At 71.7% G+C, this 55,783-nt stretch carries 52 protein-coding genes and 1 pseudogene (1 of these 53 cut by a window edge); 29 read left to right on the plus strand and 24 right to left on the minus strand.

Annotated elements, in window-relative coordinates; all coding sequences use genetic code 11:
* The first annotated feature begins 99 nt into the window (after positions 1-99).
* Complete coding sequence (locus tag ACFYP3_RS06430; RefSeq protein ID WP_388827675.1) at positions 100-819, plus strand: methyltransferase domain-containing protein; 720 nt, start codon at positions 100-102, stop codon at positions 817-819.
* 680 nt (positions 820-1,499) lie between these two features.
* The gene (locus ACFYP3_RS06435) at positions 1,500-2,129 is read left to right on the plus strand and encodes a hypothetical protein (RefSeq protein WP_388827678.1); all 630 of its coding nucleotides are present in this window, start codon (positions 1,500-1,502) and stop codon (positions 2,127-2,129) included.
* A 706-nt stretch (positions 2,130-2,835) separates the two neighbouring features.
* Here the strand turns inward: ACFYP3_RS06435 and ACFYP3_RS06440 are convergent.
* From ACFYP3_RS06440 to ACFYP3_RS06450, 3 genes are read right to left on the minus strand one after another with little or no spacing between them, the layout of a single operon-like run.
* Positions 2,836-4,110, minus strand: a complete 1,275-nt coding sequence (locus ACFYP3_RS06440) for a sensor histidine kinase (protein WP_388827680.1) — start codon at positions 4,108-4,110, stop codon at positions 2,836-2,838.
* A 16-nt stretch (positions 4,111-4,126) separates the two neighbouring features.
* Positions 4,127-4,927, minus strand: coding sequence for a two-component system response regulator CseB (cseB, locus tag ACFYP3_RS06445; RefSeq protein ID WP_388827683.1), 801 nt, complete (start codon positions 4,925-4,927; stop codon positions 4,127-4,129).
* 26 nt (positions 4,928-4,953) lie between these two features.
* Positions 4,954-5,880, minus strand: a complete 927-nt coding sequence (locus ACFYP3_RS06450; RefSeq protein WP_388828339.1) for an endonuclease/exonuclease/phosphatase family protein — start codon at positions 5,878-5,880, stop codon at positions 4,954-4,956.
* Between the two features lie 460 nt (positions 5,881-6,340).
* Here ACFYP3_RS06450 and ACFYP3_RS06455 point away from each other — a divergent pair, with 460 nt between their 5' ends.
* A complete protein-coding gene (locus tag ACFYP3_RS06455; RefSeq protein ID WP_388827686.1) occupies positions 6,341-6,790 on the plus strand; it encodes a spore-associated protein in 450 nt (149 codons plus the stop codon).
* 278 nt (positions 6,791-7,068) lie between these two features.
* The gene (locus tag ACFYP3_RS06460) at positions 7,069-7,713 is read left to right on the plus strand and encodes a suppressor of fused domain protein (protein ID WP_388827689.1); all 645 of its coding nucleotides are present in this window, start codon (positions 7,069-7,071) and stop codon (positions 7,711-7,713) included.
* Between the two features lie 197 nt (positions 7,714-7,910).
* Here ACFYP3_RS06460 and ACFYP3_RS06465 read toward each other — a convergent pair whose 3' ends face one another.
* The 3 genes from ACFYP3_RS06465 to ACFYP3_RS06475 all read right to left on the minus strand — a co-directional run bounded on the left by ACFYP3_RS06465 (position 7,911) and on the right by ACFYP3_RS06475 (position 10,578).
* Positions 7,911-8,693, minus strand: a complete 783-nt coding sequence (locus tag ACFYP3_RS06465; protein ID WP_388827692.1) for a hypothetical protein — start codon at positions 8,691-8,693, stop codon at positions 7,911-7,913.
* A 243-nt stretch (positions 8,694-8,936) separates the two neighbouring features.
* A complete protein-coding gene (locus tag ACFYP3_RS06470; RefSeq protein ID WP_388827694.1) occupies positions 8,937-9,791 on the minus strand; it encodes a methyltransferase domain-containing protein in 855 nt (284 codons plus the stop codon).
* 208 nt (positions 9,792-9,999) lie between these two features.
* Entirely contained in the window at positions 10,000-10,578 is a 579-nt protein-coding gene (locus ACFYP3_RS06475; protein WP_388827697.1) for a TetR/AcrR family transcriptional regulator C-terminal ligand-binding domain-containing protein, read from the minus strand.
* A gap of 105 nt (positions 10,579-10,683) precedes the next feature.
* Between ACFYP3_RS06475 and ACFYP3_RS06480 the strand changes: the two genes are divergently transcribed.
* The 4 genes from ACFYP3_RS06480 to ACFYP3_RS06495 all read left to right on the plus strand — a co-directional run bounded on the left by ACFYP3_RS06480 (position 10,684) and on the right by ACFYP3_RS06495 (position 13,678).
* Positions 10,684-11,910 carry an alpha/beta fold hydrolase gene (locus tag ACFYP3_RS06480; protein ID WP_388827700.1) on the plus strand — a complete coding sequence of 409 codons (1,227 nt, stop codon included), beginning with the start codon at positions 10,684-10,686 and terminating at the stop codon, positions 11,908-11,910.
* 62 nt (positions 11,911-11,972) lie between these two features.
* Positions 11,973-12,365 carry a nuclear transport factor 2 family protein gene (locus ACFYP3_RS06485; protein WP_388827703.1) on the plus strand — a complete coding sequence of 131 codons (393 nt, stop codon included), beginning with the start codon at positions 11,973-11,975 and terminating at the stop codon, positions 12,363-12,365.
* Positions 12,366-12,934: 569 nt separating this feature from the next.
* Positions 12,935-13,306, plus strand: a complete 372-nt coding sequence (locus tag ACFYP3_RS06490) for an isoamylase early set domain-containing protein (RefSeq protein ID WP_388827706.1) — start codon at positions 12,935-12,937, stop codon at positions 13,304-13,306.
* Between the two features lie 132 nt (positions 13,307-13,438).
* Positions 13,439-13,678: a hypothetical protein gene (locus ACFYP3_RS06495; RefSeq protein ID WP_388827709.1), complete on the plus strand. Its 240-nt coding sequence runs from the start codon at positions 13,439-13,441 to the stop codon at positions 13,676-13,678.
* An 84-nt stretch (positions 13,679-13,762) separates the two neighbouring features.
* Here ACFYP3_RS06495 and ACFYP3_RS06500 read toward each other — a convergent pair whose 3' ends face one another.
* Entirely contained in the window at positions 13,763-14,599 is an 837-nt protein-coding gene (locus tag ACFYP3_RS06500; protein ID WP_388827712.1) for a hypothetical protein, read from the minus strand.
* Between the two features lie 285 nt (positions 14,600-14,884).
* On the opposite strand from ACFYP3_RS06500, the gene ACFYP3_RS06505 reads away from it, so the two are divergent.
* Both ACFYP3_RS06505 and ACFYP3_RS06510 read left to right on the plus strand, forming a co-directional pair.
* The gene (locus tag ACFYP3_RS06505; protein ID WP_388828342.1) at positions 14,885-16,120 is read left to right on the plus strand and encodes a PP2C family protein-serine/threonine phosphatase; all 1,236 of its coding nucleotides are present in this window, start codon (positions 14,885-14,887) and stop codon (positions 16,118-16,120) included.
* Positions 16,121-16,280: 160 nt separating this feature from the next.
* Positions 16,281-16,802, plus strand: coding sequence for a hypothetical protein (locus ACFYP3_RS06510; RefSeq protein ID WP_388827715.1), 522 nt, complete (start codon positions 16,281-16,283; stop codon positions 16,800-16,802).
* 165 nt (positions 16,803-16,967) lie between these two features.
* Here the strand turns inward: ACFYP3_RS06510 and ACFYP3_RS06515 are convergent, their stop codons facing one another.
* Positions 16,968-17,756 (minus strand): amidohydrolase family protein, encoded by a 789-nt coding sequence (locus ACFYP3_RS06515; protein WP_388827718.1) that lies wholly within the window; start codon positions 17,754-17,756, stop codon positions 16,968-16,970.
* Positions 17,757-17,854: 98 nt separating this feature from the next.
* On the opposite strand from ACFYP3_RS06515, the gene ACFYP3_RS06520 reads away from it, so the two are divergent.
* Together ACFYP3_RS06520 and ACFYP3_RS06525 are read left to right on the plus strand one after the other, a co-directional pair.
* Positions 17,855-18,262, plus strand: a complete 408-nt coding sequence (locus ACFYP3_RS06520; RefSeq protein WP_388827721.1) for a MerR family transcriptional regulator — start codon at positions 17,855-17,857, stop codon at positions 18,260-18,262.
* A 993-nt stretch (positions 18,263-19,255) separates the two neighbouring features.
* A complete protein-coding gene (locus ACFYP3_RS06525) occupies positions 19,256-19,900 on the plus strand; it encodes a carbonic anhydrase (RefSeq protein ID WP_388827724.1) in 645 nt (214 codons plus the stop codon).
* Between the two features lie 18 nt (positions 19,901-19,918).
* Here the strand turns inward: ACFYP3_RS06525 and ACFYP3_RS06530 are convergent, their stop codons facing one another.
* Positions 19,919-20,908: an L-threonylcarbamoyladenylate synthase gene (locus ACFYP3_RS06530; RefSeq protein WP_388827727.1), complete on the minus strand. Its 990-nt coding sequence runs from the start codon at positions 20,906-20,908 to the stop codon at positions 19,919-19,921.
* 775 nt (positions 20,909-21,683) lie between these two features.
* On the opposite strand from ACFYP3_RS06530, the gene ACFYP3_RS06535 reads away from it, so the two are divergent.
* Positions 21,684-22,088: an STAS domain-containing protein gene (locus ACFYP3_RS06535; RefSeq protein WP_388827730.1), complete on the plus strand. Its 405-nt coding sequence runs from the start codon at positions 21,684-21,686 to the stop codon at positions 22,086-22,088.
* 763 nt (positions 22,089-22,851) lie between these two features.
* Here ACFYP3_RS06535 and ACFYP3_RS06540 read toward each other — a convergent pair.
* The 5 genes from ACFYP3_RS06540 to ACFYP3_RS06560 all read right to left on the minus strand — a co-directional run bounded on the left by ACFYP3_RS06540 (position 22,852) and on the right by ACFYP3_RS06560 (position 25,409).
* Positions 22,852-23,025, minus strand: coding sequence for a CsbD family protein (locus ACFYP3_RS06540; protein ID WP_388827733.1), 174 nt, complete (start codon positions 23,023-23,025; stop codon positions 22,852-22,854).
* A 158-nt stretch (positions 23,026-23,183) separates the two neighbouring features.
* Complete coding sequence (locus ACFYP3_RS06545; protein WP_388827736.1) at positions 23,184-23,477, minus strand: DUF6479 family protein; 294 nt, start codon at positions 23,475-23,477, stop codon at positions 23,184-23,186.
* 440 nt (positions 23,478-23,917) lie between these two features.
* Complete coding sequence (locus ACFYP3_RS06550; RefSeq protein ID WP_388827738.1) at positions 23,918-24,217, minus strand: hypothetical protein; 300 nt, start codon at positions 24,215-24,217, stop codon at positions 23,918-23,920.
* A gap of 58 nt (positions 24,218-24,275) precedes the next feature.
* Positions 24,276-24,734: a hypothetical protein gene (locus ACFYP3_RS06555; RefSeq protein WP_388827741.1), complete on the minus strand. Its 459-nt coding sequence runs from the start codon at positions 24,732-24,734 to the stop codon at positions 24,276-24,278.
* A 123-nt stretch (positions 24,735-24,857) separates the two neighbouring features.
* Complete coding sequence (locus tag ACFYP3_RS06560) at positions 24,858-25,409, minus strand: SMI1/KNR4 family protein (protein WP_388827744.1); 552 nt, start codon at positions 25,407-25,409, stop codon at positions 24,858-24,860.
* 1,239 nt (positions 25,410-26,648) lie between these two features.
* On the opposite strand from ACFYP3_RS06560, the gene ACFYP3_RS06565 reads away from it, so the two are divergent.
* Complete coding sequence (locus ACFYP3_RS06565; RefSeq protein WP_388827747.1) at positions 26,649-27,437, plus strand: class I SAM-dependent methyltransferase; 789 nt, start codon at positions 26,649-26,651, stop codon at positions 27,435-27,437.
* A 1,133-nt stretch (positions 27,438-28,570) separates the two neighbouring features.
* Positions 28,571-28,828, plus strand: coding sequence for a hypothetical protein (locus tag ACFYP3_RS06570; RefSeq protein WP_388827751.1), 258 nt, complete (start codon positions 28,571-28,573; stop codon positions 28,826-28,828).
* Here ACFYP3_RS06570 and ACFYP3_RS06575 read toward each other — a convergent pair.
* The 3 genes and pseudogenes from ACFYP3_RS06575 to ACFYP3_RS06585 all read right to left on the minus strand — a co-directional run.
* A complete protein-coding gene (locus ACFYP3_RS06575; protein WP_388827754.1) occupies positions 28,821-29,315 on the minus strand; it encodes a hypothetical protein in 495 nt (164 codons plus the stop codon). The two genes, ACFYP3_RS06570 and ACFYP3_RS06575, sit on opposite strands and share 8 nt — an antisense overlap.
* Positions 29,316-29,606: 291 nt before the next feature.
* Positions 29,607-30,257 (minus strand): hypothetical protein, encoded by a 651-nt coding sequence (locus ACFYP3_RS06580; RefSeq protein WP_388827757.1) that lies wholly within the window; start codon positions 30,255-30,257, stop codon positions 29,607-29,609.
* A gap of 229 nt (positions 30,258-30,486) precedes the next feature.
* Positions 30,487-30,762, minus strand: a pseudogene (locus ACFYP3_RS06585) (hypothetical protein); the annotation flags it as partial.
* A 978-nt stretch (positions 30,763-31,740) separates the two neighbouring features.
* On the opposite strand from ACFYP3_RS06585, the gene ACFYP3_RS06590 reads away from it, so the two are divergent.
* The 6 genes from ACFYP3_RS06590 to ACFYP3_RS06615 all read left to right on the plus strand — a co-directional run bounded on the left by ACFYP3_RS06590 (position 31,741) and on the right by ACFYP3_RS06615 (position 38,596).
* Positions 31,741-32,907 carry a S1 family peptidase gene (locus ACFYP3_RS06590; protein ID WP_388827760.1) on the plus strand — a complete coding sequence of 389 codons (1,167 nt, stop codon included), beginning with the start codon at positions 31,741-31,743 and terminating at the stop codon, positions 32,905-32,907.
* Positions 32,908-33,331: 424 nt separating this feature from the next.
* On the plus strand, positions 33,332-34,591 hold the full coding sequence (locus tag ACFYP3_RS06595; RefSeq protein WP_388827762.1) for a family 16 glycosylhydrolase: 1,260 nt from the start codon (positions 33,332-33,334) through the stop codon (positions 34,589-34,591).
* A gap of 145 nt (positions 34,592-34,736) precedes the next feature.
* A complete protein-coding gene (locus ACFYP3_RS06600; RefSeq protein WP_388827764.1) occupies positions 34,737-36,401 on the plus strand; it encodes a beta-1,3-glucanase family protein in 1,665 nt (554 codons plus the stop codon).
* Positions 36,402-36,560: 159 nt separating this feature from the next.
* Positions 36,561-37,019: a ubiquitin-conjugating enzyme E2 variant gene (locus tag ACFYP3_RS06605; protein ID WP_388827767.1), complete on the plus strand. Its 459-nt coding sequence runs from the start codon at positions 36,561-36,563 to the stop codon at positions 37,017-37,019.
* Between the two features lie 334 nt (positions 37,020-37,353).
* Complete coding sequence (locus ACFYP3_RS06610) at positions 37,354-37,992, plus strand: ClpP family protease (RefSeq protein ID WP_388827771.1); 639 nt, start codon at positions 37,354-37,356, stop codon at positions 37,990-37,992.
* 1 nt (position 37,993) lies between these two features.
* Positions 37,994-38,596: a ClpP family protease gene (locus tag ACFYP3_RS06615; RefSeq protein ID WP_388827774.1), complete on the plus strand. Its 603-nt coding sequence runs from the start codon at positions 37,994-37,996 to the stop codon at positions 38,594-38,596.
* A gap of 96 nt (positions 38,597-38,692) precedes the next feature.
* On the opposite strand, the gene ACFYP3_RS06620 is transcribed toward ACFYP3_RS06615, so the two are convergent.
* The 3 genes from ACFYP3_RS06620 to ACFYP3_RS06630 form a co-directional block, all read right to left on the minus strand.
* Positions 38,693-39,133, minus strand: coding sequence for a helix-turn-helix domain-containing protein (locus ACFYP3_RS06620; protein WP_388827778.1), 441 nt, complete (start codon positions 39,131-39,133; stop codon positions 38,693-38,695).
* Between the two features lie 123 nt (positions 39,134-39,256).
* Positions 39,257-39,934, minus strand: a complete 678-nt coding sequence (locus tag ACFYP3_RS06625) for a hypothetical protein (protein WP_388827781.1) — start codon at positions 39,932-39,934, stop codon at positions 39,257-39,259.
* A gap of 6 nt (positions 39,935-39,940) precedes the next feature.
* Complete coding sequence (locus ACFYP3_RS06630; protein ID WP_388827784.1) at positions 39,941-42,340, minus strand: FHA domain-containing protein; 2,400 nt, start codon at positions 42,338-42,340, stop codon at positions 39,941-39,943.
* A 179-nt stretch (positions 42,341-42,519) separates the two neighbouring features.
* Here ACFYP3_RS06630 and ACFYP3_RS06635 point away from each other — a divergent pair, with 179 nt between their 5' ends.
* From ACFYP3_RS06635 to ACFYP3_RS06655, 5 genes are all read left to right on the plus strand, one after another.
* On the plus strand, positions 42,520-43,545 hold the full coding sequence (locus tag ACFYP3_RS06635; RefSeq protein ID WP_388827787.1) for a cation diffusion facilitator family transporter: 1,026 nt from the start codon (positions 42,520-42,522) through the stop codon (positions 43,543-43,545).
* Positions 43,546-43,589: 44 nt separating this feature from the next.
* Positions 43,590-44,087 (plus strand): NUDIX domain-containing protein, encoded by a 498-nt coding sequence (locus tag ACFYP3_RS06640; RefSeq protein WP_388827790.1) that lies wholly within the window; start codon positions 43,590-43,592, stop codon positions 44,085-44,087.
* A gap of 48 nt (positions 44,088-44,135) precedes the next feature.
* Positions 44,136-45,389 carry a Tm-1-like ATP-binding domain-containing protein gene (locus ACFYP3_RS06645; protein WP_388827793.1) on the plus strand — a complete coding sequence of 418 codons (1,254 nt, stop codon included), beginning with the start codon at positions 44,136-44,138 and terminating at the stop codon, positions 45,387-45,389.
* Positions 45,390-45,528: 139 nt separating this feature from the next.
* Positions 45,529-47,145, plus strand: a complete 1,617-nt coding sequence (locus ACFYP3_RS06650; RefSeq protein ID WP_388827796.1) for a serine/threonine-protein kinase — start codon at positions 45,529-45,531, stop codon at positions 47,143-47,145.
* Positions 47,142-47,744, plus strand: coding sequence for a hypothetical protein (locus ACFYP3_RS06655; protein ID WP_388827798.1), 603 nt, complete (start codon positions 47,142-47,144; stop codon positions 47,742-47,744). The genes ACFYP3_RS06650 and ACFYP3_RS06655 overlap by 4 nt, the downstream gene beginning before the upstream one ends.
* Before the next feature lie 194 nt (positions 47,745-47,938).
* Here the strand turns inward: ACFYP3_RS06655 and ACFYP3_RS06660 are convergent, their stop codons facing one another.
* Entirely contained in the window at positions 47,939-49,228 is a 1,290-nt protein-coding gene (locus ACFYP3_RS06660) for an ATP-binding protein (RefSeq protein ID WP_388827800.1), read from the minus strand.
* A gap of 160 nt (positions 49,229-49,388) precedes the next feature.
* On the opposite strand from ACFYP3_RS06660, the gene ACFYP3_RS06665 reads away from it, so the two are divergent.
* Together ACFYP3_RS06665 and ACFYP3_RS06670 are read left to right on the plus strand one after the other, a co-directional pair.
* Complete coding sequence (locus tag ACFYP3_RS06665; RefSeq protein ID WP_388828345.1) at positions 49,389-50,849, plus strand: hypothetical protein; 1,461 nt, start codon at positions 49,389-49,391, stop codon at positions 50,847-50,849.
* A gap of 101 nt (positions 50,850-50,950) precedes the next feature.
* Positions 50,951-51,727 (plus strand): trypsin-like serine peptidase, encoded by a 777-nt coding sequence (locus ACFYP3_RS06670; protein ID WP_388827803.1) that lies wholly within the window; start codon positions 50,951-50,953, stop codon positions 51,725-51,727.
* 6 nt (positions 51,728-51,733) lie between these two features.
* Here ACFYP3_RS06670 and ACFYP3_RS06675 read toward each other — a convergent pair whose 3' ends face one another.
* The 3 genes from ACFYP3_RS06675 to lnt form a co-directional block, all read right to left on the minus strand.
* Positions 51,734-52,951, minus strand: a complete 1,218-nt coding sequence (locus ACFYP3_RS06675) for an acyltransferase family protein (protein WP_388827806.1) — start codon at positions 52,949-52,951, stop codon at positions 51,734-51,736.
* Positions 52,952-53,078: 127 nt separating this feature from the next.
* Positions 53,079-53,564, minus strand: a complete 486-nt coding sequence (locus ACFYP3_RS06680; protein WP_388827809.1) for an NUDIX domain-containing protein — start codon at positions 53,562-53,564, stop codon at positions 53,079-53,081.
* A gap of 38 nt (positions 53,565-53,602) precedes the next feature.
* Positions 53,603-55,243 (minus strand): apolipoprotein N-acyltransferase, encoded by a 1,641-nt coding sequence (gene lnt / locus ACFYP3_RS06685; RefSeq protein ID WP_388827812.1) that lies wholly within the window; start codon positions 55,241-55,243, stop codon positions 53,603-53,605.
* 275 nt (positions 55,244-55,518) lie between these two features.
* Here lnt and ACFYP3_RS06690 point away from each other — a divergent pair, with 275 nt between their 5' ends.
* Positions 55,519-55,783, plus strand: the 5' end (the start) of a protein-coding gene (locus tag ACFYP3_RS06690; protein WP_388827815.1) for a PIG-L family deacetylase. It continues 1,841 nt past the right edge of the window; only the first 265 of its 2,106 coding nucleotides appear in the window; it begins with the start codon at positions 55,519-55,521; its stop codon lies off the right edge, out of view.

A 55,783-nucleotide genomic window follows, 5' to 3' on the forward strand; every position in this document is an offset into this window, starting at 1 on the left:
CACAACAGCGGCTACCCCATGCCAGCCACACCCGACTCCCCTGGGTGTCCCGATCTTACGAATGACCCGAATCAACCCACGAAGAAAGGTATGGATCCCATGACCTTGTCCGACCGCTACCGCACTGCCTGGGACGGATTCTGGGAGCAGAGCTCCGGGGAACCGGGCGAGCCGTTCTGGGACGCCGACCCGGCGCTCACCGCGAGGCGCGACCTCGACCACCTCGCCCCGTACGCCGATCCCGCCCTGCCGGTCGCCGACCTCGGCTGCGGCAACGGCACCCAGACCCGTTTCCTCGCCACCCGATTCGCCCGTGCCGTCGGCGTCGACCTCTCCGCCGCCGCCGTCGCCCATGCCCGCCGTGCCGACCCGGACGGCGTTGCGGCGTACGAGCAGCTCGACCTCGCCGACCCGGCGCAGGTCGGCGCCCTGCACGAGCGCCTCGGCGATACGAACGTCTACATGCGGGCCGTCCTGCACCAGAGCGACCCCGAGGACCGCCCGGCGGTGGCCGCCGCGACCGCCCGGCTGGTCGGCGAGCACGGCCGGGCTCTCGTCCTGGAACCGACCGGCGACGCCAAGGAGGTCATCGCGTCGATCGCAGCGCAGCCCGGCGGCCCCTCGCCCAAGCTGCGTCGCGTCAAGGAGCACGACCTACGGCCTGGCGAGGTCGCCGAGGGCGAAATCGCCGCTCTGCTGCGGGCGGCCGGCCTCAGCATCCTCGACGAAGGCACCACCGCGCTGGCCATGAGCGAGACCCGCCCCGACGGCTCCCCCGTCGAACTCCCGGCCCGCTGGTTCGTCGCGGGCCGCCCCTGACCCGACGTCTCTCGCGTAGGGGGCGTGTCCATCATGCGCTCGCAGGGGGCATCCACGAGCGCGCCGCCACCCGGCGAAACCTCCTTGGCGAGGGCGCGGCTCAAAGCAGGGCCAGCAGCAGGGGGCCCTGGGCAAGTCCGATGAGGCTGAGGCTGGGGGGCGAGCTGTTCGGCCGGCCCGGCGACCCGCGACCACGCAGCGCAGGCCGGCGGGGGCGGTGACGACCAGGACGTGCAACGCGGACCGGGCTGCGGTGTCGGGGAGTTCGTCGCAGGCATCGAGCAGGAGGTGGCGGCGTCCGGCGCCGAGCAGCCACACCACAGGGGACGGCCCTCCTCGGGAAGCAGGCCCCGCCCGGTGAGGTGGGCGGCCACGACGGCGCCGAGAGCGGCCTCGGGCCGGGCGGCGGGTTCACCGCAGCGCAGCGCAGGAGGACGGGAGCTGGTGAGGTGTTCCCAGAACTCGGCAACATTGCAGAGCCAGCCCAGCAGCCAATGATCCTGGAACCCACCGACATCCGTTCCTGGTTCTCACCTACGCAGCCACAGCTTCGCTGACCACCGGCAAGCAGGCCATCTGGCGCCGGCTTTCCGGGCGGAGGATCATCCGGTGGGTACGGGCCGCCGATCGGCGGCTGCCCGGCCGAGGGCCCGGTTCGAGCGGACCGGGGGGAGGCACGCATGACCGACGCGCAACAGCTCAACTGGGCAGCCCTGTTGCAGTTCGACCAGGAGCGGCGACTGGAGAGCTGCCGGCACGACGCGGAGGCCGCCGGCCGCCGGGGCGACGACCCGGCCCGGGCCCAGTACCTCCAGGAGGTCACCCAGCTGGACATGCTGCCCAGGCTCTGGGAGTTCGGGGTTCCGCTCACCGAGGAGGAGTACCAGGACGCGGGACGGGTGCTGTCATGGATGGCCCACGAGCAGGCGACGGCCCGTCACGAGGCACTGTCCCGGCACCCGTCGCCGCCAGGCTGGAGCCGGGACCCTCACATCCGGTACTTCTGGTCGCCGGACGGCCACCTCATGTACGTGACGACGGCACGTGACGACGGCCGGTTCGTCGTCAACCACGGTTTCCTGACCGCGGGGTGGGCCGACCGGCTGCGCCGGGACATGCCCCGGCTGGCGCACCTGGTGACCCTGTACGAGAGGAACCAGAAGGCGGGCCAGGGCCACGAGGGAGCCCCGGCCGGCACGCCCCTCGTGGGCGTCGGCATGCCGGAGCCGCTGAGGCTGTGGCGGGCCCGCGTGGAGGACGTGCTGCGGCGCAGGGCCGCGGAGCAGACCGCGGCCGGCACCGCCGGGTGACGGACGGCGGCCCGCCCGGTCACCGCCCACACGCGCTGCCCGTGGCCTACCGGACTCCCGACGAAGATGAGAACCAGCTGCCGACAGGCAGAGCCCCACTCGGACACGGAGATGACGGGACGACCGCGGGCGGCATGGAGCAGCTGTCGCCGAGGCTAGGTCAAAGCCCTGCTGCATAGGATCCGGCAGTGAACTCTCCCGTCATGCTCCAGGCTGCCGCGACCTCGACCGCTCCCGCGCTTGCCCTTCGCCCCTGGTGCGCGGAAGACGTCGCCGCGCTGGTTGAGGTGTACCGGGACGCCGACCTGCGGCGCGTCGCCGAGAAGAGCGGCTACCAGTTCGACAGGACCCGGCCATCGGCTCCTCCTTCCTGTCCTCTCGATGGTCACGTGCACATACGGCGCGCGGCTGCCTGACCTTGTCCCCGCGACACCTGCCGATGCCGGCTTCTCTACCCGGCAGGCGGCGCGCACCCCGATAGGCGTAGGCGCGGACACAAGAACCGCGCCTGCGCGTCGTCGCCGGCGTCGTCACCGTCCACACCCGGGCTCCGGCTGAGCGCTCCCGCCCGGGACATGGGGAATCCGGGTGGGATACTACGGCCCCCGCGGCCTGCTCTCCGGCCTGCCGCCCGAGACCGTGATCGGCGCCCCCGGACCCGCGCGAGTCTGTTTGCGCCGCCGCGAAGGCGTGTCGCGGTTCCGTTTCAGCTGCTGGCGGGATCGCGCACGCCGTCCAGGTCGAGGGTGGCGACCGCGCCGCCCTCCGGAGCGTTCGCGAATGCGAGCCTGGCACCGAGGACGCCCGCCTGCCCGAGCGCGATCGTCAGCCCGAGTCCGTGCCCGCGCCCCCGTTCGGGGCTTCCCGTACGAAAGCGCTGGGGGCCTTCCGCGAGCAGCGCGGCGGGATAGCCGGGACCCCGGTCCCGTACGAGGATCCGCGCACCCGTGGCGGTGGCCTCCACGGCGACTTCGACGGGGTCGGCTCCGTGCCGGTGGGCGTTCGTGACGAGGTTGACCACGATCCGTTCCACCCGGCGCGGGTCGGTCTCCAGGATCCTGGTGGCACGGACCGCCACGGCGGTCGGCGTCCCCGTGCGGCGGACGATGTCGGTGACCAGCTCGCCCAGCGGCACCGCGTCGGTCCGCGCCCGTTCGGCTCCGGCGTCGAGCCGGGAGATCTCCAGGAGGTCCTCGACCAGCCCGTTCAGGGCCCGGGCGCGGTCCCGGACGAGCTCGGCCACCTCGTCGTCCTCCGGGAGAAGCCCGGCGGCGGTGGACAACCCCATCAGCGGGGTGCGCAGTTCGTGCGCGACGTCCGCGGTGAAGCGGCGCTCGCCCTCCAGTTTCTGCTGCAGGGCCGCAGCCATCTCGTCCACTGCCGCCGACATCTCGGTGATCTCGTCACGGGCCCGGCCGCCCGGCCCGATGCGGGCGTCGAGGTCGCCGTCGGCGATGGCCCGCGCCGTGCGGGATCCCCGGCGCAGCCTGCGGTTCATCGGTTCGGTGGCCAGGGCGGCGAGCGGTACCACGACCAGGAGGGCGGCGAGCACGGCCTTGACGATGCTGCGGTCCAGGAGCTGGAGGCCGCGTACCTCGGAGCTCATGTCCGTCCGAACGACGAGTACCCGGCCGCCGTCGACGGGCATGGCCGCCCACATCCAGTACCAGTTGGGGGGTTTGCGGTCGGTCCAGGTCGCGTACAGAGCCACCGGGTCCTTGGCGGCCAGCGCCCGCGCGAGGGGTGCGTCGAGTCGCTCCGGAGTGAGGACTTCGACATCGAGCGGCGCGGTGCCCGTGCGGGTGTACTCCCGCTCCGCGGCCGCCAGGCGAGCGGAGAGGCGGTCGTTCCAGGTGCGGTCGCTTCGTTCGGCCATCGCCTGGTGGACGAGGACGCCGATCACGGCGGCCACCGCACAGCAGGCGGCCGCGGTCAGGGCGGCGATCTTCCAGCGCAGGGCGCGCGGGTTGACGAGTGCCATGGGTGTGGCCGGCCCCTCAGCCGCGGACGAGTTTGTAGCCGAAGCCCCGGACGGTCTCGATCCGCTCGGCTCCGATCTTCTTGCGCAGCCGCAGCACGCACAGGTCCACCACCCGGGTGTCGCCCTCCCAGCCGTAGTCCCACACGTCCCTCAGGAGGCGCCGGCGGTCGAGCACGGCCCCGGGAGCCGCCGCGAACTCCAGCAGCAGCCGCAGCTCGGTGGGGGTCAGCGGAACGGGCCGACCGCCCCGGCGTACCTCCAGACCGAGGGTGTTCACGGACAGGTCCCCGAAGACCAGCTCCCCGGCGGTCGTCCCCGCATCCGCGGGGACGACTGCGGGATCGATTGGTCGGGCCCCCCGCGTCGACGTCGTCTGCGGTTCGGCGGGCCGGAAGGTGGCGCGGCGCAGCAGCGTCCGGATGCGTGCCACGAGGACGGGGGTGTCGACGGGTTTGACGACGTAGTCGTCGGCGCCCGCCTCCAGTCCGGAGACCACGTCGAGGGCGTCGCCGCGCGCGGACATCATCAGGACGGGGACCAGGCTCTCCTCGCGGATCCGGCGGCACAGCCCGATGCCGTCGAGTTCGGGCAGCATCACGTCCAGGATCAGCAGGTCGTACCCGCCGGCCCGGAACGCCTCCAGGCCGTCGAGTCCGTTCTCGGCCACCGCGACCTGATAGCCGTACCGCTCCAGGGACAGCTGTACGGCGCGGCGGATGGTGGCGTCGTCCTCGACGACGAGGACGCTGACGGGGTCCGGGACCCGGGGTGCCGACACGCCACCTACCTGCTCAGAAACGGATATTTTGGAGTCCATCCTAGTCAGTGGGGCCTGCGGTGCGGTCACAGCCGGAGGGAGGCCGCGACGGGGAGGTGGTCGCTGCCGGTGGCGGGAAGGGTCCACGCGGTGGTCACGCTCATCCCCTTCACCAGGATCTGGTCGATGCGGACCATGGGGAACCGAGCGGGCCAGGTGAAGCCGAACCCGGCGCCCGCCTCGCGCTGCGCGGAGGTCAGCTGGGAGGTCACCGGTCGCAGGGCCGTGTCCTCCGCCGTCCCGTTGAAGTCGCCCATCACGACGACCCGGGGCAGCGGCTCCGCCCGCACGGCCGCGGCCAGCTTCCGGGCCGCATCATTGCGGCGGGCGGTGGTGAAGCCGGCAACCGGGGTCAGGCGTACCGAAGCGAGGTGGGCGGCGTAGACCGCGACGGGGCCGCCCGGGGTCTCGACGGTGGCCCGTACGGCACGCGTCCACGGCATGATCGGCACCGCTTCCACGCCGTTCAGCGGGTGCTTGCTCCATAGCCTGACGCCGAGCGTGTCGGAGCGGTACGGATAGCCGGCGGCGAGCTCGCGCTCGTAGGCGGGCGTGGCCTTCGAGGACATCTCCTCCAGGGCCAGCACGTCCGCGCCCGAGGCGGCGAGCGCTCGCGCGGTCCGCGCCGGATCGGGATTCTCCTCGTCCACGTTGTGACTGACCACGGTGAAGTTCCCGCCGCCGGACCGCTCGGATCGCTTGTCGGTGAGTGTCCCGCCGAAGAGGCAGCCCCAGACGGCCACGGGGGCCAGGACGGCGAGGGCCGCGAGCCGGGAACGGCGTACAGCCGCCGCCAGGAGGAGGACGGGGACGCTCAACCCGGCCCAGGGAAGGAAGGTCTGGAACAGGCTGCCGAGGTTGACCAACCCGTTCGGGATCCAGGTGTTCAGGGCCATCGTCAGGGCCGCACACACGGCGCCGGCGGCGATCAGCCGGCCACGGCCGGTAGCCAGGACTACGCGGGCGCGGCCGGCGAGACGAGGCGGAAGCGGGCCGGACGGCTCCTTCTCCCCTGTGGCCTCAGAACGGTACGGGGTGCTCAGCACGGCAATTGCCTTCCGATAGCGCGTACGCCGGTGATCCGGTACCGGCACAGCCTCCGAGACGCGCGCTTCCAGAGCGTCAGGAGAGCCCTTCGAGGGGCCCGCAGTTGCGTTTCAGCCGGGTATCGGGCCTCTGCCGTGGTCTGCGCGGACCCGGCGCTGAGACGGGCGGAGGCCACCGGCGGGGCCAGCGCGGCGCCGCGGCGCCGGCTGGCTGCTCACTCTCGATGCGTCCCAGGGCCGGGTGCGCGATGGAGGTGCCGATCGGGCGGCGCAGTCGCATCTTTTGCGGACAATGCGCAACCGTTCCGCCGTCGCGCATGTCCCCCTATGCGGGAGCAACCAGCTCCAATGGCGACCTGGGGGAAATATGAGGTTCACCCGTTCCGTCCTTACGACCACCGCGTTCGCCGCCCTGACCCTGGCGGCCACGACCGCGCTGGCGGCGCCCGCCACCGCCGCGCCCAACACCACGCCGCAGAAGGTGTGCGGAAGCGCCTACAAGACCGTGAACTCGGCCGCGATCGGCTCGCTGGGCACCGTCTACCTGACGTACAACGCCTCGAACGGCAAGAACTGCGTAGCGACCATCCGCAACAACCCGGGTGCGGCCGTGGACATGGCCCTCTGGATCGAGGTCAACGCGACCTCGGAGCGGGGCGAGGACTACGGCCGGTACACGTCGTACGCGGGCCCGGCCTACGTGTACGGCAAGGGCCACTGCGTCGACTGGGGCGGGGGCATCAGCAACGTGCACGTGCAGGTGTACAACTCCAACTGTGGGGCGCTCAAGGAGCACCGGGTCACCGAAGTTCGCTGACCCGATTTCCTGCTGACCGCGACGTTCCGTGCCGTCGTGCAGTCGTCGGGGGCGAAATCTGCGACCCGACGGCTGCACGACGGGTGGTCAGGAGGGGTAGGGCTGTGGTCCCACAGCCCTGAGCGGGCACTCGCGGTCGTCCGCGCTGATCAGTCGGTCCGGAAGAGTCTCGTCCTCCCACGACGCGCAGGGCGGAGCGCGCGGTGCAGACTCCGGCCTCGGGACTGGCTGGTCCGCATGTTCCGGTGTCGTGTGTGCGCGGATGATGCCCACGCGCCATGACGCTGGCGCTGGCGCTGGGTCAGAGTTCAGCCCCGTTGGTTGGGGTCTGGCATGATCGCGCGGTGAGTGATGCGAGGCTGCCGGCCACCGAGGCCGTTGAGTCACATGTGCGGGGGTTCTTCGAGGGGCACTCCGTGGAGGTCGTCGCCTGCGACCTCGGGCCGGAACGGCGCGAGGCCGTGCCCGATCTGCGGGTTCTCGTTGTGAGCCCTGGTCCGCGGAGCGACAGCTGGGCCTATGTGACCGCAGGATGCTGGGCCGTGAGGGAGAAGGACGGCCATGGGCTTGAGTTCGTCATGACCGCCCACGTCCACGATCAGCGGTTCATCGACCTCATGGCCATGATCGCCTACTACCACTGCGGAGGGCACCGGCTCGATCTGGAGCACTGCATGCCCCTCGGTGAACCGTGGGTGCCGGGCTCGGCCTGCGACCACCTGCTGATCAGCCTGCCCTATCTCCACGGGCCTGATCTTGAGCACTGTCCGCTGCCCCGGGGGCATGCCCGCATCCTCTGGACCTTGCCAGTGACCGCCGCCGAGATCGGGTTCCGCAGGCAGCACGGTCATGAGGCGTTGGAGCAGCTCCTCGACGACGCGGAGATCATTCCCACTGATCCCTTCCGGGCATCGGTCGTGTGAGGCGTGGGTGAAACCGGTCCCGGAGGTGCCCGCGTGTGATCGCCGGGGCGGGAAGAGCCATGGTCGGTCAAGGCCGACGAACGCGGCGACCCACCTGGCGGACTCGGCGCCCCGGCTCCCACGCCTGCTGCAGATCAGCGGAGCGGAGTCGTCGACGGCAGGACGGACGACCCGGCTCGGCTCGGGCCACACGGCCGTCAGCGGAGCAGCGCACCGCGGACGGTGATGCCGTGACGCGTGCGCAGGCGGCGCAGTTCCCACATCGCCACGAGAGTGACCGACAGCGGCGCTCCCAGGACGAACGCCAGCCGAGCCCCGAGCGGCACGCTGTCGTAGGTGCCCCGGAGCAGGTCCAGGAGGGCGACCTCCCAGACGAGGAGCATCGCGAGCAGGGGCGGCACCGTCTCATGGAGGTCTGCCGTACGGAAGACATGGACCAGGGACTGCGCGATGCCGTAGAGGGCGAAGGGGGCCAGCCACAACAGGAAGGCGCCCAGGGCGAACAGCAGCAGCACCCGCCCCGCGGACGCCGTCCATTGCGTCTGCTCGTCGACCAGGCCGAGTCCCGTGATCAGTCGGGGCAGACCGAGCGTGACGACGAGCGCGAGCAGCGCCCCGGCGGGTTTCGCGACGCGGCGCAGGAACAGGCGGCGGTGGGGTGGACGGGCCGCGGCGACGAAGAGGGTCACGGCGACCGGGAAGGTGACTCCCAGGACGATGAGGGTCGTACGGATCTGGGCGAAGCGGTCGTCGACCACGGCGTCGGCGTCCGCAGCCAGCCCGTAGGACAGCAGCATCCACGCGATGGCGGCGAGGCCGACGAGGGTCCGGACGACCTGGACCCGCTTCACCACCGGGTCGTGAACCCGGTCCGGCCGTGACGGCGTGAAGACCGCACGTCCCACGGCGATGGGATTGAACAGTTGTCCGAGCGTCAGCCGACGGCCGACCGTCGGCGGTATCGCTCCGTAGCCACTCATCCCCGCGTCCTTCGTGTCGCCGTACGCGTGAGGGCGTACGTCGTGTGCCGTGCCTTCGTTCCGAGAGTTACGGGAAGGATAGGACGAAGCTGCACGGCATGAGTGATGACCCGGCTGCCTTGGGAAGGCGAGGGACCGGCGGACGACAAGAGCGCCGGCGGCCGGGCCTTCAGGGATCTGTACGAGCCCTACCTGGACGATGTCTCCGTGAGCTCTGACCGGGTCGGCCGCTGGGGTCGTACGTCAGCGCGCGGTGACTGAATACGCGGCGAGCGCGCGGTTGCCGTGCGGCTTGGCAATGGCCCGGAGAACGTCGGCCTGGCTCAGGACGAGCTGTCGCACCGGCTCGGGCAGCACGGCCAGGCGCTCGTTCGTTCCGACCAGCTCGAGGCAAGCGGCGACTTCCCAGTCACCGTCCTGGAGTTCCCGGGTATCGACCGGCTGGCTGCCGTCGGCCGTCCAGCCGGCCTCCGGCAGGAGCCGCAGCAGGCTTTCACGGGAGAACGGTGTGCGGACGTTGCCCTGGCCGTGCGATCCCGCGGCCTCGGTCTGCCCCTGGATCAGCACGGCGAGCAGGTGCGCCAACTGGTCGTCAGAGGCAGGCGTCAGGTCCCACTCGGTGAACCACAGGCGCCGCGCCCACGGTCGTATCCGGGCCAGCGTGTCGCGCAGTTGTCCGAGCGATGCGAAGTACCAGGCGCACTGCGCGAGCACCGCATGGTCGAAGGCGCCTTCGGGGAAGTCGACCGAGGGGTCGAGGACGTCGGTGGCGAAGCGGAAGTCGATGCGTGGTCCGAGAGGGCTCGCCGCGAGCCGGGCTGCCGATTCTCCGATCGTGACCGGCGCCCCGTAGGAGGGTGCGGCCACGTCAACGGCCACTACGCGCCCTTCGGGGCCCACCGCCTCTGCAAGGACGGCAGTCATGTCGCCCTGGCCGCAGCCCACTTCGAGGACGGTTGAGCCCGGCGCGATGCGCCAGCTCGCCACGAGCGCGGCGCGGTGGCGAGTCTGGGACAGCTGGATGTCCGGGCTGTGATCGGCGGCGGCCATGCCGGCCGCGAGTGACGGGGCCTTGGCGCGGAGATCTGAGTGATTCACAAAGTCCTTGGTGCTACTCGACGGGTGCGGTGCGGGCCGATGGTATGAGACGCGCGGGCAGCGGCGCCTCCGATTTCCTCGCAACCTCGCGGTTCAAGCGCGACGCCTTCGGTCGCCGAGGTACGCAAGCCGCAAGGCCTGACCTGGGAGTACGCGTACGGCGCGGTGCGGCGGCTGCGCTCAACCGGACTGGTCGAGCCGGGACCCGTCAGTCGGCAGTGCCGAGGAGTCGGTCCACCAGGAGTTGTGGGTAGCCGGTGGCCGGCAGTCCGATGCCGAAGATCGCCCGGATGTAGAAGGGCGCGATCAGCTGGTCGAGGATCTGCTCCAGCGGTGGCGGGTTCTCGCCCCGGGCCGTGGCCCGTTCGCGGATCTGCTCGATGGAGCGCATGCGGCGCAGGAAGTGCTGGGAGCGCTCGCTCTGGTCCTGGGTGCTGCTCGGCATGGACAGGACGACGGCCCGTACGAGGGCGCGTCCTTCAGGTGTGTGCATGCTCCGGGCGCTGGCTTCGGCCCAGGCGGTGAGGTCACCGCGCAGGGTACCGGTGTCGTTCAGGGGCGAGTCCCGCTCGAGGCGGGTGGTGACCGTGTCGGCCAGCAGCGCGTCGAGGCTGCCCCAGCGCCGGTAGAGGCTGGTGTGGTTGACGCCGGAGCGCTGTGCGATCGCGGGGATGGTGAGGTCCTCGCCCTCCGGCGCCGAGAGGAGGTCGATGACCGCTTGGTGGACGGCCGCGCGGACCTGTTCGGGACTTCTTCGGATGCGCGCTGCCGGTTCTTTCTGAGTCACGCCTCCATCATAAGCACAGATATTTGCTTCTGGCCCGGGTTAGGGTCTACAGTCGACCCCGCAAGCACAAATCTGTGCTTGCGATCCAGGTCGGAGGAGACCGTCATGAAGCAGCTGCTGTTCCCGAACAACGCCCAGTTCTGGTACGAGACCCTGCGCTCGATGAGCCACATCGCCTACGGCGGCGCCGACTTCGGCGAGGTCGTCTCCACCGCCGCGCGGATCACCGAGGGCGACTACGACAGCTGGTACACCGAATGGTTCGCCACCGCAGGCCGGGTGTCCGCGGAAGCCGAGAAGGCTCTGACGGCCGGCCACTCGGTCAGCGCCCGCGACGGGTTCCTGCGTGCCTCGAACTACTACCGCTCGGCGGAGTTCTTCCTGCACGGCAAGGAGTGCGACCCGCGCCACGACCACGCCTACGACCGCTCCGTCGAGTGCTTCAGGGCCGCCGCCGCCCTCTACACCACCCCGCGCATCGAGCCGGTCCGGATCCCCTACGAGGGCACCACGCTGCCCGGCTACCTCTACCGGGCCGACGACTCGGGCACACCCCGTCCGACGGTGATCATGCACAACGGCTTCGACGGCACCGCGGAGGAGATGCACTTCTTCGGCGCACTGGCCGCCATCGAGCGGGGCTACACCGTGCTCGTCTTCGACGGCCCCGGCATGCCCGGGCCGCGCCACCACCAGGACCTGGTCTTCCGCCCCGACTGGGAGAACGTCATCACCCCGGTGATCGACTTCGCCGAGACGATCCCGGAGGTCGACAACAGCCGCATCGCACTGCTCGGTCTCAGCATGGGCGGCGTACTCGCCCCCCGGGCGGCCGCGTTCGAGCACCGGCTGGCCGCGCTGATAGCCGTCGACGGCCTCTACGACCTCGGCGAGCTCTCCGTACGCAACATCCCCGGCACCCGCGAGGAGGCCGAACGACTCCTGCGCGCCCCGTCCGCCCCGGAACTCGACGCCGCCTTCGAACAGGCCATGACCCACGACCCGATCGCGCGCTGGGCGGTCAACCACGGCATGTACGTCATGGGAGTCGACACTTCCCGCGCCTTCAACGCCTCCTACCTCGACTACACCCTCACCGGCGGCATCGCCGAGAAGATCCAGTGCCCCACCCTCGTCTGCGACGCCGAAGAGGACATCTTCTTCAAGGGCCAGCCCGAGCAGCTCTACGACCACCTGACCTGCCCCAAGACCCTCATGGAGTTCACCACGGAGGAAGGCGCCGGCGCCCACTGCCACCCCGGCGCGATGCGCCTGTCCATCGCCCGCATCTACAACTGGCTCGACGACACCCTCGCCGCCACCCGCCCCTGACGCCCACCCCCGCCAGACACCGCCGAGAACCCCGCTGTCCGAACCAGCCCGAAGGACCCCGCATGTCCCGCACCGGCATCAAGGCCGCCCTCACCGACCTGCTCCTCAACGAGGACATCACCCTGACCGAGGCTGCCGACCGGCACTTCACCCCCGACTACCGCCAGCGCACCGACGGCGAATGGGCCGACCGCTCCCAGTTCCTCGACCACATCGCCCACCTGCGCACGATCGTCGCCGCGGGAGAGATCGAGGTCCACGAAGAGCTCTACGACGGAGACAGGTACGCGGACCGGCACACCTGCCACATCACCAAGAAGGACGGCACGACCGTGAGCATGGAGGTCTACGTGTTCGCCACCACGACCCCCGACGGCCGCTTCCAGCGCATCGAGGAGACCACCTTGATGCTCAAGGGAACCGACGCCGACCGCAACCTCGGCAGCGCCCGCTGACCACCCACTCCCCGAAGGCAGGCACCTCACCCGCTGCGCGTCGGCCGGGGCCGCCGCCGCCCGGGCGGCGACCCGAGGGTGGGCGGTGGTGGAGCCGTGGACGCGGCCGCCTTGTTGAACCTCTCCGCTCCGCCGCCACCAGCACCGGCGGCCTCGCCACCGCCCCCTGCGAGGCTCTCGCCACACAACTGCCCGAACTCCTCCCCCACGCCACCGAGATCACCAGCTACCTCCGCAGCTACTTCGGGATCGAGAACCGACCTCAGCCCGGCCCTCCGGCAGACCGGAGGGCCGGGCCGCGTTCCGGTACGCAACCCACCACAGGGACCGTAGGACTGCATCCCCTCCCGGGGGCACGGACGTGGCCGCGGTCAGGCGCTCGGCGACCTGGCGGGCACGCTCCGGGCGCGGTGGACCGCACGGGGAAAAGGGCGTGGACAGCGCGCCTCACCTGAGCAGCCCACACGCCGGGCAGCCCGGGCCCGCGCGTGGCACGGTGACAGAGCGAGGTCCACGCACCGCGGGGCCCGGCGGGCGCCTCCCCTGCCCCCGGCAGAAGGCCCGAACGGGTGAGCGTCCGGCCCCCGGCCCTGCACCATGGCGGCCGGCCGCGGCACCGCCTGGACTTCCCGCACCCCGACGACTCTTCACGGATGGAGATCCCCGTGCTCGAACGCAAGCGGCAGGGCAGCCGGACCGAAGTCACGTTCGTCCTCCCCGAGGACACCCCCGTAGGACCGGTCAGCGTCGTCGGAGACTTCAATCAATGGGACCCCGCCGCCCACCCCCTCGCCTCCCGCGGCGACGGTACCCGCGCCGCCAGCGTCGCTCTCCCCGCACGCACCAGCCACTCCTTCCGCTACCTCGCAGCCGGCGACTACTGGTTCGACGACCCCACCGCCGACCACCACGACGGCACCAACAGCCGCCTCCACACCTGACCCACCGACCGCAACGGCTACCGGGGACACACTGCGGTTCCCGCGGCAAGCTGCACGTAGCGAGGTTCGAGATGCGCGATGTCGGCGTGTGGGCGACGGTGGAAGCTCCGCCGTCGGATCCCGAGGAGCACCATGATCGTCAAGTTCCTGCACGACAAAGGCCTGCGGAGCGAACACGCTTACACCGTCGCCTGCCTGACCATCGGACTGTCCGTCGCCTCGTGGGCGACCTCGATGAAGGTGGAACCCGCGGGCATCGACCGGGCGGACCGGTGGGGGATCTTCACCGCGACCTGGCCCGCTACCTGGTTCGGCCTCGGGCTGGCACTCGCCCAATACGAAGACGCCGAAGACCTGCACGTAGAGGTGTAGTCACCGACCAGGGCCCGACCTTCCCGAGCGTGGAGCGGATCGAGCCCTGGTCTGCAGCGCCGACTGGAGGCCTGAGCGGGCAGGTCATGTCTTGCCGCATGCGGGTGCGTCCTGGGCCGTGGAGTTCCACGATTCGGAGCTGACCATGAAGGGCCTTCCCGACGGCTGCCACCCCGCCGTCCGGGCGACCGCCCCACCGCTGTTGCGGATCCAGGCCCTGTTCAGGGGGTCCATGAACTCCAGGCGGAGCTGGGCGAGGTCTTCTTCGACGAGCTTCACGGAAGGTTCTTCCGCTGCCATGGAATCCAGCATGGACCGGTTCGCGATGCTGATCTGCTTGCACGGCTGCAGCAGGTCCAGGTCCCACCGGACGTGGCTCCCCGGAAGGGTGAGCCGCATCGCCATGACCCGGGAACTGCCGTTCACCACGATCACCTGCGATCCCATGCGGTAGAAGTCGACCAGGTCCGCATAGGCCTTCTCCCGTGCTTCATTGGCGCGTTGCTGTTCGTCGACGGCCCGCTGCTCCGCCTTCTTGGCGCGCTGGTCCTCCCTGCCCGCGTACAGCTCGGAACGGATCCCGAGGATCAGGCCGGCCAGGGCCGCGACCACTGTGACGGCGGCGACCGCGAATCGTCCGAGGTCCCGCACGCTCACGCGGTACGGCTCGGCGGACGGCTCGTCCGGCGTACTTCCGCCCCCGGCGGCCCCGCTTCCGGCCTCGGCAGCGCCGGCTTCGGCCGGAGGCGCCGCCTGGCGGGCGCCGTCTCCCCCTTCGGCCACGGGCGGAGTCGGCGATTCCCCGGCCCCGGCCCCGTCCGCGCCGGCCCGAGGCGGGACGGGGACCCGCTCATGGGCCTGGGCGGCTGCCGCGTCGCCCGGGGCGGGCGGGGCGTTCTCTGCGCTTCCACTGTCGCTCATGGAGCATCCATGCCCAGCCAACGAGCGGCCCAGAGCTCCCGGTCCGGCGCACATCGGCCGCCCGGGATACCCCCCCATAGTCGTGCGTCAGCCCCCAACGGCTCCAGCCACGGTCAGACCCGCTCCCTGCGTGCCCATGGTGTCGCCCCGGCCCGCTCGCGTTGCGCCAAGGGTCGCGGCCTTCACGGCGCCGCACCGGATGGATGCGCCGGCGCGCGGATGGCGCAGTGCCTGCGTACGTTGGCAACAGGGGCACGCCTGGATGAGGAGACGCTGGTCGTGGTCGTGAGGCCGGAGATCGACTACAGAGCGTTGTTTGCCGCGACGCCCAGCCCCTATCTGGTGCTGGCGCCGGACCTGGTGATCGTCGCTGTCAACGAGGCCTATCTGCGGGCGACCGGCCGCACCCGTCAGGACCTGGTGGGCCAGCATGTGTTCGAGGCGTTCCCCGACAACCCCGCTGATCCGCAAGCGGATGGGGTGAGCAACCTCGGGGCGTCGCTGGGCCGGGTGCTGGCCACGGGCCAGGCGGACACGATGCCGGTGCAGAGGTACGACATTCCCGTGGTCTCGCAACCCGGGGTGTTCGAGGAGCGCTGGTGGTCGCCGGTGAACACGCCCGTGAAGGGCCCGGACGGCCGGGTGACATGGATCATCCACCGGGTGGAGGACGTGACGGGGTTCATGCGGTCCCGCCGGTTCCGCCACCACGACGAGGGGCAGCCGCGTAAAGAAGGGATGGAGGCCGAGCTGTATGCGCGGGCGCGGGAGCTGCAACGGCTGAACGAGGAGCTGCGGGCGGCGCACGCCCGGGAGCGGGAGGTGGCCGTCGCCCTCCAGGAAGCGATGCTGCGCTCCCCGGACCTGGCCCGCCATACCGATGTCGCGGTGCGCTACCTGCCCGCAATCGGTTCACTGAACGTGTGCGGCGACTGGTACGACACCGTCGACCTGACCCAGGACCGGTTTGCCGTCGCCGTGGGCGACGTCGTCGGCCACGGCCTGGAAGCCGCCACCGTCATGGGCATGCTCCGCAGTGCCCTGTCCGCCGCGAGCCGGGCGGTCGTGGGACCGGCCCAGGCCCTGGAGGTGCTGGGCATGTACGCCCGCTCCGTCGACGGGGCACTCGCCGCGACCGCGGTCACCGTACTCGTGGACACCCGCTCCAAGCTGCTCATCTACTCCAGTGCCGGGCATCTGCCGCCGGTGCTGCTGCATACGGACGGCACCTGTGAGCTGCTGGACCAGGCCACCGACCCACCACTGGGAGCCCGGCCCGAACACGTTCCCCGCCCCCAGGCCGGCACCGCCTTCCACCCGGGTGACACGCTCGTCCTCTATACGGACGGGCTGATCGAACGCCGTGATGAGGACATCGACTCCGGCCTGAACCGCCTCACCACAGCCCTCGGCAGCCTTGCCGACCTCGACCCGGAGCGGCTCGCCGATGCGCTCCTCACGCAACTCGGCGTCGTCGGCGGCGCCCGCGACGACATCGCCCTCGTGGTCGTACGCCTCTGACATGCGAACTGGCGTGAGCGCGAGGTCATTCGGCCGCTCAGAGCCCTGCCGCCTGCCATGACGCCGACCGGAGGCTCCCCGGCAAGGGGGCCGGCTTCGCCGTCGGGATGTCGGGGAAAATCGGATGCTTGCCGCACTTACGGCCTGCGAGGCTGCGGGGGTGACTGAGACGACCCCGTACGACGCCGATCGTGCCCGATTCACCCGCCGGGCGCTGGCCCGCCTCGTCCTGTGCGATCACGCCGTGGATGTCGCCGACGGCGCCGCCGGTCTGGTCGCCACCGAGAACGACCCTGACACCGGTCCCGGAGGCCGGGCGAGCCAGGCATTCCAGCTCATCGAGCTCGCCGAGCGTGCTCTGGCCTCGGCCGTGATCTACGAACACGAGCGAGGCAGCTCCTGGAGCGAGATCGGCCAGTACCTGGGCATCGGTCCAGCAGAAGCGGAAGGGCGTTTTGCCGCGCACCTGGAAGGCTGGAACACGGCTTTCGAGGTTCCGTACCGCCTCGATGAGACCGGCCGCAAGCGCATACCGCAGTTGGCGACGGCGGCGTACGACCCCGCCTGGGCCTGCGAGAAACTCGACCGTTGGGCCTCTCTCCAACGCATTGGGATCGATGCCGTGAGCTCCGGCTTGGTCATGGCTGCCCCGGAGGAAGAACTCCCGCCAGTGACCCCGTAGCGGCGTTCGCTGGGAAGGCGATCTCGGTGCAGTGGCCCCGCGGCCGGACCTTCGTACGTGCCGTCGTGTCCTCGCGACTGCGCCGGTCCTGCGGTTGCACAACGAACGGCTCGACAGGTCGGGTGCGTCGCCCACTGGGGCTCGTCTGGCCTGCTCCCGTATCAGCTAGCTGAGTCCGACCAGTTCGGCCATCGTTGCGCCGAGGACCCGGTCGCGTACTTCGCCCGGACTGGTGACCCGTTCCACCAGGGTCCGGGCGAGGACCGGGTCGCCGTACGGTGCGTCCGAGCCGAACAGGGTCCGGTCCGGTAGCTCCTTGATGGCCAGCCGGACCGCGAAGACGATGTTGGCCGTGGACAGCTCCAGGTACATGTTCGGAGTGTCCTGCACCAGCTCGATGGCCTGCATCCAGTGCTGCCCTCCCAACTGGCTGACCACCAGCGGAACACCGGGGTACCGGCGGGCCAGCGCGGCCAGCGTCGCCAGGTCCTCCGCGGTGGTCGGCGCGGATCCGTGTACGACCACGGGCAGCTGCCCCTGGTCGGCAGCCGCTCGGAGGACCGGCTCGATCAGCCCTGCCCCTCCCGGCGGCGGTGTCAGTTCCCCGACCCCGTGAAGCCCGCGCCCGACCACCTCCTGCTCCACGATCTCGGCTGTCGCCTGCGATCCGAGCCCCAGCGGCACGGACAGGAAGCCGATGAACCGGTCCGGCCGCGCGGCAAGCGCCGCGTGCAGTTCCCCCCACGCCCCCCGGTAGGCCTCGACCGTGCCGGCCCGACCTCCGAGCGCCTCCTCCAAGACGGCCATCTCCCGGCGCAGTGCGGCCAGGTCGCCGGCCCGCTCCGGATGCGGCCGGGTGGCGAACAGGACAGCGCGGTCGACTCCGGCCTCATCCAGCAGCCCCAACTGCGCCTCGATCGGATCGTGGACGTGGCTGTGCGCGTCGATGATCACTGGTTCTTCCCTCCATCTCGACCGGTCCGGAATTCAGCCGGTCAGAGCACTGTTGCTCCCTGACACCGTTGGAAGGTCAAGCCGAAAGGAACGAATCGGTGCTGATAGGCGAGCTGTCACGCCAGACCGGAGTCAGCGAACGGCTCCTGCGCTACTACGAGCGGACGGAACTGATCCATGCCGAGCGCCGCGCCAACGGCTACCGCGAATTCGACGACCAGACCGTGGAGACGGTGCACCGCGTGCGCGCCCTGCTCGCCGTCGGCCTGCCCACCCGCATCATCCGCCAGGTCCTGCCCTGCACCCACGACGCGGCGACGCTGCGCCCCTGCCCCGGAGTCCTCACCAGCCTGCGCGACCAGCTGGCCACCCTCGACCAGCGTGCCGCCGACCTGGAAACCGCACGTCGTCTGCTGCGCCAGACGATCGCCGCCACCGAGGTCACCGAAAACACGGGCGAGCAGGCTCCAGCCGCAGGGCTCCGCAGCAGTAGTACGTCGGCATGAGGTCGGCTCGGCACACCGTCGGCGCCCGCCTGCAACCGGTCGTGCATGCCTCAACGGGTTGCCGACCTGGCGTCCCCCGGTACCTGAGCCGCCGACGGCCTGGCGGCATCACACGCAGCGTCGGGCCGGAATTTCGCGGAGGCCGGCTTGTCCAGGCCGCTGAGGGTGGTGACGACCCGGGGGTTTTCCAGGAGCGCCTCGATGGTCGGCAGTCGCCTGCCTGCGGCTCGATGCCCGGTGCTTCCGCTGCCACCGAACCCCCTGCCTGTACGGAAAACCACGCCGGAGGGCGAGGGGGCCGTACGTACGCGGAGCACGCCGTCGGGTCGTCCGGGTCCGGGCGGGCCCGTAGGGATCACAGGGAACTAGGACTTGTCCGGCCGATCATGTCCAGAGCCAGTCCCGCTTTTGGTCGAAGCCGGGTGGCCGTCCGCCGCGTGATCCACTGCGCGGGCGGGCGGGCGGCTCGGCTGTGGCACGGCCCGTTGCTGGATGGCTTGTCGGCCGCGACGCTGTCGGGCCTTTTACGGGGCCTGCCGAACCGTTCGGGCAGGTCACGCCACGTGCCGATCGGCGCGGAGCCCCGTCAACGAACGGAGGTATGGCGCTCTGCCGGGCTACCAGCGGGACCAGCGGCCGCTGCGGCTCTCCGGGCGGGCGACAGAGCCCCTGGGAGAGGGTCCGCATCGCTCTCCTGGCCCAGGCCGATGCTGAAGGCGACCTCGAGTGGGGTCCGCCGATAGGAGACCGGGGAGGCCCCGAACGAGACCCGCGATGGTCCTGGACGGCACGGCCTACTCGTCACGGGCGATCCGCCGCACCTGCGGGCGCCGCTGAATCCGGGTGATGTGGGACTCGGCGGCGACGGCGGTGAGCCGGGGGGGCGGGCGACGCCGTCGAGGACGGCCGTGGCGGCGGTCTCGGTGTCGGTTTCGGTGCCGAACAGCGGACCAGGCGGTGCGAGAGCAGATGCGGCCTCGTAGGCTGCCGCCCATGGCAGAGATCACCCACACTCAGACACCCCGCGGCGCGTTCGACCTGCTGATAGCCGGCAACCAGCGCTTCGTCTCCGGCACCCCCGAACACCCGAACCAGGACGCCACCCGGCGCACCGCGACCGCACCGTCCCAGAAGCCGTTCGCCGTTCTGTTCGGCTGCTCCGACTCCCGGCTGGCCGCCGAGATCATCTTCGACCGGGGCCTCGGCGACCTGTTCGTCGTACGCACCGCAGGCCACGTCACCGGAACCGAAGTCCTCGGCTCCATCGAGTTCGGCGTGAGCGTCCTGAACGCGCCGCTGGTCGTCGTCCTCGGCCACGACTCCTGCGGCGCGGTCGCCGCAGCCTGCTCCGCCCTGGAGACCGGACAAACGCCCGGGGGCTTCGTCCGCGACATCGTGGAACGGGTCACCCCGAGCGTGCTGGCCGCCCGCGCCGCCGGACGCGAGAGCGCCGAGGAGATCCTGGCCGAGCACATCGAGCACACCGTGGACCTGCTGCTGGACCGCTCCCGCGTCCTGGCCGACGCGGTGGCCGCCGGCCGGACCGCAGTGGTGGGACTGTCGTACCGCCTGGCTGACGGCAGTGCCCAGCTCGTCGCCACCCGCGGCCTCGACCCGGCGGACACCCCTGCCGCCTGACCGTCCGGGCGGGGCCGCTCAGGCGGAGCTTCGGGGTCCCGCGGCCCGGCGAAGCCGGTTGGCGATCGCCAACCCCAGCCCTTCCTCCGCCGGCAGGGACGCGACGATGAGGTCGCACCCCTGCTGGTCGAGCTCGCGCAGGAACCCGTACAGCCCGCGCGCGTAGGAAGACAGCGAACCGGGGACGGCCACCACGGCGCGTGCCTTCACCGCGGCGTCGGCGAGGTGCGGGGGCAGGAAGACACCCACCTGGTGCCCCGCCTCCTGGGCCAGCTCGGCTTCGGCCAGGATCTCGTCCGGCTCGACGAGGACGACCCGCGCACGCGGTGCGTAGTGCGACGGGTGCTGGCCCGGCACCCGGACCCCGCTCGCGGACGGGACCGCGACCGGGTGCCCCAGCAGCGCTTCGAGGTCCTCACGCGTCACCCCGCCCGGTCGCAGGATGCTCGGCGTCTCGCCCGTGACGTCGACGATGGTCGACTCGACGCCGACCGGGCAGGAGCCGCCCTCCAGGACGAAATCGACGCCGTCGCCGAGCTCCGCCCGGACGTGGTCCGCCGTGGTGGGGCTGACCGAGCCGAAGCGGTTGGCGGACGGGGCCGTGACTCCGCCGCCGAAGGCGGACAGCAGCGCGAGGGCCACGGGGTGGTCGGGTACGCGTACGGCCACCGTCTCCAGGCCACCGGTCGCCTCCAGCGGCACGCGCCGGCCGCGTCGCAGGACCAGGGTCAGCGGGCCGGGCCAGAAGCGTTCGGCGAGCAGACGCGCGGCCTGGGGCACCTCCTCGACCCAGTCGTCCAGCTGGTCTGCTGCGGCGATGTGGACGATCAGCGGGTGAGAGGGCGGCCGCCCCTTGACCTGGAAGATCCGCGCAACGGCGGCAGGGTCCTCGGCGTTCGCGCCCAGACCGTAGACGGTCTCGGTCGGCAGGGCGACCAGGCCCCCCGCCCGCAGCACCCTCGCAGCCTGCTCGATGTCACTGGCTACTGCCTTCGCCTTCGCCCTCATGCTTCCCTCTCACGCTTGCGTTCACCACGTACTCCGATCTCGCCGGCGTATGACGACGAGGCTCGTGCACGCTCCACCGCCCCATGATGCCGCGTGGAGCAGATGGCCCGGTTGGTTTCCTGAAGCACGCGGGCCTGGTCCACCTGGCCGCGGTCACGATCACCGGCACGGTCACCGCCGCGCTCGCCACGAACGCGGCGCACCGATCGGTGGGCCGACTCCTGAGGAGACGGCCCGAAGGTGTGGTGCGCGACGCGATCCTCGCGTTGCCTGCGGCGCAGCCCGACGTCACGGCCGCGAGGGCACGTCTCGATCGATACGGCCGCGATCGACGTCGTCCGGATCCTCACCGACGTCTCCGAGCTGGGGCCGGCGGGGACCGGGCCAGCGCCGCTGTCACCGCGGCCGCCGCAAGCTCCCCGGCTGCGAGTCCCCCGCCACGACCACCACCACGCCCGCGGTCGGCGCCCGGGTACCGGCCGACGGTCTGTGGGCCACGCCCACCAGACGGACTCCCGGCCCAGTGCCGCGGTCGGTCACCGCTCCCGTCGCCGGGCCCACCCCCGGGCTCCCTTCGCGGGCACGCCTCCTCGTCTGGGGAGGGCCCGCGGATACCAACCGCCGCAGTCGGTCGGCCCGGCAACCGCGACGCGCACTCCAGCCCTGGGGGCCGTACGGACCGCGAAGGCCCAGCGCGCCTCACGGCCGCCCGGGGCAACCGCGCGCCAGGATGGGGGTCCCGAGGGCGCCGAGGCCCCGGGCAGGAGGAAACGCATTGATCACCACGAATGTTGAGCGACACGGCACGGTCCTGGTCAGCATCACCGGGGTACTCGACGAAGGCGCGGGTCCCGCGCTTCAGCACGCACTGAACGGCGTCACCACCGCCGAGCGGGATCTCATGGTCGACCTGCACGGTGCGAACTCCATGGATGCCGACGGTCTGCTCCACCTCCTGGCGCTGCACCGGCGCGCGGAGAGCCTGGGCCTACGCGTCCTGGTCGTCGGCTGGCAGCCCCAGCCCCAGCAGCTCCTGGCGGATGTCGCGGGCATCCGCGGAAGGCACTCGGCCACCGGCGAACGGTACGCCCTCGCGGGCTTTCGCCGGCTGATCGAGGAACGGGCGCAGCGCGCCCGCGACCGTCAGGATTTCGATGCGGGATGGCTGTCCGGCGTCTAGCCCGGCGCTCCGGCGCTGTCATGCGGACGGTTCCCACACCTCGGGGCCAGCGCCCCGCCCCTCCACGAAGCCGTCGGTCGTGGTGGGAGCGGGGGGCACGCCGCCCGCCCGGCGTAGCGCTGGCGAAGGCCGGCGACTGGGGGCCCGGCCGGGCACCGTCCACCCGTCGTTGCGCGGAGCGCTTTCGGTGGGTCCCAGTACGCGGGCGCGCCGGGGCGCGCTCCCGCTGTGTTTGGACACTTCGTCGTGTCGGGCACAGGGTCCACGGGGAGGACAGCGCGCGAGCGGCGAGCAGCGCCTCCAGGCGCGTCTTCTCTCCGCGTGCGCACCCGCCGCCAGCCCTGCTCGTCGGGCGGGTGGCCGATCAGCTTCGCGGACATGGGCCCAGCCCAGCCTGTTCCCGCGCTCCCGACGGGTACGGCCCCCGTCGCGACCCTGGCGGCCAGGGCCGCACCCGTACGTCCGAACGTACTTCGCGGCCGAAGCCATGGGTGCGGCTGCCCGCGAGCGGCCGCGATCTGCTGCTTCACCTGTCCACGCCGCGCGGCCAGATGCCGGGGGCGGGTCTGGCGGCGATTCGGTCCGGTTCCAGCGCCGTCCCAGAACTCCTGAAGCCGCTCGCTGAGCAGCACATCTGAGCACACCTGGTTCTTCGATCGCCCCCCTCGTGGCCCTACCCCGCGCCCGGCCCGAGACGCGGCTGGGCCCCGACCCAGGGGTAGAGGTCGGGGCCCAGCCGGCTGAGAGGGAGGTGCCGCGGCGCTCAGTGGCGGAAGGTGTCCTTGATGTCTTCCTTGGCGCGGCGCGCGTTGCCCTTCGCCTGGTCTGCCTCACCCTCGGCGGTCATCCGCTCGTTGCCGACGGCCCGGCCGACGGTCTCCTCGACCTTGCCCTTGGCCTGCTCGGCGTGAGCCTTGCTCTTCTCCGTGCCCGACATCGGGACCTCCTCGTTGCAGTACCGGATTGGTCGTGACCGCGCTCCTGCTCGCGATGGCCATCCGTAAACCCCAGCACGACTCCCCCAGGTGGGTGGACAGCGGCAGGGTCGGTCCGGCAATCCGCTCCTACTCCGGCGGTCCGGTCCTCGGATGCCTTTCAGCGGTCGTCGTCGGAGGCGGCCCGGGTACCGAAATTCCCGTACCCCTTCAGCTGGTGGGGCTTCGAGCGGTCCCCCGAGCCGAGGTCCGGCGCGGGGTCCGCCTCTGTGACGCCCGCCCCGGTCCCTTCCTCCTGCGTGGGCTCCCGCTGAGCGGGGCGGGAGCGCTCGTCCGTGTGCAGTGGACCGCTGTCTCGAGCCTGGATACGCCGCCCCCGGGCGAACGCGATCAGCAAGAACACCGCGACAGCCACTCCGACCAGCAAGAACACCCAAATCGCTGCATTGTTCATGTAAGGCGTATACCCGGAGAACTGCTGTCATGCCGGTCGATCGCCTAAGGCGGCCGCCATCCAGGTACAGCATCCAAGGACGGAGTGGCACGCGGTGCCGCACCACTCCGTCGGCCACCCTCGGCCCAGGCATGTGGGATCCCCGAACGCCCGCTGCAGCGGCGTCGAGGCAGCTGCGCCTGCAGTGGCGACGACGAGGGCCAGGGCCTGACCAAGATGGGCGCAGCCCTGACGGCCGGACGGGGGCACATCTACAGCGCGAGCGAGGAGCCCGGTGCCTGGACCGTCCGCCGTCTTCGAGCGGTCCGTGGAGCGGCCGATGGGGCTGCGGACCGAGGCCGGGGAGAACCTCCTGCGGATCGTGATGCTGCTCGGTCCGAACGGGCCGTCGGCGGACGGAGTCGATGACTGCCTGCGTGCCCCGGCTGCTGCCGGCCCGTCTACGTCAGCTCTTCCTCGCGCACCCTCGTCGGCGCCGAACCGATCCCGCTGTTCGGGCTGTGCCGACGGTGCGCCAACGGCAGCACCGTCCACTCGCCGCGCCAGGCCGCCAGCCCTGGGTCGAGGAGGTGTTCCGCCCTGCCGGCCAGGACGACGACGTGCAGCCGCGGGAAGGTCTGGGAGCGGGTGTAGCGGTGGCGCTGCCAGAACGGGTACGTGCCGCCGATGGTGCCGCGGGTGCCTCCCGGAGGCGGTGGCCGGCGTAGCGCTCGTAGTAGTCCCAGACCAGACCTCGCCAACCAACGCCAGCGCCGCGTCCGAGCGGGGGGGGTGAACTGGGCGCAGTGAGCCGGTGGTCTATCCGTTGTCGGCGTTGGGGCGGGGTGTTGTCTTCGTGTCAGGCTGTCGGATGATGTCGTGGTCGGCCGCCTGACCGGGGACGTAGGAGAATCCCTCCTCGGTGCCCGGGTCGTAGCGAACGACTGAACCGTTCTTCTTCAGAGCGTTCAGCCATGAGGCCAGCCGGGTCTCATCCGTCTCGGTCAGCTGTTTGCCCGCGCGGCGTCGACCTTCGGCTCGGAGCATGGTCAGCGGGTAGGCCCAGCGGTGCTCTTCCTTCACGAACCAGGGGATGAGGTCATCGTTCCGCACGATTCGCCTGTCGAGTCCTCGCCGACGCCGGAAGTTGCCCCACATCGACACGACAGTCTCGATGTCGTACTTCCGCCGGTACTCCTCGGTCATCCACTGGTACGTGCGCCCTTCCTCGAACCATCGGATCACCTCCGACTCGTCCTGGATCTTGCGCCCGGCCATGTGAACCCACCCTGCTCGATCTCGATCACGTGACACTTGCACGCTACAGTCCCTCGGGTGGGTATTTGGCACGGGTGGCCCGCCCGTCGCCCACCCCGGACGCGGCTCGGGCGGACGGCCGGTTCAGTGCGGCAGGCCCGTATAGGAGTCGAGTCCTGCGCGACGGCGGTCGCGTTTCACCGACCCGTGCACGAAGCCCCAATACGCAGAGCGCAGGTCGATGCTGAGGGGGTAGACGGGGAACTCGTCCAGCAGCAGCTTGCGGAGGAACTCGGTCATCCCGCAGGAGTGGATCGTGAATGCGGCAAGGCCACGCTCCCACACCAGAACAGGCCACTCATCCGGGTTCACGCCGGTGGTCAGCCAAAACAGGATGTCCGCGCCGCCCGTGACGCCCCAGGCGAGGATGTGGTCGGGATCGACGTCGAGGACATCCCGGCCGCCCTCCATCTCCCAGGTGTAGCGCGCGGTCTCCGTCTCGTCCTCGAAGTCCGTGGACAGAGGCTCGAAGATCCCGATGTCCCGCGTAAGGCTGCCGGCGCCGTACACGGACATGAAAGCCATGAAGTCAGCCGGGAAGCCCGATCCCCATTGCGCCTCGGCCGCAGCCCAGTCGACACGCTCGTCGATCCCGAAGTCCGTCGGCAAGACCTGCGACAACGCTGCTGTCACCATCTCGTACCCCTCCCAGCCCAGAACAGGATCTTAGGGGGCCGCCCCACAGGCACCAGAACGCCGCGTTCGAGGGCGAGCCCGGCCACCCCCAGCGGGGCCCGGGCACCCACCCCGTGCCGTGGATCCGCCCGCCCGCAAGGAGGTCGCCCGCCCGCGCACGGAGGCGAGTTCGTCTTCAGTAACCCGATCACGTGAGGCGAGGCCACCGCGGGCAGCTTGGTTCGAGCACGCGGGCCCGTGGCCGACCATCGAGGGCACCGTGATCCGATTGACGGTGGCGGAACCGCCCAGCGGCGGTGTGAACAAAGCCCGTCTAGCCGCGGTGGTCAGGCACCGGTGCACCGGTGGTGCCATGGACGACGTCGGCCGTTGCTGGCAGGATTCGGCTGCTCAAGCAGACGCTCGGCTGCCCGGGCCCCATCTGCGGGTTCGGAAGCGGCCGACCGATAGACCTGGCTCATCCTGGCCGCAGACGCCCAACTGCGCCTCGCTCCCCGGCTCGCGCGCGACCTCCGAAGGGCGTGGGAGCAACCAGTAGAACCGAACAGGCTCACCCCGGCCCGAGTGAGGCGGGGGTTCAGGAACCTGTGGGCGAAGGCGGGCACGCCAGCCCGTGCACCGAAACGCATTAACGAGACGACCCGTCCGAGGCCAAATCCGGGGCGCGAAGCCGTCCACTGCTCTGGCATGCTGGCCCCGTGAACAACAAGCTCAGAAAGGGCGATGCCGCGTAATCGGCCGTCCCAAGTCCGTGCCTCCGGACGTCACCCGAGGCGGCAGCCGCACGGAACGCCAACGCCCGGCTTGCCACGTGGCTCCAGCAAGCTTGCCGGAGCGGTTTCCCGCCTAGAACACGAGCGGCTTTGGCCTGGGGCGATAGCCCAGGCCCTGCAGCAGTGGTCGCGATCAGCCCACCGCCCTGGTCGTGCTCTTTCCGGCGGTTGCGGTTGCGGTTGCCCTTTGTGCCACCCCTTCTACAGAACCGATGAGCGGGGAGTTCTGGAAGCGGCGATGCACGCTCTTCCGCCACAGGCGGCGCGTGAGCTGCGGTCTCTGGTGAAACCGCTTGACGATCTCTACATCGCCAAAACCTGGCCCGACCCCTTCGCCTCACCCGACGACGGATGGTGGGCAAGGCGCTGTTGGGGATAGGCCAGGCCGACATGACAGCACGGTGGTCGTGACGCTTGAACGAACGCCCGTTGGAACCGAACTGATGCAGCACACGTCTCCCGCACCATGATCGCCAACGAGCGCTTAGAGCACGCGAGCTCCCCCGGGCTCATCCGGCCGTCCGCGGTGACTGCGGATCCACCGAAGGTCAACGACTACGACGCCTTCGCCGAGGCGTACACGGTCGAGAACGAAACCAATCTCATCAACGCCTATTACGAGCGGCCCGCGATGCTGGCCCTCGCCGGAGACGTGTCCGGTCGGCGCATCCTCGACGTCGGCTGCGGCTCCGGGCCCCTCTTCGGGGCTCTGCGCGAGCGTGGCGCCGTCGTGAGCGGCTTCGACGCGAGCGCCGGGATGCTGGAGCTGGCTCGGCGGCGGCTCGGCGACAGTGCGGACTTGCAGGTGGCGGACCTGGGCGGCCCGCTTCCTTACGCCGACGACACGTTCGACGATGTCGTCGCCTCCCTGGTGCTGCACTACCTGGAGGATTGGGGGCCGGCGCTTGCTGAGCTGCGCCGCGTGCTCAAGCCCGGCGGTCGGCTGATCGCGTCTGTCGACCATCCCTTTGCCGTCCACCTCATGCACCGCCAGGCCGACCGCGAGGCCGAGTACAACTACTTCGACACCACCAACTGGAACGCAGAGTGGACCATAGGCGGCCAGACCGCGCCGATGAGCTTCTGGCACAGGCCGCTGCACGCAATGATCGAGGCATTCACCGCGGCCGGTTTCAGGATCACGGTCATCAGCGAGCCGGAGCCTGATCCAGCCGCCCGCGAGCTGTTCCCCGAAGCCATCGCCGCCAAGCCGCGCTTCCTGTGCTTCCTGTTCTTCGTCCTGCGGGCCGACTAGCACCCGGATACTCCCACCACCACCCCGTCACTGGAGTCAGAACTTACTTGCCGACTCGTCTCACTTCTCACCTGCAGAGCCGGGCGACGACTCAGAGGCTGAGGTGGCTGGTGGCGGGGCGCGAACAAGTCTCGGCGAGGTCGGGTGCCGCTCGTTCTGGTGAGCTGATCTGGTTGTGCGTTGCACGACGGGGCGCCCGGGTGCTGCCGAAAGCCAAGGTCGATCTGTACGCGGCGATCCGCCGGCTTTGCCCGCCGCGGAGCAGGGGCACACCGTCCAGCGGATCTGCGATCGACTGTTCGACGAGCACGACGCCGTTGGCAGCCTGACCTGTGGTTGCTGCGGTCGCATCCGTGGCCAGGGGGTGCGCCGGCGGCTCGCCGGTGCAATCGTGGAAAGGTAGTACGTCGCATGAGAAGACGGTTTCGATGTCACGGCGCCTGGCTGGAAGGGCGTGATAGCAGTGCCTGCCGACTCCAACCTGACTGACATTCAGAGAAAGATTCTCTCTGAGCTAGATGAAGCCGAGTCTCGACTTCTAGACGTACACAAGAGAGCACGTCAGGCATTCGGGATGGGCGAAGGTGACACTCACTGCTTCCAATGCTACGACCCCGACTATCCCTGTCCTGACTACCAGGAACCGCACTCTGGATTGCTTTGCGCTCGCCACACCTGCGGTCAGCATCTGAATTCCCACGACATCTACTGAGCGCATCGGATTCGGTCATCCGGAACTCCAGGCCTCGGTAGGGCCATGCCGGTGGCGCGTTCCTCAGCGTGGGACGAGATCCGGGTGGGCACAGCGTCGACACGTTCCGCGCACCGTGGCGGTGGACCAACGATCGAGGGCAGTCGTCGGCCTGATCGGTCGGACCGGTGTGCGCCTTTGTACCGCCGTGCAAGCCTGCGTCTGGATTCCACAGCTCGTGAATCAACCCGTAGGCAGCGCTGGTGGGGAGTTGCGGCGGCAGCCAGCGAGCTGGCGGTAGGTGTCGAGTGGCCCCTGGCGTCCTCCTTCTGCAGCCGCGATGAGGCAGCCCACCTCAGGCTTGGCGTGCGCGTAGGGGCCCACCGGGGCATCGTGGGTATGTGGAGAACCACCCCTCGCATTCACTGTCTCGGAGGGAAATATGCAGCAGAACGACCTGACAGATGCCCAGAAGAAGGCTTTCGAACAAAACGAAGCCGACTTCCGCAGACTCGACGACCACGTACGCGACGTCCAGGAAACCGCCCGAGCGCGGCTGACGAACACCGGTTGGCCCGACTCCGGCGACACCCGGCGGTGTTTTTCCTGCCCGTGCCCCGACTTGATCGTCAACGCTCAGGGGAAATGCAAACGAAGCGGCTGCGGTCACCCGCTCACCGACCACGATTTGCCTACCTGAAAGTGAACAGGAAAGGGGCGACGACGCCATCCTCGGCGATCAGGATCGCCGAGCCGTCCTGCGAGGCGCTCCACCAGTAGGCCTGAGCGCGCCCGAAGCGGGGGCTGAGGCGCTCGCACGCTTCGAGAACCTCGTTCTGGCGTTCGGTGGCGCCGGGATCGCACCACGAACCGACCACCAAGGTCCAGCCGGCGAGCTCAGGAGTAACGAACACCCTGCGATACACGTCGAGCGGATCGGCGTCGAGACCGCCGCGGCTGTCGATGTCCGCGGCATACACGCCGACGGAGAACGGGACCGGACGCGGCTGCGACTGCACGAGCGTCTCCACGACGCCGGCGTGGTCCCCGGTAGGCACCGCGATCCAGGAGAGGAAGCAGCAGGAGAGCGGAACCGACGTGTCGCTGGCGATTTCGATCCTGGCCAGCCGTTCCAGTGCCGCGATGGCACGGGCGCTCATCACCGCCTCGCCGCCGATCTCCGCCAAGGCGTCCAGAGCACCCGCGCGCCGCCCCGGGACCGTCGATGCGGACCGCCTGGAGCAGCGGCACCACGGCGGTCCCCCACGCCGAGAACGCTTGAACCGCCGCCTGCCTGACCTTCGCGTCACCCAGCAGTGGCAGGACATGTCGCGCGGCGGTCGGCACGTCGCTGTTTCCAGCGGCTGATCGCTGCCACAGCCGCGCGCCGCAGGGATGAATCCTCAAGCAGGAGGGCGCCAACATAGCTGTCCAGTGCCGCCGCCCCGAAGCCGGGGAGCGCTACGGGCAGCCCGGGGTTAGCCGCCACCCGAGCCGGCCGAGGCCGAACCGCCGGAGGTCCAGCCGGAGTTGGGCTGCGGCCGATCGCGCGTGCTGCGCTCGGTGCGCAGCGCCACCACGACCCCAGCCGGGCCGAGCAGAGCCTTCAACGCGTCGGCGAGCCGCTGCGGGTCGCCGCCGAACGGGAGCTCGAGCCGCTCCCGGGCGCTCCGTAGGACGAGTTCCAGCGCGAGCGTGGAGACGGCCGGCTTGTAGTCCCCCTGGTACGGCTCCACCACCTTGTTCGTCAGCCGCACCTCGCGCAGGGTCTTGACGGGCAGCCAGACGTCCGGCCCGGCGGCCCGGACCAACCGCAGGGACGCGGGCACCCCGGCCGGCGCGAACTCCACCCGCAGGATGTCCCGGGCCCGGGAAAAGGCCAGAACCGGCCAGCCGATCAGGTACTCCAGCCCGGCGATCATCCCCACCACCACGAAGACGGTTGACGCCCGCGCCCCGGCCAGCGCCATCCAGAAGGCGACGAGCAGGGTCGGCACGCCCAAGGCGAGCGGAGTGAACAGCGCCTGCCCCGCCGAGGTCAGCACGTTCCACACCGGCCCGGTCGGGCCGGCGCGCAGGACCAGATCCGTCGAGTCGGGGCCTTGTCTGAGCAAGGGATCGGTGGCCATGCCTCCAGCGTAGGACCGGTCCGCAAGGGCGCCTCGACCATATCCGGGCGATGGGGCACGACTTCTGACGGCCCGTAGCCCTCAGCCGGCGGGCGCCGCGGGCTCCCAGGACTCGAACCACGGGTCGGGCCACTGCTCGGCGGCGGCCATCAGCGGGGTAGAGGGTGGCACCATCCAGGCTCTCGCGGATGATGTCGGCGTGACCGCCGTGGCGTGCGGTCTCTTCGATCAGGTGCGGCGGCACCCACCGCACCGACCCCTCCTCGACGTCGGAGGGGAACCACGGCACGCCCTGGGGGACGGGAACGCCCTGGCCGAGGTCGGCGATGCCGACGACGGCCAGCCATGGGCGCCGCGGCAGCCACCGGCGGCTGATTGAGCCGACGGCTCCTCGAAGCGGGGGGGCCGCGACCGGGACGGGGGTCCTGCCGCGGCCCCACGGCGCCGTGCCTGCCCCGCACCCCACCCCACCGTTCTTCGCCACTCGAACCGGCGATGGCACCACACCTGTTGCAGCGACCAGCGTTGGCAGTCCGCGCGCTGAGCTGCACAAGCCGGCCTTTGTCTGCCTCGCGTCACACCGTCTTCCCCAGAGAACTCCCTGTGCCAGGCCTACCGGCAGGCACGGCAGGAGCAGTTAGCGCGCCCCTGACCGTGACCGGCCCTTCTCCGGCGGCCCCGATCACTTTGGGCCTCCCCTGCGGGCCAACGTTGGCAGGTTCACTCCGGACTGTGGATGTACCGCATCGGCGTTCCCCTCTGGCAGGCCGCCGCCGGGGGGCGGGGTCGAGCCGGCCGAGTACCGCACATGGGTCACCGCCGCACAGCTGCGCCCACTGCCCGGGGTGTGCAGGCACTCGACGCGCTCGCGGGGGCCGGCACGACGGGGCCGCCGCCCGCTTCCTGGACGACCTTGGCATCCGGTGCGTTTCGACGTCCGCGACCCTCGACACCGCATCACTGCCGGCGCTCCCTCGCCGCCTCCCCCACCATTCCGACCCCGATGACCCAGCGACGACGCCTGCGAACCTTCACCGTGTGGCGTCGGTGCTGTGGGCCAATGTGGGTGCGGGGTCGCGCGGCCTGGCCCTACTCGGCTGGTCGTAGGGCGCCGCACGGCAGTGCGCATCCCGAAGAACTCGTGTGACGCGGAGCCGGGCTGGCGGGGCTGACGGACCCGCCGCGGCGAGCGCACGCGCCGGCGTTCAGTGCGAACGGACCGGATGGGCCGGGCAGGGCGCGGGTGTCGGACCGGCTGCCGGACACGGGTCGGGGTGGGGCGGGGGCGTGACCAGCTTTTCGGCCCTCTGATGGCGAACCCCTCGACGACGAATCCGCCGAGGAGGACGCGGAGTACGGGTGCCGCCGTCGGCGGAAGCGGAATTTGGTATGGACCTGCCAAGGGGGGTGGGCTAGCTTAGCGGCTGACACTCCGTGAGAGCGCTCTCAAGCGTTCGATCCCCCACACCAGGAGGTCTGTCTCGTGAAGCACACCGCCCCCTTACGCGCCGCCGTCGCCGCCCTGCTCCTGACCGTCGGCCTCGGCGCCGCCCACACCGGCGTGGCGAGCGCCGGCCCGCTTCCGGAGCCCGCCGCGGCATCGTCCGCCGCAGCGCCGGCCGCCTCGGCCGGGCTGCTCGACGCGATGCGCCGGGACCTCGGACTCACCGCTTCCCAGGCCGAGGAACGGCTGAGCGCGGAAAAGGCCGCCGCAGCCCTGGAGAAGACCGCCCGGCAGGCCGTGGGTGGTGCGTACGGCGGTTCATGGTACGAGCCGTCCACCGGCCGGCTCGTCGTCGCGGTGACCGACCGCGCGCAGGAGTCCACGGCGCGGGCCTTGGGCGCCGACACCCGCCTCGTCCGGTACAGCGCCGCCGCGCTGGACCGTGCCAAAGCGCGGCTGGACGCGCTGCGCGCGCCCACCGGGGTGGCCGGCTGGCACGTCGACCCGCGGACCAACAGCGTCGTCGTCACGGTCGTACGTACCGAGCGGGAAGCCCCGGCCGTACGGGCGTTCGTCGACCAGGCCCGGGCCGGCGGCCCCGTCACCGTCGCCGAGACGGCGCAGGCGCCCCGTACGTACGCAGCGGGGACCGTCGGCGGCGACCCGTACTACACCGGCAACGTCCGCTGTTCGATCGGCTTCTCCGTGTACGGCGGCTTCGTGACGGCGGGGCACTGCGGGCAGGCAGGGGCCGCCGTGCGCGGCTGGGACGGGTCCGCGATGGGCACCTTCCAGGGATCCTCGTTCCCCGGCGACGACTACGCGTACGTCGGCATCCACAGCGGCTGGTGGACCGTACCGGTCGTGCTCGGCTGGGGCACCATCCCCGACCAGCTGGTACGCGGCTCCGCCGAGGCACCGGTGGGCGCCTCGATCTGCCGCTCGGGGTCCACGACGCACTGGCACTGCGGCACCGTCCTCGCCAGGAACGAGACCGTCAACTACAGCCAGGGCGCCGTCTACCAGATGACGAAGACCAGTGTCTGCGCCGAGGGAGGCGACTCCGGCGGCTCGTTCCTCAGCGGGGACCAGGCCCAGGGCGTCACCTCCGGCGGCTGGGGCAACTGCTCGTCCGGCGGCCAGACATGGTTCCAGCCGATCAACGAGATCCTCGGCCGCTACGGCCTGACGCTGCACACCGCCTGACGCGTCGAGGTGTCCGGTGTCGCGGACCGGCGCCGGCGCACCCGTCGACGAGACGGGCTGCGCGGCGCCGGACACCCCCGCATGAACAAGGGACCGTCGGACGGCGCGGAGTGCGCGGCCGGGAGCACGCGGTCCGGACTCCCGCGCGGAGTGCCACCCGCGGCGGCCGTCCGGCCGACGATGACGTGAAGCCCCGATTCCCCTTTCGCTGCATCAAGCCAGCCTTAAGAGATCGTTAAGCCGAAGACCGCAGGAGAAAGTCGCAGGTCAGGGGCGTGCGGGAGCAGCGTCTGACGTTGCCATGACGGTTACCCCTCCGTAATACTCGCTGCCTCGGGTGACATCGAGTCGCCCTTGAGAGCGCTCTCAGACCCCTCCTGTCACCCCTTCATGCCCCCCACCAACCAGACAAGGAACCATGCCCATGGCTGCTGCTCATCGCGCTCGTCACCGTTCTCCGGGCGCAGTGGTGCTCCTCGTGGCCACCGCCCTGGTCGCGGCGGTGCTCATGTCCTTCACCCGTTCGGTCGCCCCGACCGCCGGTGCGGCAGTGGTCGCGCAGACCTGGTCCGACGAGTTCGACGGCGCGTCCGGCCGCGCTCCCGACGCCGCCAAGTGGACGCTTGAGAGCGGCGGTTCGGGCTTCGGCAACCACGAGCTGCAGTACTACACCAACAGCACCTCGAACGCCGCCCTCGACGGCCAGGGCAACCTCGTCATCACCGCGCGGAAGAACACCGACCCCGGCCTCGGCTGCTGGTACGGGCAGTGCCAGTACACCTCGGCCCGGCTGAACACCGCCAAGACCTTCACCCAGGCGTACGGCCGCTTCGAGGCCCGCATCAAAATCCCGCGCGGCCAGGGCATCTGGCCCGCCTTCTGGATGCTCGGCAACGACCTGGGCAGCGTGGGCTGGCCCAACAGCGGCGAGATCGACATCATGGAGAACATCGGTCGCGAACCCAACACCGTGCACGGTACGGTGCACGGCCCGGGCTACTCCGGAGCGGGCGGCCTCGGCGCCCCGTACAGCCTGCCGGGCGGCCGCGCCTTCGCCGACGACTTCCACGTGTTCGCCGTCGACTGGAGCCCGAACTCCCTCGTCTGGTCGGTGGACGGCACCACGTACAAGACCCTCACGCCGGCCGACACCGGCGGCAACAAGTGGGTCTTCGACCACCCGTTCTTCATCATCCTCAACCTGGCGGTCGGTGGGGACTGGCCCGGCAGCCCGGACGCGTCCACGTCCTTCCCGCAGACGATGACCGTCGACTACGTCCGCGCCTCCTCCGCCGGCGCCCCCGCCGCCCGCCCGATCCGTGGCATCGGCGGCATGTGCGTCGACGTCGCCGGCGGCTCCGACGCCGACCGCACCCCGATCCAGCTGCACGACTGCACCGGCAGCGCGGCCCAGCAGTGGACCATCGGGAGCGACGGCACCGTCCGCGCCCTCGGCAAGTGCCTGGACGTCGCGGGCGGTTCCACCGCCGACGGTGCCGTCGTCCAGCTCTACACCTGCAACGGCACCAACGCCCAGAAGTGGACGTACAGCGCGGCCCGTGACCTCACCAACACCGGTGCGGGCAAGTGCCTGGACGCCACGGGCAACTCCTCTGCCGACGGCACCCGGTTGCAGACGTGGACCTGCACCGGCGCCGCCAACCAGAAGTGGACGGTCGGCTGACCCACCAGCCCCGCCGCCCCCACTTCTCCCCCCGCCTCCACTTCTCCCCCCGCCCCCGTTTCCCCCCGTCCCCGCCTCCGACCGCTCCCCCGCCCCACCTCACGAAGAACGGACCCCCACCGTGACGGCTCGCCACCAACGCACCATGCCCCGTAGGAAACTCCTCGCCGTGACGGCGGGCCTGGCCCTGGCCGTGCCCGCCGCGGCTGCCTGGCTCGAGGTGGGCGCCAACGCCTCCACCACCACCACGCTCCCCCTGGACCTGGTGAACACCACCGGCAACAACACGGTGTACGCCTATGTACTCGGCCGTGACCCCGCGGCCGGCGGCACCTGGGCCTTCATCCAGGCCGACGGCTCCAGCCTGTACCACCCGCCGGCTCCGGCCAACGATCAGACCCCGCTCGGGGTCGACTGTGCCATCGCGCTCAACGCGTCCGGCGCCGGAGCGCGGAGGGTGACGCTGCCGCGCCTGGACAGCGGCCGCATCTACTTCTCCGTCGGCACGAAGCTGACCTTCCTGATGAACCGCGGCGGCGGTCTGGCCCTGCCGTCGGTGAGCAACCCCACCGACCCCAACGCGAGCGTCGCGCACGACTTCTGCGAATTCACCTTCAACAGCGACCAGTTGTACGCCAACATCACGTTCGTCGACATGGTCTCGCTGCCGATCGCCTTCCAACTGGAGACCGGGCAGGGCACCCAGACGGTGCGCGGGCTGCCCGCCGACGGGCTGTCCCGGGTCGCCGCCGCGCTGCGGGCCCAGTCCGCCGCCGACGGCAGCGACTGGAGCCGGCTGATCGTCACCGCGGGCGGCCGCGACGTGCGCGTGCTCAGCCCCAACCTGGCGATCCGCGGCAACAGCGCCTTGTTCCGCGGCTACTTCGACGGGTACGTGGACGAGGTGTGGAACAAGTACCGCTCCACCGACCTGCGCATCGACACCCAGTTCACCTGGGGAACCGTCACCGGCCGGGTGAACGGCGACGTCCTCGCCTTCCCCGGAGTCGGCAGCTTCGCCAAACCGTCCACCCTGTCGATCTTCTCCTGCAGCGACGCGCCCTTCACCACGGGCAACGACCTGATGGGCAATCTCAGCGCCCGGCTCGCCGCCGCCTTCAACCGCACCACCCTGCTGGACAACCCTTACCAGCCGACCGCCGAGAACCCTGCGGCCTTCTACACCCGGCCGCGCACCAACCACTACGCCCGCATCCTGCACGCCACCACCCCCGACCATCTCGGGTACGCCTTCCCGTACGACGACGTGCACCCGGCCGGAGTCGACTTCGAGGGCAAGGTGCAGTCCGGCACCCCCGGCCGCTGGACCATCACGGTCGGCGGGGTGGCCGGCGGCGGCACACCGGCCCCGACGCCGACCGCCACCGCCCCGGGCGGCGGGGTCAGCGCCTTCACCACCATCCAGGCCGAGGCGTTCAACGCCCAGTCCGGAGCACAGGTCGAGGCGTGCTCCGACGGCGGCGGCGGATCCGACGTCGGCCGTCTGTCCAACGGCGACTGGCTCAAGTTCTCGTCTGTCGCCTTCGGCTCCACCGGCGCCACCCGCTTCGACGCCCGCGTCGCTTCCGGGGCCGCCGGCGGCGTCAGCGGCCTGGTCCAGGTCCGCCTCGGCAGCCCCACGGCCACACCGGTCGGCGGTTTCGCCGTCGCCAACACAGGCGGCTGGCAGGCCTGGCGCACCGTCCCCGCCGACATCCGACGCACCACCGGAACCCACGACGTCTATCTGACCTTCGACAGCGGCCAGCCCGCCGACTTCGTCAACGTCAACTGGTTCACCTTCGCCTAGCCGGGCGGGCGGACGGCCGGGCGGGCGGGCGCGGCTTGACGGGGCGGGGCGGGGTCAGAGCTGGGATGCGGCGATGTGGGCATACGCGGGATGTCGGTCACGGCGCCCGAGGTTCCGGGACCGGCGGCCCGCTACCGCGCTGGAAGGACGGAGCCCCCGGTGGATCACACTGCTGAGGTCAGGCTGAAGAAGGAAGCGGCGCACCTGACACAGTCGCCCCCCGGCGACGAGATGCTCATCGCTCCCTGCGTCGACGGTGATCCGTTCCGGTGGAAAGCGGTCCTGATACCGGGCCCTTCGTCGGTGTTCGCCGGCCGGCGCCTTCCCCTGGAGGTCACCGTGCCCACGACGTATCCGGCCTCCCCGCCCCGGATGCGGTTCACCGAGCCGGTCTACCACCCCAACATCACCACCTCCGGTGGCATCGACGCGGAGGTCCTGGGCAAGCAGTGGGGCCCGGCACTCACCATCGATACGGTGCTGCGCTGGGTGTTGACGCTCCTCGACGAGCCCGACGTCCACGACCCCCTCCGTCCTGAAGTCGCCGAGGTGTACGTGCTGGCGCCGCAGGACTACCGGCGTCAGGCCCGGGACGGGGAAGTAGACCTGGCGTCCTGAACCACCCGGACCCCGCCCGTGATCGACGGCCACAGCGTCCACGGTGGTCGAAAAGGCTCCGTCGGCCTCAAGCACTGCGCGAGCCGCGTCGTGGAGGGGGCACCGGCGGGCCGGTGGGGGAAGGCGGTGGCGTGCGGAGGGCGGTCGTCGACCGCGCCGCCGAGCGCAGCCTCCCCGTCAGTAGGGTCGGGCCGGCGCGCATCACGACGGCGTGGGCCAGGAGCGACGTCGTGTCCGCCCGTAGCGGATCTGCCGGGGGCAGAGGAACGGCCTTCGGGGGGTTCCCGAGGTCGAGAGTGGAGTCGACGGCATCCCGCCTCGACAAGGAGAAGAGATGACTCCCCTCACCATGCTCGCGCCCCGCGCGGAGGAGGGCGACACACCGCCCGGCCCCTTCGACGACCACCTCGCGGCAAGGCTGCTCGACCAGCGGATCGTCCTCCTCGGCACCCAGGTCGACGAGGTCTCGGCCAACCGGGTGTGCGCGCAGCTGTTGTTGCTGTCGGCGCAGGACCCGCGCTCGGACATCAGCCTGTACGTCAACAGCCCCGGCGGGTCGGTCACCGCGGGTCTCGCCATCTACGACACGATGCGGCTCATCCCGAACGACGTCTCGACGCTCGCGATGGGCTTCGCCGCCAGCATGGGGCAGTTCCTGCTCACCGTGGGGACGCCCGGCAAGCGGTTCGCGCTGCCGAACGCGCGGATCATGATGCACCAGCCGTCGGCGGGCATCGGCGGTACCGCCGCGGACATCGAGATCCAGGCGGAGAACCTCGAGTTCACCAAGAAGGCCGTCGAGCGGATCACCGCCCGGCACACCGGGCAGAGCGAGGAGACGATCGCGCGGGACGGCGACCGGGACCGCTGGTTCACGGCCGAACAGGCCAGGGAGTACGGGATGGTGGACCGGGTGGTGGAGTCGCTCGCCGACATCCGCCCGGACACGCCGCGCCGACGGGCAGGGCTGTGACATGGGGTCGTACACGGTTCCCTACGTGATCGAGCGGACCGCGCAGGGCGAGCGGTCCTACGACGTCTTCAGCCGACTGCTGAACGAGCGGATCATCTTCCTCGGCACCGAGATCGACGACGGGGTCGCCAACGTGGTCATCGCGCAGCTCCTGCACCTGGAGTCGGCGAGCCCGGAGCAGGAGATCTCGATCTATCTCAACTCGCCCGGTGGATCGTTCACTTCACTGATGGCGATCTACGACACGATGACGTTCGTGCAGGCGCCGATCTCCACCTTCTGCGTCGGTCAGGCGTCGTCGACGGCGGCGGTGCTGCTGGCGGGCGGGGATCCCGGACGACGGTTCGTGCTCCGGCACGCGCGGGTGCTGCTCGGCCAGCCGGCCAGCGGCGGCCGGCAGGGGACGGTCTCCGACCTCAGCCTCGCGGCCAAGGAGATGGTCCGTATCCGCTCGCAGGTGGAGGAGGTCCTGTCCCGGCACACGCACCACGACGTGGCGACGCTGCGGGCGGACATGGACCGGGAGAAGGTGTTCACCGCCGAGGAGGCCGTGGCCTACGGGCTCGCCGACGAGGTGCTGAGCCGACGGTTCGCGTTCGCCTGAGCCCGCGCGGCCGTGGCCGAGCGCCCGCCGAGGCGGCCGGTACGGCGGGGGCGCGCCCCGTCGTACCGGCCGTCGGCCCGGCCCGGCCCGGCCAGGTCAGGCGGCGAGGCAGAGGCCGTCGTACGGGGCCGTGGGCGGCGTCGGTGACGTGCGGCCCCGGACCATCCGGCGCCGGGCGTGCCGGGCCAGCTCGTCACCGGCGAGCAGGAGCAGGTCGGCGAGGCCGAGCCCGAGGGCCTGGGCGGCGGCCGCGAGTACCTCGGAGGATGCCTCCTTGCGTCCGCGCTCCACTTCCGACAGGTACGGCATCGAGATCCGGGCCGCCTCCGCGACGTCCTTCAGGGTGCGTTCCTGGGCGAGCCGCTCGCGCCGCAGCACGTCGCCGACGAGGTCACGCCACAGCGGCTCCTTCGGCGCGCGTGGCTGGGGACCCCCCACGGGTCGCCGCGGGGCGCCGGCCGGCCCGCCGGAACCGGGCGACGGGGCCTGCGGGCGCAGGGAGATGACGCGGGAGTCGTTCGGCGCATGAGTGGTCACCCCCTCACCCTAGGGATCGGGGGCGCGGGGGGAAGGGAGTGGCCTTCTGCCCTGGGTGAAGCCGTGCCAGAGCCTGGGACGGGGCGGGTCCGGCGCTGGAGCGCGTCCGTGCCGCGGTCGTGTTCAGTCGGCTTCGGGGTCGTGTGTGTCCACGATCCGGGTGGTGTCGTGCTCCGGGTCGGGCTCCGGGCGGGCGCCGGCCGGGGGCGGGTTCGGGGGGACGCCGGACCCGGATCCCGCCTGCGTCGGCGTCGGCTTCGGCGGGGCGGCTGCGGACGGCGGTTGCGCCGGACCGGGCGAGGCTCCGGGCGCCGCCACGACCGCGAAGGTCGTCAGGCGGCTCTCGTCTCCGTACAGCCACTTCCCCACCGTGGCGTCGTAGACCCACACGGCCTCCCCGTCCAGGACCACCCCGGCCCGCAGCCCCCGTACGGTGCGCCGGAAGGAGTCGGCGTCCGTCCTGCCCGAGGCGAGCTCGTCCACGGCGCGCCGGTAGCGTTCCAGGGCCTCGGCGGCGCGCGTGAGCTGCGGCCGCGCGTCCTCCGTACGGGCGAGCGGCCGGTCGGCCGTCGGCGGGGGCTGCGGCACCGACACCAGGAGCCGGCCGTCCACCCAGGCGGACCAGCCGTTGGCGCACAGGACCTCGCCCCAGTCACCGCGCCGGGACAGCAGCTGGACCGGGAGGAAGCCGTCGAGCGGCACGGTGGGGCGGGACACGTCGGGGCTGTCCCAGGCGGGCAGACCCTCCTGCGGAACGATGTGGGTGGGCCGGAAGTCCTCGACCGGACCGGGGCTGGTCATGGGCGGCTACTTCCTCATGACCGCGGGCTCGTTGCGGCGCAGCATCCGGGCCACCAGCACGGTGAACAGCACGGACAGGACGAGCAGCATGCCGATTTCGAGGAGCCACAGGCTCGTCTTGTGGTCGAACAGCGGGTCCTGGGTGATCTTGAGGGGCACGATCGCGCCGATGTCGGTGGTGGTGGCCATCGCTCCCATGGCCCACCGGGCGGGCACGAACCAGGCCAGCTGTTCGAGGACGGGTACGCCGGAGATCTTCAGCAGGGCGCCGCAGAAGGCGGACTGGACGATGGTGAGGAGGACCAGCAGCGGCATGGTGGCCTCCTCCTTGGTCACCAGGGCGGAGATCATCAGGCCGAGCAGCATGGAGGTGAACGACAGCAGGGCGACGGCGAGGGCGATCTCGACCAGCGGCGGCAGGAAGATCCCCTTGCCACCGGGGGCGTTGAGGTCGACCCCGGCGAGGCCGACCACGGTGAGGACCACGGCCTGGGCGATGGTGAGCGCGCCGAGGACCACCACCTTGGACATCAGGTAGGCCGACCGGGACAGACCGACGGCGCGCTCGCGCTGGTAGATGACGCGTTCCTTGACGAGTTCGCGCACCGCGTTGGCGGAGCCGGTCAGGACTCCGCCCAGGACCAGGATGAACAGCGCGTTCAGGCCCGTCTCGGCCGTGAGGGCGCTGCCGGCCAGTGCGCGGGCCAGGCAGCCCATGACGAACGGCAGCCCGATCATGATGGCCAGGAAGGTGCGGTCGGCGCTGAGCACGGCGGCGTACCGGCGGATCAGAGTGGAGAGCTGGGAGCCCCAGCTCTGGGCCTTGGGCGGCGGCTGCGGCACGGCGCCGGACGTGCGGGCCGCCTCCCCGGCGGGAGGGAGCGCGGACCTTCCGGCGGTGACGTCGACGTAGCGGCTCTGCAGCGGTGAGGCCCGGTACTGCCCGGCCCAGTCGCGGTTCTGGTCGTTCTCGAACGCCTCGTACGCCTCGGGCCACTGTTCGAAGCCGAAGAATGCGAGGGCCTTCTCCGGAGGGCCGTAGTAGGCGGTGCGTCCGCCGGGCGCGAGGATCAGGAGGCGGTCGCAGACGTCGAGGTTGAGCACGCTGTGGGTGACGACGATGACCGTGCGACCGTCGTCCGCGAGGCCGCGCAGCATGTGCATCACCGAGCGGTCCATGCCGGGGTCGAGGCCGGAGGTGGGCTCGTCCAGGAAGAGCAGGGAGGGCTTGGTGAGCAGCTCCAGGGCCACGGACACGCGTTTGCGCTGGCCGCCGGAGAGGCTGTGGATGGGCTGGTCGGCACGCTGCTGGAGGCCGAGTTCGCCGATCACCTCCTCCACCCGGGCCTGGCGTTCGGCCTTGGCGGTGTCCTGCGGGAAGCGCAGTTCGGCGGCGTAGCCGAGGGCCCGCCGCACGGTGAGCTGCGAGTGCAGGATGTCGTCCTGGGGGACGAGGCCGATGCGGCGGCGCAGTTCGGCGTAGTCGCGGTACAGGTCGCGTCCGTCGTAGAGGACGGTGCCCTGGTCGGCGGGGCGCAGTCCGGTGAGCGCGCCGAGGAGGGTGGACTTGCCGGCGCCGCTGGGGCCGACGACGGCGAGCAGGCACTTGGCTCCGACGGGGAAGGAGACCCGCTCGAGGAGGATCTTGCGGCCCTTGTCGACGGCGACGGTCAGGTCCTGGACGTCGAGCGAGACCTCGCCCGTGTCCACGTACTCCTCGAGATGGTCGCCGACGAGGCAGAAGGCCGAGTGGCCGATGCCGACGATGTCGCCCTGGCGCAGGGGGGCGGCCCGGCGGTCGAGGCGGGCGCCGTTGAGGTAGGTGCCGTTGTGGCTGCCGACGTCGGCGATCTCGTAGCCGCCGTCGGCGAGGGCGCGGAGTTCGGCGTGCCGGCGGGAGACCGTGAGGTCGTCGATGAAGAGGTCGCTCTCGGGGTCGCGGCCGATGCGCACGGCGGTACGGGCGAGCAGCGGGCGCACGGTCGTCGGCCGCTGGAAGGTACGGGACTGCGACGAGACGCGGGACGGCCGGCCTGCGTACGCGGCGTCCGGCCCGGCGGAGGGCTCGGCGGCGGCCGGCGGCGGCGGGGGACCGACGAGGACGGCGCGCGGGCCGTCCTCCGCGTCGCCGAACCGTAGCTGACTGCCGGCGCCGACGCTCCACTCGTGGACGCGCCGGCCGTCGGCCCAGGTGCCGTTGGTGCTGTGCTCGTCCTCCACCGTCCAGTGGTCGCCCTCCGGGCGCAGGACGGCGTGGTGCCAGGAGACCCTGACGTCCTCCAGGCAGATGTCGCAGAGCGGGTCCCTGCCGACGTGGTACGTCCGGCCCGGGCTCATCTCGACGGAGCCCGTGTCGGTCACCAGGACGAGCTCGGGTGCGGTCGGCACTCCGGGGCGCTGGACCATGAGCAGATTTTCCCATGAACCCGCCCGCCCGGCAGGGCACCTACATCGTCGCAGGTCAGAGGCCTCTTATGGGTAATGACAACGGTCCCCGTTGCAGCCTTTGCCCATCGCGCCGGGGTGCGCTTCACTTCACGCGACGGAACCGAACACACGGGTGCCGCGATGAGACGGGGGACGCCATGAGTGGGCACGACCACGCGCACGACGACCACGGCCACGGGCCCGGGCAGGGAAGCGGACACGCGGGACACAGTCACGGCGTGTCCGCCGACGCCGACCGCCGCTGGCTGGCGATCGCCCTGGGGCTGATCGGTACGTTCATGGCCGTCGAGGTGGGCATCGGCATCATGGCCAACTCCCTCGCCCTGATCTCCGACGCGGCCCACATGCTGACGGACGCCGTCTCGATCGTCCTCGCGCTGATCGCGATGCGGCTCGCGGCCCGCCCGGCCCGCGGCGGATTCACGTACGGCCTCAAGCGCGCGGAGATTCTCTCCGCCCAGGCCAACGGCCTGACGCTGCTCCTGCTGGCGGTGTGGCTGGCGTACGAGGCGGTGCGCCGGCTGGTGGATCCGCCGCCGGTGGAGGGCGGGCTGGTCCTGGTGACGGCGCTCGCGGGCATCGTCGTCAACGTGGCGGCGGCCTGGTGCATCTCCCGGGCGAACCGGTCCTCGCTGGCCGTCGAGGGCGCCTACCAGCACATCCTGAACGACCTGTTCGCCTTCATCGGGACGGCCGTCGCCGGTCTGATCGTGCTGACCACCGGCTTCCGGCAGGCGGACGCGATCGCCACCCTCGTGGTGGTGGTGCTGATGGTCAGGGCGGGCTACGGGCTGGTCCGCGAGTCCGGTCGGATCTTCCTGGAGGCCGCCCCGGCCCATGTGGACCCGGACGCGGTCGGCGACCGGCTCGTCGGGCACCTGCCCGTCACCGAGGTGCACGACCTGCACATATGGACGATCACCTCGGGCCAGGCGGCGCTCTCCGCGCACGTGCTGGTGGAGCCGGCGGGCGACTGCCACGCCGTGCGCCGCGATCTGGAGGGGCTGCTGGCCAAGGAGTACGGGATCACGCACACCACCCTCCAGGTGGACCACGCGCAGGATCCCCTGCTCACGGTGGGCCGCGCGGGCGAGGGCCCGTCCGGCTCCCATTGCGCGGACGCGCACGGGCCGGTCCACCGGCAGGGCCCGCACGCCCACTGACTCCGGAGCACTGATCCGCGCCCGCACGGGGCATGGATGGTCCCATGACGCACAAGCGCAGTGCCGGACTGCTCCTGTTCCGGCGGACCGGCGGACGGCCGGAAGAGGAGGGGGCCGGGGTCGAGGTCCTGCTCGGGCACATGGGCGGACCGCTCTGGGCCGGACGGGAGGCCGGGGGCTGGGGCATCCCGAAGGGCGAGTACGGACCGGAGGAGACTCCGCGGAACGCGGCCCGCCGGGAGTTCACCGAGGAGATCGGGCTGCCCCCGCCGGAGGGCGAGTACCTGCCCCTGGGCGAGGTACGGCTGACCAGCGGGAAGCTGGTGACCATCTGGGCGGTGGAGGCGGACCTCGACCCGGAGCTGATGGTGCCCGGCACCTTCACCATGGAATGGCCCCCGCACTCCGGGAACGTCCAGGAGTTCCCGGAGCTGGACCGGGTGTCGTGGTTCGCACCGCCACTGGCCGAAAAGATGCTGATTAAGTCTCAGGTCCCTTTCCTGGAACGGCTGTTGGTGCTCCTGAGAGGCCTTGAGAGCTGACCGGTACCCGCGCTTGCCAACACCCCCACCCGCGTGGACATTGCACATATGACGAACGTCGTGCTGGTGGGAACCCTGGACACCAAGGGTGTGGAGTACGGCTGGCTGCGCGAGAGGCTGCTGCGCGCCGGCGTCGAAGTGGTACTGGTCGATACAGGAATCATGGGCGAACCCCGGGTGCCCGCCGACGTACCGCGCGACGCGGTCGCCCGGGCGGCGGGAACGGAACTGTCGGAACTGCGCGCGGCCGCCGACCGGGGCGCGGCCGTGACCACGATGGCCCGCGGCGCGGAGGCGACGCTCTTACGCCTGCACGCCGAGGGCAGGCTGCACGGGGTCCTCGCGATCGGCGGCAGCGGCGGCACCTCCATCTCCACCCGGGCGATGCGCGCCCTGCCGCTGGGCGTACCGAAACTGATGGTCTCGTCCATGGCGTCCGGGGACGTCAGCCCCTACGTGGGCTCCTCGGACATCACGATGATGTACAGCGTGGTGGACATGGCGGGGATCAACAGCATCTCCGCACCGGTCCTGGCGAACGCCGTCGAGGCGATCGCCGGGATGGCGAGGGCCTACGCCCGCGCCTCCCTGGAGCACCGCCCGCCCCCGCTGGGGGCGGGCGGCCGCCCGCTGATCGCGGCGAGCATGGCGGGCGTGACCACGGCCGGGGTGGACGCGGCGCGCGAGCGGCTGACGGACCTCGGCTACGAGGTGCTCGTCTTCCACGTCAGCGGCACCGGCGGCCGCACCCTGGAGACCCTGGCCGGCCAGGGGGTGTTCGCCGGCGTCCTCGACCTCACCCTCAGCGAGCTCGCCGACGACCTGTGCGGGGGCGTCCTCACCGCGGGCCCGGACCGGCTCACCGCGGCCGGGCGGGCCGGGATCCCGCAGGTGGTGAGCCTGGGGGCGCTGGACATGGTGAAGTTCGGCCCGCTGGAGAGCCTGCCCCGGCGGGTCCTGGACCGGGGCGTCCACGTCCACAACCCGTCCATCACGGTGATCCGTACGAACCAGGAGGAATGCACGGAACTGGGCCGACGCGTCGCCGCCAAACTCCGCGTCGCGACGGGCCCCACGGCGGTCTGCGTCCCGCTCCGCGGACTGTCCACGCTCGGATCGCCGGGCGGGCCGTACCATGACCCCGGCGCGGACCGGGCTCTGTTCACGGCGCTGCGCGAAGGCTTGCGGGGCAGCGCCGCCCGGCTCTACGACTACGACACGCACATCAACGACCCGGCCTTCGGACGGGCGGCCGCCGACCGGTTGCACGACATGATCGGCGCGATGGCGGCCGCGGCATGAGAGCCGCAGCCTGAGACACCCCGCACGGTCTGGAACCGGCCGTGCCGGAAACCGTGTCCCAGGGGGTGGCCGGTCACCGACCGGCCAGGGGGACACGGCACGGCACGGCACGGCGGACAGCCGGACGGGGGCGGGAACGATGAAGGACACACGGGCGGCATGGTCGGTCCCCGGTTACACGGAGGTCCGGGAACTCGGCGCGGGCGGCAGTGGCCGCGTCGTGCTCGCCGTCCACGACGCCACGGGCACGGCCGTCGCCGTGAAGTACCTCAGCGACCGGCTGCGCGAGGACCCCGCGTTCGTCGGGGAGTTCCGGGCCGAGGCCCGCCTCCTGGGCGGGCTCGGGACCCCGTACGTGGTGCGGCTGTACGAGTACGTGGAGGCGCCAGGCGGCGCGGCCATCGTGATGGAGCTCGTCGACGGCATCTCGCTGCGCGCGCTGCTCAAGCAGTCCGGGCAGGCGGACGCCGAGGCGGCGCTGGTGGTCCTCAAGGGATCGCTGCTCGGGCTCGCGGCGGCGCACCGGACCGGCGTGGTCCACCGGGACTACAAGCCGGAGAACGTGCTGGTCGCGGCCGACGGCACCTCGAAACTGGTGGACTTCGGGATCGCGGCGAACCGGGGCACCACGCCCGGTGTGGCCGGAACCCCCGCCTACATGGCCCCCGAACAGTGGCAGGGCCGGCCGGCCTCGCCCGCGGCCGACGTGTACGCGGCGACGGCGACCTTCTTCGAGTGCCTCACCGGCCGCAAGCCGTACGACGGGGAGAACTTCGCGGAGCTCGCCGTCCAGCACATCGAGGCGCCGGTCCCGGAGACCGAGGCCCCGGAGCCCGTACGGCCGCTGATCCGGCGCGGCCTCGCCAAGCAGCCCGAGCAGCGCCCGGAGAACGCCGAGGCGTTCGTCGCGGAGCTGGAAGGCGTGGCCCTGGCCGCGTACGGGCCCGACTGGGAGGAGCGCGGGCAGCGCAAACTGGCGGCGCTGGCCGCGCTGCTGCCCCTGCTGTTCCCCTCGGCGGGCGCCCCGGCGGCGGGCACCACGGCGGTGGCCACGACCACCCTCGGCAGTGGCTCGGGCTGGGCGCCCGGCCGCAGCGGCTGGCTCGCGGCGGGAGTGGCGCTCGTCCTCGGCGCGGTGGTGGTGCTGACCACGGACGCGATCGGGGCGTCCCCCGGCGGGGCCTCCGCGTTGAGCGCCTTCGCCACGACGAGCGCGGCCCCGCCCGGATCGGCGTCCCCGACCCCGAATGCGACGCTCTCCTCTTCCCCTTCCGCTTCCGCGTCGCCGACTCCCAGCGCCTCGGCGTCCCCGAGCCCTTCGCCGTCCACGTCCGCGTCCGCGTCGCCGTCCGCGTCGCCGTCGTACGCGCCGAGCCCCACCCCGAAGCCGACGGTGAGCTGGTCTCCCACGCCGACGCCGACGCCGACCCTGGTGGTCACGAAGGTCGACGTGTCGCTGAAGACCGGGGTGTACCGGGGCGACGCGACCGTCTCGGTCGCGTCGCAGGGCACCGGACCGGTCACCGTGGTGCTGGAGTGGTTCCTGGGCGGCGCCCAAGGCTCCTACTCCGTCGCCGACGGCACGGAGTCGTTCACGGTCCAGGCCGGTTCGCCGGTCACCGTGGTCAAGTCCCACGCGTTCACCCGCGACCGCGGCTGCTACGGCGGCGTCCGGGTGACCACGAAGCCTGCCGCCGGGAACAGGTCCGCGTCCGCCTCCCAGTACCTTCTGCGCTGCCAGGACGTGCCCCGATGACCGATCCGCGCGCCCCCGAGGGCGACGACTACAGCGCCACCGTCCTCGGCAGCCACTGGTTCTCCGGTCCCCCGGTGGCCCCGGAGGTGGCCCCCGACCGGGTCGAGGGGTCCGTGCTCCGGTTCGGGCCCGGGGTGACCGCGGCCATGCCCGCGCCGTTCCCCGTGGTGGTGGCCTCCGTCGCCGCGCCCCGGCGGCGCCGCCTCGCCGGCCTGCGGCGGTACGCCCTCGCCGCGGTGGTGCTGGCCGCCGTCCTCGCGTACCTCGGCTGGCAGCGGTTCGGGCCCGGCATCGAGGTCCGCGACGTGGCCGTGAGCACCGATCCCCAGGGACCGCCCTGTGACGCGACGGCCGACGTGGTCGCCGTCGTCGGGACCGACGGGCACCCGGGCACCCTCACCTACCGGTGGATCCGCAGCGACGGCACGCAGTCGCAGGAGCTGACCGAACGGGTGCCGCGCGGGCAGCGCGAGGCCCGGCTGCACCTGCTGTGGACCTTCCAGGGCGCGGGCGACTACCCCGCGCGGGCCGAACTGCGACTGCTGTCCCCGGAACCGCGCACGGCCGCGGTGGACTTCACCTACCACTGCTCCCCGTAGCGGGCGGCCCCTGAAGAAGAGCCCGGCGGCAGCGGGCAGGGCAGTTCGGCGGTTGGGCAGAGCGCGCACCGGTTCCGCGGGTGCCCATTGCGTGCGGGAGGCCCGCGGCCGCTCCGGGGAGTGGCCGCGGGCCGTTCCGCGTTCCCTCCCCCGCCGCAACCGGGGGACGGAAGTCCGTGGGGGCGTGGCGGAGGTCAGAACCGGGCGTGCGCCGTGATGTCCGCCTCGAACTCGCCCGTCATGGCCGGGGTCACCGTCGGCCGGCACTGCCGGACCGCCGCCAGGTAGTCCTGCGTGGTCGCGCCCAGCTGCGCGGCGGCCGCGCCCCGCGCGCCCACGGCCTCCAGGTCCCGTTCGAAGGAGACCTGCGCCGCGATCCGGGCCGCGTGCTCGATGTCGGCCGGCGTGAACAGCTCGGTCGCCGCCACCAGGGCCGCCACGTCGACGTCCGCGCGCCCCGCCGTGTAGCGGGACCAGATCGCGGCGCGCGCCCCGGCGTCCGGGGTGCCGATCGGGATCAGGTAGTCGAAGCGCCCGGGCCGCAGGAAGGCCGGGTCGAGGGAGCGGATGGAGTTGGTGGCGCACACCAGCAGCCGTTCGTCGCCCTCCCGGAAGCCCGGTATGAGCTTGAGCAGCTCGTTCGTCACGCCGTGGATCCCGCCGGGCTGCGCGGGCTCGGTGCGCACGGGTGCGATCTCCTCCACCTCGTCGATGAAGACGAGTACGCGCTCCAGCTCGGCGATCCGGGCGAAGGCGTCGCGCAGCGCGGCGGCCAGGTTGCCCTCGTCGGCGAGGCGGGAGGGCAGCAGTTCCACGAAGGGCCAGCCGAGCCGGGAGGCGATGGCCCGGGCGAAGGTGGTCTTGCCGGTGCCGGGCGGCCCGAAGAGGGTGATCGCGCGCGGCGGCCGCACCCCGTGCGAGGCGGCCCGCTCGGGCTCGGCGAGCGGCAGCACCACGCGCCGTTCGATGAGGTCCTTCTCCTTCTCCATGCCGGCGACCTTGGCCCACAGGTCGTTGGGGAGGAAGCGGCCGCCGAGGTCGTCGAGGAGTCCGGCGGCCGGGCCGTGCAGGGGCTCGGTCTTCTCGAAGTAGGCGACGGCGGGCTGCCGGGTGTAGCCGGCGTTGAGCAGGCCCTCGCCGAGCAGGTCCTCCTCGGGCAGGACGTAGGCGATGCGGCCGACGCGGGCGGCGATGAGGCGTCGCTCCAGCTCGACGAGGAGGGCGCTGGCCAGGCCCCGGCCGCGCCAGCCCGCGGCGATCGCGATGCGCATGACCCAGGCCCGCTCCCCGGTGACGCAGGCGAGCGCGGCGCCGATCGGGACGCCCTGGTGGACGGCGACCACGCAGGGCTGCCGGTCGGTCAGGGCGCTGATGCACTCGGCGAGCGAGAAGACGGACTCCTGGCCCAGCTCGGCCGTCGTGTCGATCAGGTGGACCACCGCTGCGAGATCGCTCTCGCGGTAGTCGTGGATGAGCCAGTTCACCGGGTACCGCCCCTCGTTCGTGCTCCTGCGGCGAGGCTAGGGGCGGCAGTACCGGACGATCACGCTCCGTCGTGCACAACAGGCGGTCCGGAAACCGTCCGTGTCGTCCATAGACTGGTGGCTTCCGCCCGAACACCAGACCGAGGATCCCAGCGCCTTCATGCTTTGCCACATATCCGCGGCCCGACGCGGGCTCCTCCTCCGGCTCGTTCCGTTCCTGTGGACCCTGGCGCTCGGTCTGTGGGGGCTCTCCCGGCAGGACAGCGTGTGGCGGGACGAGGCGGCGACCTGGCAGGTGGCGGGGCGGCCGGCCGGCGAGATATGGCGCATGCTCGGGAACGTCGACGCCGTGCACGGTCTCTACTACCTGCTGATGCACGGGCTCTTCGAGGTCTTCGGCGCGAGTACGACCACCCTACGGCTCCCGTCGGTGCTGGCGGTCGCCGCCGCCGCGACGTGCGTGGCGCTGCTCGGGAGCCGGCTGGCGGGCTTCTGGGCGGGGCTCGGCGGCGGGCTGGCCCTCGGGCTGCTGCCGGCCGTCCAGTTCTACCTGCAGGAGGGCCGGCCGTACGCGCTGGTCGCGGCCGGGGCCGGACTGTCGACCCTGCTGCTGGTCTCGCTCGTCGAGGGCGGGCCCGGGCGGCGGGGCTGGCCGCGCTGGACGGCGTACGGGCTCACGGTGCTGGTGTGCGCCCTGCTGAACTGGCTGTCGCTGCTGGTCCTGCCGGCGCACGCGGCGACCCTGTGGTGGGTGCGGGCCGGGCGCGGGGTCCTGCTGCGCTGGGCGGCGTACGGCTCGGCGGCGGTGGCGGGTGCGCTGCCGCTGATCCTGTTCAGCCGGGGCCAGTCGGACCAGGTGTCGTGGATACCGCCGCTGACCTGGCACATGCTGATCGGCCCGGGGATCCTGCTCGCCGTCGGTGGGCTCGGCGCGTGGGCGGACCGGCCCGACCGCAAGAGCCTCTCGGCGACGGCGGTGGGGCTGCCGCTGCTGGCGGTGCCGCAGCTCGGGCTGATCGGGCTGTCGCTGGTCCAGCCGCTGTTCCTGGACCGGTACGTGCTGTTCTCGATGGTGGGTCTGGCGCTGCTGATCGGCGCCGGGCTGGGCGCGGCCGTACGGGCGTGCACGCCCCGCTTCCCGGGGGCGGCGGGGCTGCTCGTGCCGGGTGTGATCGCGGTGGCGGTGGTGGCCCTGCTGCCGCTGGAGCTGGGCAAGCGGGCTCCGGCCAGCCGCGTCGACGACGTCCTGGCGGTGGCCGGCGAGGTGGACCTGCTGAAGCGGGACGGGGACGCGGTGCTGTTCGTGCCGGCCGCGCGGCGGGACACCGCGCTGGTCTCCCCCCGCGCCTTCACGGGCCTGACGGACCTGGCGCTGGCCCGGACCCCGGTCGACTCGGCGACGCTCAAGGGCGAGGAGGCGGAACCGGATCGGATCCGGGCTTCGCTGCTCGGGCAGCGGCGGGTGCTGCTGGTGACGGATTCGGCGAAGGTCGCGAGGGCCCCGTCGGCGGAGCGCGACAGGGCGAAGGCCGCGGTCCTGCGGGAGCACTTCGCGGTGGTGGAGGACCGGCAGGTGCGGGGCCGCCGGGTGACGGTGTACGAGCGGCGCGGTGAGCCGTAGGGGTCCGCCGGTCCGAGTTTCACACCGGGTGCACGGGATTCACAGGGGATTCATACGGAACACCGGGCTCCGGACATAGGTTCGGCGGGCAGGGTGGAAACATGATCCACCGCATGCTCCCCCGGCCGGCCCGGCGCATCCGTGCGCGGCGGGCGTCACGGATCCTGCTCGCGCTGACCGCGATGGCGGCGCTGCTCGGCGTGGACCTGCCCGACGCCGCGGCCGGACCGCCGCTCGGGGTCACCGCGTGGGCACGGCCCGACACCACGGCGGACCGGGTGGGCGCGCTCTTCGCGGACGGGCTCGACGGCGGGCACTTCTGCACCGCGGCCGTGGTGCGCAGCGACGACCGCGACGTGATCGCCACGGCCGCGCACTGCTTGGAGAGCCCGTACACCACCGTCTTCGCCCCGGGCTACCGGGACGGCGAAGCCCCGTACGGCCTGTGGAGGCTCACCGGGGTGTACCTCGCCCCGGGCTGGACCGAGGACCAGGACCCGGACGACGACATCGCCTTCGCGACGGTGGCACCGGTGGACGGCGGGCAGAGCGGGTCCGTCGAGGACCTCGTGGGCGGCTTCCCTGTCGCCGCCGAGCAGCCGGACGACGCCGCGGTGACGGTCATCGGGTACCCGCGGACCCTGGAGTCACCGCTGCGCTGCGCCAACACCACCGACCTGTTCTCCGAGACCCAGCGGCGGATCGGCTGCCCCGACCTCAGCAGCGGCACCAGTGGCAGCCCCTGGCTGGTGGACGGCGCGCTGACCGGGGTGCTCGGCGGCCACGAGGACGGCGGGAGCGTGCCGGAGATCTCGTACAGCGCGGTGATGGGCGACCAGGCGGTGGAGCTGTACCGGGAGGCGGCCGACGCCGGTTAGCCCGGCCTAGCGGGCGGCCGGGATGCGTTCCGCCTCGGGCGCGGAGGGCTGCGCGGGCAGCCGTCGCAGCGGGGTCGGGGCCGGGGTGCCCGAGCGGATGTCCTGGATGCCGCGCCGCAGCCGGTCGCGCAGGAAGCGGCCCAGGGGGCGTTCGACGAACCGGTGGATGAGCCAGGCGAGCAGCACCATGAGGGCGGTGACGCCGACGGCCAGGGGTACGGGCGCCACGTCGTGGCGGAAGTGGTGGATCAGGGTCAGCCCGGCCAGCATGTGGATCAGGTAGAGCGGGTACGTGATCGCCCCGGCGTGCGGGAGCCAGCGCCAGCGGATGCCGTCGAGGGCGCCGAGGGCTATCGCCGCCATGAGGGTGAAGCCGAGCAGGATGATCACGTGGGCGGGCCAGGCGGGTGTCTGCTGGGTGACGGCGGGGCCCAGGCTGGCGGTCATGCGGTCGTGCACGTGGTGCTGGGCGAGGAGGAACTGGAGGCCGACGACGGCCCACAGGACAGCGTTCGGCCCGAAGCGCCGCATCAGGTGGAAGGCTATGCCGGCGATGAAGTACGGGGAGGCGGAGGACGCCGCGAAGAAGGACAGCACACCGCTGTCGACGGCGGGGGCCACCACGCCGGCGAGGGTCCACACCCCGCAGAAGAGGACGCAGTTGCGGTAGGTCACGCCGCGCATGACGACGACGGCGAACAGGACGTAGAACTTGAGCTCGACGAAGAGGGTCCAGTACACGTCGTCGATGTGCGGGACCCCGATGCCGGCCTGCAGCATCGACAGGTTCACCACCGCGTCACCGGCCTTGATCCTCCGCACCTCGGGCCAGTTGAACAGCACGACGGAGGTGAAGGCCACGGCCGTCCAGTAGGCGGGGAACAGCCTGGACATCCGGGACACCGCGAAGTCGCCCACGGTCCGGCCCCAGGCGCTCATGCAGATGACGAAGCCGCTGACCAGGAAGAAGATCTCGACGCCGAGCCAGCCGTAGACGGCGAACCCGTGGGCGGCCGGGAAGACGCCCTCGGTCGGTTCGCCCCAGGCGCTGTCGAGGACCACGTAGTGGTAGAAGAGCACGGAGAGCGCGGCGAGGACCCGGACGCCGTCGAGGACCGCCAGGCGTCCGCCGGCGGCCCGCTTGCGCGTCAGGCCGTCGTGTCCGGCACCGGCCCGCGTGCCGTCGCTCGGTTGCGGCCCTCCGGCTGAACTGCCCGCGCCCATCCCTCGACCACCCCTTGTGAAAGTACGACGGTCCGATGACCGCCGTCGGATCTGCGGAACCTTACAGCGCGTTCCCGCTCACCCCCAGGTGGGCCGGACGACACCCGGCGGGTTTGCCGGACACGTCCTATTCCGGGATCCCCGCGGGCGCCGCGAACCAGGTGGGCTCCTCGCGCAGGGCGCGGTGGATCCGGTCCAGGGCGAAGGGGTCCAGCGGCGGCAGCGCGTCCACCTCGAACCACGCCACTTCGAGGGACTCGTGGTCGTTGGCCCGCGCCTCGCCGCCGATCGCGCGGCAGCGGAAGGTGATGTCCTGGAACTGGCAGAGGTCGCCGTTGGGGTAGGTGATCGGCTCCAGCATCTGGACGAGCACCACGCGCTCGGGGACGCAGCGCACCGCCGTCTCCTCGAACACCTCGCGCACGGCGGTCTCGGCCGGCTGCTCCCCCGGTTCGGCGATCCCGCCGATCACGGCCCACCGGCCGGTGTCGGAGCGCCGGCCGAGCAGCACCCGGCCCAGGTCGTCGAGGACGATGGCCGTGACCCCGGGGAGCAGGAGCAGCTGGTGCCCGGCGGTGGCGCGGATGGCGCGGATGAAATCGGGAGTGGTCATCCCCCGACCCTACGAGGCCCTGGGCGCCGGCCCCGGTCTCACTCCGCCCGGCGCGCGCGGGTCCGTCGGGCCAGGAGCAGGCCGAAGCCGCCCGCGGCGAGGAGGAGCAGTGCGTACTCGGGCAGCGGTCCGACGACGGTGGCCGGGGTGCGGGTGGAGCGCAGCGGGATCTCGGCGACCAGGGCGTCCGCGGTGAACATCCTCGTCTGCGCCGTGATCCTGCCGTCGGGGCGGATGACCGCGCTGACTCCGCTGGTGACGGGGACGAGGACGGTCCGGCTGTGCTCGACGGCGCGGATCCGGTCCATGGCCAGCTGCTGGTAGGTCATCTGGGTCCGGCCGAACGTGGCGTTGTTGCTCGGCACGGCGATCACCTGGGCACCGTCCCGGACGGTGGAGCGGACGGCGTCGTCGAAGGCGGCCTCGAAGCAGGTGACCATGCCCACGCCGCTGCCGGCCATGTCGAAGACCCCGGGGTCCTTGCCGGGGCCGAAGTCCCGGCGCACCCGGTCCACGTCGGCGCTGAAGAGCCGGACGAAGGAGCGCATCGGGATGCGCTCGCCGAAGGGCTGGATCTTGCGCTTGTCGTAGGTCGCGGTGGGGCCCGCGACCGGATCCCAGAGGATCATCGTGTTGCGCAGCGGACCCGTCTCCGGGGACACGACGGCGCCGATCGCGACGGGCACGCCGATGGCCTTGACCGCTTCGTCGATGACGGCGCGGGCGTCGGCTTCGGCGTACGGGTCGAGGTCGGAGGAGTTCTCCGGCCAGACGACGAAGTCCGGCTTCGGCGCGCGGCCGGCCTTGACGTCCTCGGCGAGCTGGATGGTGCGCTTGACGTGGTTGTCGAGGACGGCGCGGCGCTGGGAGTTGAAGTCGAGGCCGAGGCGCGGCACGTTGCCCTGGATGACGGCGGCCACGACGGTGCCGTCCTCGGCCGCGTCGGAGACGAGCGGGCGGGCGGCGAGTCCGGCGCCGATCGGTGCGGCGATGGTGAGCGCGGTCAGCGCGGCGGTCGTGCGGCCGGGGTGCCGGCGGGCGGTGCGCACGGCTTCGTAGAGGCCGAATCCGCAGAGGGCGACGCCGAAGGAGAGCAGCGGGGTGCCGCCGAGCGCGGCGAGCGGGGTGAAGACGCCGTCGGCCTGCCCGAAGGCGAGCTTGCCCCAGGGGAACCCGCCGAAGGGCGCCCGGGCGCGCAGGGCCTCGCCCGCGACCCAGACGGCGGCGGCGAACAGCGGCCAGGCCGGGAGCCGGCTGACGAGGGCGATGCCGAGGCCGGTGAGGCCGATCAGGAGGGCTTCGAGGGCGACCAGTGCCAGCCAGGGCACGGGGCCGACCTCCTCGCCGGTCCAGACGAGGAGCGGCAGCAGGAAGCCGAGGCCGGCGAGGAAGCCGAGGCCGAATCCGGCCCGGGCGCGGCGGCCGTGGAGGCAGCCGGCGAGCAGGGCGATGGCGAGAGGGGCCAGCCACCACAGGGGGCGGGGCGGGAAGCTGAGGTAGAGCAGCACACCGGAGAGGGCGGCGAGCACGGAGCGCACCAGCCGGGCTCCCCCGCGCCGGGCGGGGGCCGCGGCGGCGTCGCCGGGCGCTGTGGCGTGGGGCGGCGCGGCCTCGGCCGCGGCTCCGTCGGCGGGCTGCGAGGGCTCGTTCCCGGCCGCGCGGGTGACACTGCTGCTCATCTGGCGGAGTGTACGTCCCCGCGCCTCGGACACGGGTAAGCGGCCGGGCCGGTCCGGGCCCGCCATGACCACCACCCAAGTAGTGACAAATGGGATATCCAGCACATAGGCCGCATTCAACTCGACTTATTCCATATGCCGTTTGAGGGTGTGTCAGTCGCAAACGCGCGGGGCATAATCGGGGCCGGTCGTCTCCGGAAGCGGTGGAGCCATCGGGACACCGACTCACCCCCACGGCGGAATTCCGCACCGGACCGATCCCCAAGGCGTCGTACATGTCCCTGGCCAGCCGCACCCGCCTCGCGGCCCTGCTCACCGCGCTCACCATCGGCGCCGCCGGGGTGACCACCTGGGCCTACGGATACGGGAACGCACCGGAGCCGGCGGCTCCCGAGGCGGCCGTCCGGCCGAGTGTGACCGAAGGCACGGTCCTCCACGTCGTGGCCCACCCCGACGATGACCTCTTCTTCATGAACCCCGACCTGAGCCGTTCCATATCGACGGGCGTGAAGGTCGCCACGGTGTACCTGACCTCGGGCG

The sequence above is a fragment of the Streptomyces sp. NPDC005533 genome (assembly GCF_042871845.1).
Lineage (GTDB): Bacteria > Actinomycetota > Actinomycetes > Streptomycetales > Streptomycetaceae > Streptomyces.

What these genes read in the sequence shown, in the direction of transcription:
- ACFYP3_RS06430 (WP_388827675.1), top strand. Translation starts at nt 100, where the DNA reads ATGACCTTGTCCGACCGCTACCGCACTGCCTGGGACGGATTCTGGGAG.
- ACFYP3_RS06435 (WP_388827678.1), top strand. Translation starts at nt 1,500, where the DNA reads ATGACCGACGCGCAACAGCTCAACTGGGCAGCCCTGTTGCAGTTCGAC.
- ACFYP3_RS06440 (WP_388827680.1), bottom strand. Translation starts at nt 4,110, where the DNA reads ATGGCACTCGTCAACCCGCGCGCCCTGCGCTGGAAGATCGCCGCCCTG.
- cseB (WP_388827683.1), bottom strand. Translation starts at nt 4,927, where the DNA reads ATGGACTCCAAAATATCCGTTTCTGAGCAGGTAGGTGGCGTGTCGGCA.
- ACFYP3_RS06455 (WP_388827686.1), top strand. Translation starts at nt 6,341, where the DNA reads ATGAGGTTCACCCGTTCCGTCCTTACGACCACCGCGTTCGCCGCCCTG.
- ACFYP3_RS06460 (WP_388827689.1), top strand. Translation starts at nt 7,069, where the DNA reads ATGACGCTGGCGCTGGCGCTGGGTCAGAGTTCAGCCCCGTTGGTTGGG.
- ACFYP3_RS06465 (WP_388827692.1), bottom strand. Translation starts at nt 8,693, where the DNA reads ATGAGTGGCTACGGAGCGATACCGCCGACGGTCGGCCGTCGGCTGACG.
- ACFYP3_RS06480 (WP_388827700.1), top strand. Translation starts at nt 10,684, where the DNA reads ATGAAGCAGCTGCTGTTCCCGAACAACGCCCAGTTCTGGTACGAGACC.
- ACFYP3_RS06485 (WP_388827703.1), top strand. Translation starts at nt 11,973, where the DNA reads ATGTCCCGCACCGGCATCAAGGCCGCCCTCACCGACCTGCTCCTCAAC.
- ACFYP3_RS06495 (WP_388827709.1), top strand. Translation starts at nt 13,439, where the DNA reads ATGATCGTCAAGTTCCTGCACGACAAAGGCCTGCGGAGCGAACACGCT.
- ACFYP3_RS06500 (WP_388827712.1), bottom strand. Translation starts at nt 14,599, where the DNA reads ATGAGCGACAGTGGAAGCGCAGAGAACGCCCCGCCCGCCCCGGGCGAC.
- ACFYP3_RS06525 (WP_388827724.1), top strand. Translation starts at nt 19,256, where the DNA reads ATGGCAGAGATCACCCACACTCAGACACCCCGCGGCGCGTTCGACCTG.
- ACFYP3_RS06530 (WP_388827727.1), bottom strand. Translation starts at nt 20,908, where the DNA reads ATGAGGGCGAAGGCGAAGGCAGTAGCCAGTGACATCGAGCAGGCTGCG.
- ACFYP3_RS06540 (WP_388827733.1), bottom strand. Translation starts at nt 23,025, where the DNA reads ATGTCGGGCACGGAGAAGAGCAAGGCTCACGCCGAGCAGGCCAAGGGC.
- ACFYP3_RS06545 (WP_388827736.1), bottom strand. Translation starts at nt 23,477, where the DNA reads ATGAACAATGCAGCGATTTGGGTGTTCTTGCTGGTCGGAGTGGCTGTC.
- ACFYP3_RS06555 (WP_388827741.1), bottom strand. Translation starts at nt 24,734, where the DNA reads ATGGCCGGGCGCAAGATCCAGGACGAGTCGGAGGTGATCCGATGGTTC.
- ACFYP3_RS06560 (WP_388827744.1), bottom strand. Translation starts at nt 25,409, where the DNA reads ATGGTGACAGCAGCGTTGTCGCAGGTCTTGCCGACGGACTTCGGGATC.
- ACFYP3_RS06565 (WP_388827747.1), top strand. Translation starts at nt 26,649, where the DNA reads ATGATCGCCAACGAGCGCTTAGAGCACGCGAGCTCCCCCGGGCTCATC.
- ACFYP3_RS06570 (WP_388827751.1), top strand. Translation starts at nt 28,571, where the DNA reads ATGCAGCAGAACGACCTGACAGATGCCCAGAAGAAGGCTTTCGAACAA.
- ACFYP3_RS06580 (WP_388827757.1), bottom strand. Translation starts at nt 30,257, where the DNA reads ATGGCCACCGATCCCTTGCTCAGACAAGGCCCCGACTCGACGGATCTG.
- ACFYP3_RS06595 (WP_388827762.1), top strand. Translation starts at nt 33,332, where the DNA reads ATGGCTGCTGCTCATCGCGCTCGTCACCGTTCTCCGGGCGCAGTGGTG.
- ACFYP3_RS06600 (WP_388827764.1), top strand. Translation starts at nt 34,737, where the DNA reads ATGCCCCGTAGGAAACTCCTCGCCGTGACGGCGGGCCTGGCCCTGGCC.
- ACFYP3_RS06610 (WP_388827771.1), top strand. Translation starts at nt 37,354, where the DNA reads ATGACTCCCCTCACCATGCTCGCGCCCCGCGCGGAGGAGGGCGACACA.
- ACFYP3_RS06615 (WP_388827774.1), top strand. Translation starts at nt 37,994, where the DNA reads ATGGGGTCGTACACGGTTCCCTACGTGATCGAGCGGACCGCGCAGGGC.
- ACFYP3_RS06625 (WP_388827781.1), bottom strand. Translation starts at nt 39,934, where the DNA reads ATGACCAGCCCCGGTCCGGTCGAGGACTTCCGGCCCACCCACATCGTT.
- ACFYP3_RS06630 (WP_388827784.1), bottom strand. Translation starts at nt 42,340, where the DNA reads ATGGTCCAGCGCCCCGGAGTGCCGACCGCACCCGAGCTCGTCCTGGTG.
- ACFYP3_RS06635 (WP_388827787.1), top strand. Translation starts at nt 42,520, where the DNA reads ATGAGTGGGCACGACCACGCGCACGACGACCACGGCCACGGGCCCGGG.
- ACFYP3_RS06640 (WP_388827790.1), top strand. Translation starts at nt 43,590, where the DNA reads ATGACGCACAAGCGCAGTGCCGGACTGCTCCTGTTCCGGCGGACCGGC.
- ACFYP3_RS06645 (WP_388827793.1), top strand. Translation starts at nt 44,136, where the DNA reads ATGACGAACGTCGTGCTGGTGGGAACCCTGGACACCAAGGGTGTGGAG.
- ACFYP3_RS06650 (WP_388827796.1), top strand. Translation starts at nt 45,529, where the DNA reads ATGAAGGACACACGGGCGGCATGGTCGGTCCCCGGTTACACGGAGGTC.
- ACFYP3_RS06655 (WP_388827798.1), top strand. Translation starts at nt 47,142, where the DNA reads ATGACCGATCCGCGCGCCCCCGAGGGCGACGACTACAGCGCCACCGTC.
- ACFYP3_RS06665 (WP_388828345.1), top strand. Translation starts at nt 49,389, where the DNA reads ATGCTTTGCCACATATCCGCGGCCCGACGCGGGCTCCTCCTCCGGCTC.
- ACFYP3_RS06670 (WP_388827803.1), top strand. Translation starts at nt 50,951, where the DNA reads ATGATCCACCGCATGCTCCCCCGGCCGGCCCGGCGCATCCGTGCGCGG.
- ACFYP3_RS06675 (WP_388827806.1), bottom strand. Translation starts at nt 52,951, where the DNA reads ATGGGCGCGGGCAGTTCAGCCGGAGGGCCGCAACCGAGCGACGGCACG.
- ACFYP3_RS06680 (WP_388827809.1), bottom strand. Translation starts at nt 53,564, where the DNA reads ATGACCACTCCCGATTTCATCCGCGCCATCCGCGCCACCGCCGGGCAC.
- lnt (WP_388827812.1), bottom strand. Translation starts at nt 55,243, where the DNA reads ATGAGCAGCAGTGTCACCCGCGCGGCCGGGAACGAGCCCTCGCAGCCC.